The organism is Rhizobium sp. SG570 (assembly GCF_012275345.1).
GTDB lineage: Bacteria > Pseudomonadota > Alphaproteobacteria > Rhizobiales > Rhizobiaceae > Rhizobium > Rhizobium lusitanum.
Genome location: NZ_JAAZQI010000009.1, coordinates 57672 through 113151, shown reverse-complemented (window position 1 = coordinate 113151; position 55480 = coordinate 57672). Strand labels below are relative to the sequence as shown.

General features: G+C 60.9%; 57 protein-coding genes and 1 riboswitch (2 of these 58 only partly in view). Of the genes, 28 read left to right on the top strand and 29 right to left on the bottom strand.

What is annotated here, in order from left to right; genetic code table 11:
- Together FHT28_RS19040 and FHT28_RS19035 are read left to right on the top strand one after the other, a co-directional pair.
- Positions 1–645: the 3' portion of an alpha/beta hydrolase gene (locus tag FHT28_RS19040; protein ID WP_168597047.1), read on the top strand. It extends 174 nt beyond the left edge of the window; the window shows 645 of its 819 coding nt (coding positions 175–819); its start codon lies off the left edge, out of view; its stop codon occupies positions 643–645.
- A gap of 549 nt (positions 646–1194) precedes the next feature.
- Positions 1195–1575, top strand: a complete 381-nt coding sequence (locus FHT28_RS19035; protein WP_168597046.1) for a pentapeptide repeat-containing protein — start codon at positions 1195–1197, stop codon at positions 1573–1575.
- A 218-nt stretch (positions 1576–1793) separates the two neighbouring features.
- On the opposite strand, the gene rnhA is transcribed toward FHT28_RS19035, so the two are convergent.
- The 5 genes from rnhA to FHT28_RS19010 all read right to left on the bottom strand — a co-directional run bounded on the left by rnhA (position 1794) and on the right by FHT28_RS19010 (position 5560).
- On the bottom strand, positions 1794–2234 hold the full coding sequence (gene rnhA / locus FHT28_RS19030; RefSeq protein WP_034508264.1) for a ribonuclease HI: 441 nt from the start codon (positions 2232–2234) through the stop codon (positions 1794–1796).
- Positions 2231–3196 carry a homoserine kinase gene (locus FHT28_RS19025; RefSeq protein WP_168597045.1) on the bottom strand — a complete coding sequence of 322 codons (966 nt, stop codon included), beginning with the start codon at positions 3194–3196 and terminating at the stop codon, positions 2231–2233. The genes rnhA and FHT28_RS19025 overlap by 4 nt, the downstream gene beginning before the upstream one ends.
- A 34-nt stretch (positions 3197–3230) precedes the next feature.
- A complete protein-coding gene (gene ispH, locus FHT28_RS19020; RefSeq protein ID WP_037198615.1) occupies positions 3231–4238 on the bottom strand; it encodes a 4-hydroxy-3-methylbut-2-enyl diphosphate reductase in 1008 nt (335 codons plus the stop codon).
- Positions 4239–4386: 148 nt separating this feature from the next.
- Positions 4387–5148: an SURF1 family protein gene (locus tag FHT28_RS19015; protein WP_168597044.1), complete on the bottom strand. Its 762-nt coding sequence runs from the start codon at positions 5146–5148 to the stop codon at positions 4387–4389.
- A complete protein-coding gene (locus FHT28_RS19010) occupies positions 5141–5560 on the bottom strand; it encodes a DUF983 domain-containing protein (RefSeq protein ID WP_047560663.1) in 420 nt (139 codons plus the stop codon). Before FHT28_RS19010 ends, FHT28_RS19015 begins: the two co-directional genes overlap by 8 nt.
- A gap of 150 nt (positions 5561–5710) precedes the next feature.
- Here FHT28_RS19010 and FHT28_RS19005 point away from each other — a divergent pair, with 150 nt between their 5' ends.
- Entirely contained in the window at positions 5711–6361 is a 651-nt protein-coding gene (locus tag FHT28_RS19005) for a chloramphenicol phosphotransferase (RefSeq protein WP_168597043.1), read from the top strand.
- A gap of 68 nt (positions 6362–6429) precedes the next feature.
- Here the strand turns inward: FHT28_RS19005 and FHT28_RS19000 are convergent, their stop codons facing one another.
- The 6 genes from FHT28_RS19000 to coxB form a co-directional block, all read right to left on the bottom strand.
- Positions 6430–7308 carry a cytochrome c oxidase subunit 3 gene (locus FHT28_RS19000; RefSeq protein ID WP_037198608.1) on the bottom strand — a complete coding sequence of 293 codons (879 nt, stop codon included), beginning with the start codon at positions 7306–7308 and terminating at the stop codon, positions 6430–6432.
- A 63-nt stretch (positions 7309–7371) separates the two neighbouring features.
- Positions 7372–7983 (bottom strand): cytochrome c oxidase assembly protein, encoded by a 612-nt coding sequence (locus tag FHT28_RS18995; protein WP_037198633.1) that lies wholly within the window; start codon positions 7981–7983, stop codon positions 7372–7374.
- A 9-nt stretch (positions 7984–7992) separates the two neighbouring features.
- Positions 7993–8133: a hypothetical protein gene (locus FHT28_RS18990; protein ID WP_037198606.1), complete on the bottom strand. Its 141-nt coding sequence runs from the start codon at positions 8131–8133 to the stop codon at positions 7993–7995.
- Positions 8130–9089 (bottom strand): heme o synthase, encoded by a 960-nt coding sequence (locus FHT28_RS18985; RefSeq protein ID WP_092572932.1) that lies wholly within the window; start codon positions 9087–9089, stop codon positions 8130–8132. The genes FHT28_RS18990 and FHT28_RS18985 overlap by 4 nt, the downstream gene beginning before the upstream one ends.
- Before the next feature lie 59 nt (positions 9090–9148).
- Positions 9149–10843, bottom strand: coding sequence for a cytochrome c oxidase subunit I (gene ctaD, locus FHT28_RS18980; protein WP_168597042.1), 1695 nt, complete (start codon positions 10841–10843; stop codon positions 9149–9151).
- A 15-nt stretch (positions 10844–10858) separates the two neighbouring features.
- Positions 10859–11749 carry a cytochrome c oxidase subunit II gene (gene coxB, locus FHT28_RS18975; RefSeq protein WP_037198600.1) on the bottom strand — a complete coding sequence of 297 codons (891 nt, stop codon included), beginning with the start codon at positions 11747–11749 and terminating at the stop codon, positions 10859–10861.
- A 340-nt stretch (positions 11750–12089) separates the two neighbouring features.
- On the opposite strand from coxB, the gene FHT28_RS18970 reads away from it, so the two are divergent.
- Together FHT28_RS18970 and tldD are read left to right on the top strand one after the other, a co-directional pair.
- Entirely contained in the window at positions 12090–12710 is a 621-nt protein-coding gene (locus FHT28_RS18970) for an invasion associated locus B family protein (RefSeq protein ID WP_037198632.1), read from the top strand.
- 63 nt (positions 12711–12773) lie between these two features.
- Entirely contained in the window at positions 12774–14189 is a 1416-nt protein-coding gene (tldD, locus tag FHT28_RS18965; RefSeq protein WP_037198596.1) for a metalloprotease TldD, read from the top strand.
- Positions 14190–14305: 116 nt separating this feature from the next.
- Here tldD and FHT28_RS18960 read toward each other — a convergent pair whose 3' ends face one another.
- Together FHT28_RS18960 and FHT28_RS18955 are read right to left on the bottom strand one after the other, a co-directional pair.
- Positions 14306–14614: a pyrophosphatase gene (locus FHT28_RS18960; RefSeq protein WP_047560760.1), complete on the bottom strand. Its 309-nt coding sequence runs from the start codon at positions 14612–14614 to the stop codon at positions 14306–14308.
- A gap of 108 nt (positions 14615–14722) precedes the next feature.
- Positions 14723–16012: a D-alanyl-D-alanine carboxypeptidase gene (locus FHT28_RS18955; protein WP_047560678.1), complete on the bottom strand. Its 1290-nt coding sequence runs from the start codon at positions 16010–16012 to the stop codon at positions 14723–14725.
- 227 nt (positions 16013–16239) lie between these two features.
- Between FHT28_RS18955 and FHT28_RS18950 the strand changes: the two genes are divergently transcribed.
- Positions 16240–17295, top strand: a complete 1056-nt coding sequence (locus FHT28_RS18950) for a polysaccharide deacetylase family protein (RefSeq protein ID WP_168597041.1) — start codon at positions 16240–16242, stop codon at positions 17293–17295.
- Positions 17296–17319: 24 nt separating this feature from the next.
- On the opposite strand, the gene pdxH is transcribed toward FHT28_RS18950, so the two are convergent.
- Entirely contained in the window at positions 17320–17940 is a 621-nt protein-coding gene (pdxH, locus tag FHT28_RS18945; protein ID WP_037198592.1) for a pyridoxamine 5'-phosphate oxidase, read from the bottom strand.
- Positions 17941–18058: 118 nt separating this feature from the next.
- Here pdxH and FHT28_RS18940 point away from each other — a divergent pair, with 118 nt between their 5' ends.
- The 4 genes from FHT28_RS18940 (at position 18059) to FHT28_RS18925 (ending at position 21469) form a co-directional block, all read left to right on the top strand.
- Positions 18059–18463, top strand: coding sequence for an RT0821/Lpp0805 family surface protein (locus FHT28_RS18940; RefSeq protein ID WP_245297432.1), 405 nt, complete (start codon positions 18059–18061; stop codon positions 18461–18463).
- A gap of 295 nt (positions 18464–18758) precedes the next feature.
- Entirely contained in the window at positions 18759–19913 is a 1155-nt protein-coding gene (locus FHT28_RS18935) for a DnaJ domain-containing protein (protein ID WP_168597040.1), read from the top strand.
- Positions 19914–20035: 122 nt separating this feature from the next.
- Positions 20036–20854 carry an enoyl-ACP reductase FabI gene (gene fabI / locus FHT28_RS18930; RefSeq protein WP_037198586.1) on the top strand — a complete coding sequence of 273 codons (819 nt, stop codon included), beginning with the start codon at positions 20036–20038 and terminating at the stop codon, positions 20852–20854.
- Between the two features lie 18 nt (positions 20855–20872).
- Complete coding sequence (locus FHT28_RS18925) at positions 20873–21469, top strand: histidine phosphatase family protein (protein ID WP_037198585.1); 597 nt, start codon at positions 20873–20875, stop codon at positions 21467–21469.
- Between the two features lie 113 nt (positions 21470–21582).
- On the opposite strand, the gene FHT28_RS18920 is transcribed toward FHT28_RS18925, so the two are convergent.
- A complete protein-coding gene (locus FHT28_RS18920; RefSeq protein ID WP_037198584.1) occupies positions 21583–21843 on the bottom strand; it encodes a DUF1344 domain-containing protein in 261 nt (86 codons plus the stop codon).
- Positions 21844–22154: 311 nt separating this feature from the next.
- On the opposite strand from FHT28_RS18920, the gene aroC reads away from it, so the two are divergent.
- The 3 genes from aroC to FHT28_RS18905 all read left to right on the top strand — a co-directional run bounded on the left by aroC (position 22155) and on the right by FHT28_RS18905 (position 25193).
- The gene (aroC, locus tag FHT28_RS18915) at positions 22155–23252 is read left to right on the top strand and encodes a chorismate synthase (RefSeq protein WP_168597039.1); all 1098 of its coding nucleotides are present in this window, start codon (positions 22155–22157) and stop codon (positions 23250–23252) included.
- A gap of 10 nt (positions 23253–23262) precedes the next feature.
- Positions 23263–24366 (top strand): 3,4-dihydroxy-2-butanone-4-phosphate synthase, encoded by a 1104-nt coding sequence (gene ribB, locus FHT28_RS18910; protein WP_037198581.1) that lies wholly within the window; start codon positions 23263–23265, stop codon positions 24364–24366.
- Between the two features lie 74 nt (positions 24367–24440).
- Positions 24441–25193, top strand: a complete 753-nt coding sequence (locus FHT28_RS18905; RefSeq protein WP_168597038.1) for a site-2 protease family protein — start codon at positions 24441–24443, stop codon at positions 25191–25193.
- Positions 25194–25240: 47 nt separating this feature from the next.
- Here the strand turns inward: FHT28_RS18905 and FHT28_RS18900 are convergent, their stop codons facing one another.
- Both FHT28_RS18900 and FHT28_RS18895 read right to left on the bottom strand, forming a co-directional pair.
- Positions 25241–25807 (bottom strand): GNAT family protein, encoded by a 567-nt coding sequence (locus tag FHT28_RS18900; protein ID WP_168597037.1) that lies wholly within the window; start codon positions 25805–25807, stop codon positions 25241–25243.
- Between the two features lie 130 nt (positions 25808–25937).
- Complete coding sequence (locus tag FHT28_RS18895) at positions 25938–27128, bottom strand: winged helix-turn-helix domain-containing protein (protein WP_047638923.1); 1191 nt, start codon at positions 27126–27128, stop codon at positions 25938–25940.
- Between the two features lie 107 nt (positions 27129–27235).
- Here FHT28_RS18895 and FHT28_RS18890 point away from each other — a divergent pair, with 107 nt between their 5' ends.
- The 3 genes from FHT28_RS18890 to FHT28_RS18880 are packed head-to-tail and all read left to right on the top strand — an operon-like array spanning position 27236 to position 29101.
- On the top strand, positions 27236–27913 hold the full coding sequence (locus FHT28_RS18890; protein WP_047638924.1) for an ABC transporter ATP-binding protein: 678 nt from the start codon (positions 27236–27238) through the stop codon (positions 27911–27913).
- Complete coding sequence (locus FHT28_RS18885; protein WP_037198578.1) at positions 27913–28515, top strand: energy-coupling factor transporter transmembrane protein EcfT; 603 nt, start codon at positions 27913–27915, stop codon at positions 28513–28515. The genes FHT28_RS18890 and FHT28_RS18885 overlap by 1 nt, the downstream gene beginning before the upstream one ends.
- 28 nt (positions 28516–28543) lie before the next feature.
- A complete protein-coding gene (locus FHT28_RS18880) occupies positions 28544–29101 on the top strand; it encodes a biotin transporter BioY (protein ID WP_037198577.1) in 558 nt (185 codons plus the stop codon).
- Positions 29102–29140: 39 nt separating this feature from the next.
- On the opposite strand, the gene FHT28_RS18875 is transcribed toward FHT28_RS18880, so the two are convergent.
- Positions 29141–29542 (bottom strand): thioesterase family protein, encoded by a 402-nt coding sequence (locus tag FHT28_RS18875; RefSeq protein ID WP_047560693.1) that lies wholly within the window; start codon positions 29540–29542, stop codon positions 29141–29143.
- A 168-nt stretch (positions 29543–29710) separates the two neighbouring features.
- On the opposite strand from FHT28_RS18875, the gene FHT28_RS18870 reads away from it, so the two are divergent.
- The 4 genes from FHT28_RS18870 (at position 29711) to dxs (ending at position 33943) form a co-directional block, all read left to right on the top strand.
- Positions 29711–30652, top strand: a complete 942-nt coding sequence (locus FHT28_RS18870; RefSeq protein ID WP_168597036.1) for a histone deacetylase family protein — start codon at positions 29711–29713, stop codon at positions 30650–30652.
- A 2-nt stretch (positions 30653–30654) separates the two neighbouring features.
- Complete coding sequence (locus FHT28_RS18865; RefSeq protein ID WP_034488124.1) at positions 30655–30906, top strand: exodeoxyribonuclease VII small subunit; 252 nt, start codon at positions 30655–30657, stop codon at positions 30904–30906.
- Between the two features lie 71 nt (positions 30907–30977).
- Entirely contained in the window at positions 30978–31901 is a 924-nt protein-coding gene (locus FHT28_RS18860) for a pirin family protein (RefSeq protein ID WP_092572935.1), read from the top strand.
- Between the two features lie 125 nt (positions 31902–32026).
- Positions 32027–33943 carry a 1-deoxy-D-xylulose-5-phosphate synthase gene (dxs, locus tag FHT28_RS18855; protein ID WP_168597035.1) on the top strand — a complete coding sequence of 639 codons (1917 nt, stop codon included), beginning with the start codon at positions 32027–32029 and terminating at the stop codon, positions 33941–33943.
- A gap of 40 nt (positions 33944–33983) precedes the next feature.
- Here dxs and FHT28_RS18850 read toward each other — a convergent pair whose 3' ends face one another.
- The 3 genes from FHT28_RS18850 to FHT28_RS18840 all read right to left on the bottom strand — a co-directional run bounded on the left by FHT28_RS18850 (position 33984) and on the right by FHT28_RS18840 (position 38518).
- Positions 33984–35021 carry a sensor domain-containing diguanylate cyclase gene (locus tag FHT28_RS18850; RefSeq protein WP_168597034.1) on the bottom strand — a complete coding sequence of 346 codons (1038 nt, stop codon included), beginning with the start codon at positions 35019–35021 and terminating at the stop codon, positions 33984–33986.
- Between the two features lie 326 nt (positions 35022–35347).
- On the bottom strand, positions 35348–37288 hold the full coding sequence (locus FHT28_RS18845; protein ID WP_168597033.1) for a methyl-accepting chemotaxis protein: 1941 nt from the start codon (positions 37286–37288) through the stop codon (positions 35348–35350).
- A 222-nt stretch (positions 37289–37510) separates the two neighbouring features.
- Positions 37511–38518: a DUF4424 domain-containing protein gene (locus FHT28_RS18840; RefSeq protein WP_052224182.1), complete on the bottom strand. Its 1008-nt coding sequence runs from the start codon at positions 38516–38518 to the stop codon at positions 37511–37513.
- A gap of 113 nt (positions 38519–38631) precedes the next feature.
- On the opposite strand from FHT28_RS18840, the gene FHT28_RS18835 reads away from it, so the two are divergent.
- Both FHT28_RS18835 and FHT28_RS18830 read left to right on the top strand, forming a co-directional pair.
- Positions 38632–39372: a TlyA family RNA methyltransferase gene (locus FHT28_RS18835; RefSeq protein WP_047560709.1), complete on the top strand. Its 741-nt coding sequence runs from the start codon at positions 38632–38634 to the stop codon at positions 39370–39372.
- Positions 39369–40619, top strand: a complete 1251-nt coding sequence (locus FHT28_RS18830; RefSeq protein ID WP_168597032.1) for a class I SAM-dependent RNA methyltransferase — start codon at positions 39369–39371, stop codon at positions 40617–40619. Before FHT28_RS18835 ends, FHT28_RS18830 begins: the two co-directional genes overlap by 4 nt.
- Positions 40620–40704: 85 nt before the next feature.
- Here FHT28_RS18830 and FHT28_RS18825 read toward each other — a convergent pair whose 3' ends face one another.
- Together FHT28_RS18825 and FHT28_RS18820 are read right to left on the bottom strand one after the other, a co-directional pair.
- Positions 40705–41457: a crotonase/enoyl-CoA hydratase family protein gene (locus FHT28_RS18825; protein WP_047560712.1), complete on the bottom strand. Its 753-nt coding sequence runs from the start codon at positions 41455–41457 to the stop codon at positions 40705–40707.
- A 9-nt stretch (positions 41458–41466) separates the two neighbouring features.
- Positions 41467–43245 (bottom strand): acyl-CoA dehydrogenase, encoded by a 1779-nt coding sequence (locus tag FHT28_RS18820; protein ID WP_047560715.1) that lies wholly within the window; start codon positions 43243–43245, stop codon positions 41467–41469.
- A 287-nt stretch (positions 43246–43532) separates the two neighbouring features.
- Between FHT28_RS18820 and FHT28_RS18815 the strand changes: the two genes are divergently transcribed.
- Positions 43533–44534: a transporter gene (locus FHT28_RS18815; protein ID WP_047560718.1), complete on the top strand. Its 1002-nt coding sequence runs from the start codon at positions 43533–43535 to the stop codon at positions 44532–44534.
- A gap of 71 nt (positions 44535–44605) precedes the next feature.
- On the opposite strand, the gene FHT28_RS18810 is transcribed toward FHT28_RS18815, so the two are convergent.
- Complete coding sequence (locus tag FHT28_RS18810; RefSeq protein ID WP_037198556.1) at positions 44606–45067, bottom strand: BA14K family protein; 462 nt, start codon at positions 45065–45067, stop codon at positions 44606–44608.
- Between the two features lie 290 nt (positions 45068–45357).
- Between FHT28_RS18810 and FHT28_RS18805 the strand changes: the two genes are divergently transcribed.
- Entirely contained in the window at positions 45358–46317 is a 960-nt protein-coding gene (locus FHT28_RS18805) for a GH25 family lysozyme (RefSeq protein ID WP_246704896.1), read from the top strand.
- An 89-nt stretch (positions 46318–46406) separates the two neighbouring features.
- Here FHT28_RS18805 and FHT28_RS18800 read toward each other — a convergent pair whose 3' ends face one another.
- The 3 genes from FHT28_RS18800 to FHT28_RS18790 all read right to left on the bottom strand — a co-directional run bounded on the left by FHT28_RS18800 (position 46407) and on the right by FHT28_RS18790 (position 49675).
- Positions 46407–47495: a hybrid-cluster NAD(P)-dependent oxidoreductase gene (locus FHT28_RS18800; RefSeq protein ID WP_168597030.1), complete on the bottom strand. Its 1089-nt coding sequence runs from the start codon at positions 47493–47495 to the stop codon at positions 46407–46409.
- A 2-nt stretch (positions 47496–47497) separates the two neighbouring features.
- Positions 47498–48742, bottom strand: a complete 1245-nt coding sequence (locus FHT28_RS18795) for an aromatic ring-hydroxylating dioxygenase subunit alpha (protein WP_168597029.1) — start codon at positions 48740–48742, stop codon at positions 47498–47500.
- Between the two features lie 96 nt (positions 48743–48838).
- Positions 48839–49044: riboswitch (cobalamin riboswitch) on the bottom strand.
- Positions 49045–49261: 217 nt separating this feature from the next.
- Complete coding sequence (locus tag FHT28_RS18790) at positions 49262–49675, bottom strand: ACT domain-containing protein (protein ID WP_168597028.1); 414 nt, start codon at positions 49673–49675, stop codon at positions 49262–49264.
- 104 nt (positions 49676–49779) lie between these two features.
- Between FHT28_RS18790 and FHT28_RS18785 the strand changes: the two genes are divergently transcribed.
- The 3 genes from FHT28_RS18785 (at position 49780) to FHT28_RS18775 (ending at position 52984) form a co-directional block, all read left to right on the top strand.
- On the top strand, positions 49780–50391 hold the full coding sequence (locus FHT28_RS18785) for a DUF6656 family protein (protein ID WP_037198549.1): 612 nt from the start codon (positions 49780–49782) through the stop codon (positions 50389–50391).
- 58 nt (positions 50392–50449) lie between these two features.
- Positions 50450–51424 carry an L-threonylcarbamoyladenylate synthase gene (locus tag FHT28_RS18780; protein WP_168597027.1) on the top strand — a complete coding sequence of 325 codons (975 nt, stop codon included), beginning with the start codon at positions 50450–50452 and terminating at the stop codon, positions 51422–51424.
- Between the two features lie 129 nt (positions 51425–51553).
- Positions 51554–52984, top strand: coding sequence for an FAD-binding oxidoreductase (locus tag FHT28_RS18775; RefSeq protein WP_168597026.1), 1431 nt, complete (start codon positions 51554–51556; stop codon positions 52982–52984).
- A gap of 4 nt (positions 52985–52988) precedes the next feature.
- Here FHT28_RS18775 and phnF read toward each other — a convergent pair whose 3' ends face one another.
- Positions 52989–53723: a phosphonate metabolism transcriptional regulator PhnF gene (gene phnF, locus FHT28_RS18770; RefSeq protein WP_168597025.1), complete on the bottom strand. Its 735-nt coding sequence runs from the start codon at positions 53721–53723 to the stop codon at positions 52989–52991.
- 72 nt (positions 53724–53795) lie between these two features.
- On the opposite strand from phnF, the gene FHT28_RS18765 reads away from it, so the two are divergent.
- On the top strand, positions 53796–54347 hold the full coding sequence (locus tag FHT28_RS18765; RefSeq protein WP_168597123.1) for an MOSC domain-containing protein: 552 nt from the start codon (positions 53796–53798) through the stop codon (positions 54345–54347).
- Positions 54348–54425: 78 nt separating this feature from the next.
- Here the strand turns inward: FHT28_RS18765 and FHT28_RS18760 are convergent, their stop codons facing one another.
- Positions 54426–55480: the 3' portion of a DNA translocase FtsK gene (locus tag FHT28_RS18760; protein WP_168597024.1), read on the bottom strand. 1930 nt of this gene lie beyond the right edge of the window; only the last 1055 of its 2985 coding nucleotides appear in the window; the start codon falls outside the window, past its right edge; it ends in the stop codon at positions 54426–54428.

The window sequence follows — 55480 nt, the reverse complement described above, 5'->3', positions numbered from 1 at the left end:
GGCCGGTCCGACCAGCCCGCCACCGGTAATGACATGGAGCACTGGGTTGCCGACCTCGCGGCCCTGACCGAGCACCTCAACCTGCGCGACGCGATCCACATCGGCCACTCCACGGGTGGCGGTGAGGTGGCTCGTTATGTCGCCCGCCACCAAGAGCGCGTCGCGAAGGCGGTACTGGTCGCTTCCCTGACGCCGAACATGTATCGGAGCGAGGAAAACCCGTCCGGTCAGTCGCCGGAGTGGTTCGAAGCGATCCGGGCGGGCGTGCTGGGCAACCGGTCGGAGTTCTTCCGTTTCGTCCCTGAGAACCCGTTTTACGGTTATAACCTCGATGGCACCAAGCCTTCGGAGGCAATCATCGCGAACTGGTGGCGTCAGGGAATGGCCGGCGGTGCCCTCGCTCACTACGCGACTGTTGCCTCTTGGCTCGAAGATTATACAGAAGACCTGAAGAAGATCACCGTGCCGGTGCTGGTGATGCATGGCGAGGCCGATCAAGTCGTTCCGTTTGCAAGTTCGGTGCCGCGTGCGGTTGACGTGCTCAAGAACGGATCGCTGAAGACCTATCCGGGCTACCCCCATGGCATGCTGACCACACATGCGGATGTCCTTAACCCCGACCTGCTCTCGTTCATCAGGTCTTGACGACATCGACCGGACCGCGGCCGTTACCCAACGTCGGCCGGACGATCTGTCACCCGGCAGCGCCGGGTGACACCTGTTGGTGCTGGTACGTAGAGCGTTCCAGTTTTTCGGCCTCCGGCCTTTAGGAACTTCAGCTTGGCGTTGCTTTCGTCTTTGCGTTTTATGGCGCTCAGCTCGATGGCAGCTTTGGGAGATCACTGATCGCGTCTGAGCGACCGAAATGGGGGCGCGAACCTGCCGTGGCGTCTCAACAGCAAGGGGACCGCTTTTCGTCCGGCGATTTTGGGCGGCGCCAGTGAAAAAGCTGCCGTTCGCTGGTCCGAACGACAACGACTGCTTGCGACCCCTTCGCTGCCGCTGGTCGTCATGAATGACGTTCCTCAATCCGGACGCTAAGGTGGCCGAAGCTGCCGCATGTTTTGGGGAATCTCGCGACAAACGGCATGGCCAGAACCGGCCTGGGCTCGTTTTAGTTTCAGATTCGACGGTCGCAAATGACTGTGCAATCTGGCATTCTTTAGGGCCTAATCATGTTTGACCGGAGGAACAATGAGCGATCACCAAGAACACAACCCATTTGATGGCCCTCAGATGCAGGGAACGCATTACGAGCGGGCCGATATGTCGGGCGCTAATTTCGATGGTGTAGACCTCGCAGACGCGCGATTTTACGCTGTTTTGACTAAGGCAAAATTCACCGACACCAATTTAAGCGAAGCGCTTTTTGACGATATCTGCCTTGCAGACGCGCGCTTTAACAACGCCAATCTGTCCGGAGCCACCATCACGAACGCAAATCTATCGCGATTGATCATACGCGATGTCACACTGGCGGATTCAGACATCAAAGACGCCGATTTGACTGGGATGCGGATCAACGGCGTTCTCGTAACCGATCTATTCATGGCCTATGAAAAGACGAAAACCTAAAGAAGCCCTTCTTGCGCGACAGATTTTTGCGACATTGGAAGTCCGCTTTCGCGCATTGTCAGCCCGGAAGCTGACTGATCGGTTCCCACCCCGGCGCTGACGTGCTGTCGATGTGCCCGACTGTCCGCTTTTAGGTACTCATAAGTGCAGCAGGAAAGGCCGGAAAGAAGGCGCAAAGCGGCTATCAAGCGTTGTAGCCCAGCAACACCACCAACCCCCTACTTCCGCTTAAACGGCTCCATCCCCTTGCGCGCCAGCTCATCCGCGCGCTCATTCTCGGGATGCCCGGCATGGCCCTTCACCCAGTGCAGCGTGACCTGATGCCGGTTGCGGGCCTCTTCCAGCGCCTGCCATAGCTCGGCGTTCTTCACCGGCTTCTTGTCGGCGGTCTTCCAGCCGTTTTTCTTCCAGCCGAAAATCCATTTGGAGATGCCGTCCATCACATATTTGGAGTCGGTGTGAAGATCGACCTCGCAGGGGCTCTTCAGCGCGTTGAGCGCCGAGATCGCCGCCAGCAGCTCCATGCGGTTGTTGGTGGTCTCGGCCTCGCCGCCGAAAAGTTCCTTTTCGACGTCGCCGTAGCGCAGCACCGCGCCCCAGCCGCCGGGACCGGGATTGCCGGAGCAGGCGCCGTCCGTGAAGATATCGACATGCTTCATGCCTTCAGCCCGTATTCGGCTGCGGAGGCGATCTGGCGGTGAAAGCGCAGCTTGCGCAGATATTCAATCGGGTCCTTCTTGGTGACCATGGCGCCGGCCGGCGTCGTCAGCCAGTCGTAAAGGCGGGTCAGGAAGAAGCGCAGCGCCGAGCCGCGCGCGAGCGTCGGCAGTGCTGCGATTTCGGCTGACTTCAGCGGGCGCACGCTCTGATAGCCGCCGAGCAGCGCCATGCCCTTGGTGATGTTGTAGGCGTGGTCCTTCTCGAAGCACCAGGCATTGAGGCAGATCGAGACATCGTAGGCGAGCTGATCGTTGCAGGCGAAATAGAAGTCGATCAGTCCGGAAAGCGTGTCGCCCAGGAAGAAGACATTGTCCGGGAAAAGGTCGGCGTGGATGACGCCTTCAGGCAGGTCCTTCGGCCAATGGTGCTCAAGGAAATCGAGCTCGCTGCGGATCTCGTTCTGCAGGCCGGACTCGACCTCATCGGCGCGCGCCTCGGACTTTTCCCAGAGCCCTTGCCAACCCTCGAGCGACAGCGCATTCGGGCGGCGGATCTCGAAGCCCTCGCCGGCAACATGCATGGCGGCCAGCGCCTTGCCGACCTCGCGGCAATGATGCGCCTCGGGCTTCCTCAGCCACATGCCTTCGAGGAAGGAGATCAGGGCGGCAGGGCGGCCGGAGAGATGGCCAAGCAGCTCGCCATCGCGGCGGGGCAACGGCAGCGGGCAGGACAGGCCGCGGCTTGCCAGATGCTGCATCAGCCCCAGGAAAAACGGCAGGTCGCCCTTGTCGACGCGCTTCTCATAAAGCGTCAGGATCAGCGGATCGCGCGTCGTGTGCAGCAGGAAGTTCGAATTCTCGACTCCCTCGGCAATGCCCTTATAGGAGAGCAGTTCGCCTACATCATACTCCGTCAGGAACCACTTCAAATCGTCTTCGGTAATATCGGTATAAACAGCCACGAAACAGTCCTGAATTTGGGCGCTTTGGGATCGGTTATTCGCCGTTGACGAAGGCCATGTCGGCGGTCGTCAGCTCGATGCTGCGCAGCTCGCGATTGACGAGGAAATTCTCGGTTTCCTTCACCGTCTCGGCAAGCTCCACGACGGCATTGTAGCGGGCGCGGAACGCTTCGATGATCTCGTTGACGATGACCTCTGGCGCAGATGCACCAGCCGAAAGGCCGACAGTGCTGATGTCGCCGATATTGTCCCAGTCGATCTCCGAAGCGCGCTGGACGAGCACAGATTTCGTCGCCCCTGCTCGCAGCGCCACTTCGACGAGGCGCTTGGAATTGGAGGAATTCGGCGCGCCGACGACGATGAAGAGATCGCAGCCGGGAGCCGCCTCCTTCACCACTTCCTGGCGGTTCGTGGTGGCATAGCAGATCGAATCGGCTGATGGGGCGGTGAGATTGGGAAAGCGCTCCTGCAGCCGCGCGATGACGCCGGCGGTGTCATCGACCGAAAGCGTCGTCTGGGTCACGAAGCCGAGATTATCAGGATCGGCGGGCTCGTAAACGTCGGCATCCTCGACAGTCTCGATCAGCGACACGGCGCCTTCGGGAAGCTGGCCCATGGTGCCGATCACTTCCGGATGACCGGCATGGCCGATGAGGACGACATGGCGGCCGAGGCGATTGTGGCGCATGGCCTGCTTGTGGACCTTGGAAACCAGCGGACAGGTCGCGTCGAGATAGAAGAGATTGCGCGCATCGGCATCGGCCGGCACGGATTTCGGCACGCCATGGGCGGAGAACACGACCGGCTGGGCGCGATGCTCGGCCGGGATCTCGTCCAGCTCCTCGACGAAGATGGCGCCCTTGGCTTCCAGCCCCTCGACGACATAGCGATTATGCACGATCTCGTGGCGGACATAGACCGGCGCACCATAGGCCTTCAGCGCCAGCACGACGATCTGGATGGCGCGATCGACGCCGGCGCAAAAGCCGCGCGGCCCGCAAAGCCGGATGGTCAGGTCAGGTTTGGAAACGGCTATGTTCATGTCTCTTCCGAAATCCGCGACAGTGGCAGAGCTATAGATAGGTGCGCCCTGCCGCCTGCTCCGTTTAGTCCGCATGATCTTGTCCAAAAACCGCTGCGCACTTTTGGGATCATGCTCTAGCCGAATATTCCATCGAAATGAAGCTATTCTATTGTGAGGGCGCGTCCGGATGATGTTTGCGCCACCAGGAAATCGCGACGATGGCAGCCAGCGCCACCGCCAGGCCATACCAGGTCACCGCATATTGCAGGTGGCTGTTCGGCAGATCGATGATGGTCACGCCGCCGATCGGCAAGCCCTGAGGATTGGGCGTCTTGTCGGCATCGATGAAGAAGGGCAGCACCTTGTCCTTGGGCAGCCCGACACTGGATGCCATCGCATCCAGGTCCCTCCAGAAGAATATGTTCTTGACCGTATCGTTGTCCGGCATGCCCGAGGGCCGGTCGACGAGCTTGGCGCGTGCAAGGCCGGTGACGGTCTGCTCGCCGGTCAGCTGGCCCTGCTTGCGCATTTCCGGCTCTTTGGCCTCGGACGGCACGAAACCCCGGTTGACGAAGATGAAGCGGCCATCGTCAAGCTGCAAAGGCGTATAGATGTGAAAGCCCGGCTCCTCTGCATAGGTGGCGAGGAAGTCCCGTTCCTTGTTGTTGAGATAGTGACCGGTGGTAGTCACCACGCGATATTCTATGTCGCCGCCGGAAGCGGCCATCGCCTCGATCGCCGACAGCGGCACGGCAGGCGCATCCTTGCGCGCGGCAATGTCGGCCAGCAGGCCTTCCTTCCAGTGCAGCCGCTGGACCTGCCAGGTGCCCAAACAAACCAGGATGACAAGGACGGCGAGCAGGATCAGCGCCTTGCCGATTTGCCACAGAGGATTGGCGCGGCGGACTGATACAGCAGACTCAGTCACGACTGATCTGCCCTTCGCTGGCCTTGTTGCGATATTGCAGCGCGATCAGAATGCCCTTGCACCACCGCAGGGACAGCAGCGACAGAATGATGGTGAGCGGCGCAAACAGCACGATATAGACCCACACCGGCGGCGCATAATTGATCTGCATCCACAGGACCAGACCGATGACGATGAAGCCGACGATCAGGATGACAAAGACCGCCGGCCCATCGCCGGCATCGGCAAACGTATAGTCGAGATTGCAGGCGGAACAACGCGGCTTTATCGACAATAATCCATCGAAGAGCTTGCCATGGCCGCAGCGCGGGCAACATCCCTGGATACCGACCTTGAACGGATCGACGGGGGCAAAGAGGGTGCTGTCATCACGGGGTGCCCCGTCGGGGCCTTTGTCTTGCTCTGAGGTCAAAGTTCTGTCTCGATCGGCCTGTCATTGCGGACGAGCATTCCGATCCCGCCCCCTATCATCATCAGTAGCGGCGATGGGTGCGTCCGTCCAATCGAAAAGCTCTGACATCGTCGCATTCGGGCCGGAATATATGCAAAAGGGACCTATTTCATGGAACATCGCGACGGTGGCTCAGCGGGCCGCATCATCATCCTGAACGGTGCGCCGCGGTCGGGAAAATCCAGCATCGTCGAGGCCATCCAGGCCGGATTCGACGGCGTGTGGGTCAATCTCGGCGTCGACGCCTATATCAGGCACATCACGCCGGCGCGCTACCGTCCGGGCATCGGCCTGCGCCCCGGCGGCGAGCGGCCCGATCTCGAACCGCTCATTCCGCGCTTTTATGCCGCACTGTATGCGTCGATCGCCGCACACAGCCGCATGGGCTTGAATGTCGTCGCCGAGTTCGGCCATCACGACGCCTATTCGCGCCCGCTCGGCATTCTGGCGGATTGCGCCAGGCAATTGGCCGGGTTGCCGGTTCTATTCGTCGGCGTGCGCTGTTCGCTCGACGTGGTGATGCAGCGGCGGCTGGCGGAAAGCCCGGAGAGGCAAGGAATCTACGTTCCGATCGGCCCTGATATGGCCGTTCCCGCGCCGGTGCTTGCCTGGCAGGAAGAGGTGCATCGGCCCGGCATCTACGATCTGGAGGTCGATACCTCGGCAAAAAGCCCGCAGGCATGCGCAGATGAGATCAAGCAGGCTCTGGATCGCGGCATTCCGAGCCCCTCGGCATTCGAGCGGCTTGCGGCGGGCGGCTGAAGCCGCCCAAACAGAAAGGCGGACACCTGGTGCCCGCCTTCCATTTCATTGCAAGGGGATATTGGCGATCAGCCGGCCGCGACCGGCGCACCCCAGCTGCCCCAGATGTAGATGCAGAAGAACAGGAACAGCCAGACGACGTCGACGAAGTGCCAGTACCAGGCGGCCGCCTCGAAGCCGAAATGCTGCTTCGGAGTGAAATCGCCCCTGATGGCGCGGCCGAGGCACACCAGCAGGAAGATCGTGCCTATCAACACGTGGAAGCCGTGGAAGCCGGTCGCCATGAAGAAGGTCGCGCCATAGATCGAGTTCTTGAACTCGAAGGGTGCGTGCGCATATTCGTAGGCCTGCACGCAGGAGAACAGCGCGCCGAGAAGGACTGTCAGCGTCAGCCCCTGGATCATGCTCTTGCGGTCGCCATGCAGCAGCGCATGGTGCGCCCAGGTGACCGTCGTGCCCGACAGCAGCAGGATGATGGTGTTGTATATCGGCAGGTGCCAGGGATCGAGCACCTCGACACCCTTCGGCGGGAACTGGCCGCCGAGGAAAGCCGTACGCGAAGCCTGGATCGCCTCGTTCGGGAACAGGCTGACGTCGAAATAGGCCCAGAACCAGGCGACGAAGAACATCACCTCGGAGGCGATGAACATGATCATGCCGTAGCGCAGGTGCAGCGAGACGACGCGTGTATGCGCGCCTTCATGCGCCTCCTTGATCGTGTCCGACCACCAGCCGTACATGACGTAGAGGATGACAGCCAGGCCAATGAAAAACAGCCAGGGCTGCGCAAAGTTGATCCCGAACAGATGCAGCGCGCCGCCATTGAGGTAGCGCATGAAGCCGACGCCGCCGAAGGTGATCACGAAGGCCCCGATGGCCGCGATGAACGGCCATGGGCTGGGATCGATAATATGATAATCGTGTTTCTTCTGATGCGCTTCGGCCATGTCAGCAATCCCCGAATAACTTTTTCCCATATTGCTTCCGGTGAACCCGAAAAGCACTCTCCATCAAAGTTTTTTTTCCGCCGGCTGCACTGCGCCGTCATTCGACGCCAAGGGCTTTGCGCCCTCCCGCGGGTAGAATGTGTAGGACAGTGTCAGCGCGTTGATCGACTTGGTTTCCGCAGCCTTGGTGATTTCAGGATCGACGTAGAAGACCACCGGCATCTCGCGCTTTTCCCCGGGCGCGAGATCTGTTTCATTGAAGCAGAAGCATTGGACCTTGTTGAAATAGACACCGGCTTCGAGCGGCGTGACATTGAAGATCGCCTGGCCGCGCTCCACCTTATCGGACTTGTTTTCCACCAGGAACTTGACCTCAATCGTCTCGCCGATCTTCGGATTCACCGATTTTTGCGCCGGCTTGAAATCCCAGGGCAGGCCGGGCGCGACATTGGCGTCGAAGGAAACCTGGATCGACTTGTCGAGAATGACGCTGGATACCTGTTCCGTACGCTGCGTGGTGCCGTTGTAGCCCGTAACCTGGCAAAACATGCGATAAAGCGGCACGGCGGCGGCACACATGGCGCTCATGCCGATGACGAAGCTCAGGCACATGGCAACGACCAGCCCGTTGTTACGGGTGCCGGTTCTTGCGCTCTTCGTGACCTCCTCCTCCATCATCCCTCCTCAACCGTGTCCGGTGCCGACCTTGATGATGGTGATCGTGTAGAACAGGATCACCAGGCCGGCCAGTACCAGGCCGAGCGCGATATTGCGCCCTCGCCGCGATTTCTTCTGTGCTTCCGTCAATTTGACGAGGTCGATCATAGCCAGCCTCCGCCGCCGCTCGACATCAACACGGCAATGAGCCGGTCGATCAGCAGCGCGGAAAAGATCGCAAAGAGATAGATGATGGAAAAGCCGAAGAGCTTCTTTGCCGGAACCATCTTCTTGTCGCCATCGGCCATGCGCCAGACGGCGATGGAACAGTGCACGAAGATCGCGCCCAGCACCGCGGCGACGACGCCGTAACCCAGGCTCGCAAAGCCCATGAAAGCCGGTACCACACCGACGATGGCGGTCAGCACGGCGTAGACGACGATCTGCTTCTTGGTCGTGGGGATACCAGCGACGTTCGGCAGCATCGGGACGCCGACGGCCTCGTAGTCGCCCATCTTGAACAGGGCCAGCGCCCAGAAATGCGCCGGCGTCCAGAGAAAGATGATGAGGAAGAGCACGATGCTCTCGATCGACACACTACCGGTGACGCAGGCCCAGCCGATAACAGGCGGGAAGGCGCCGGCGGCGCCGCCGATGACGATATTCTGCGGTGTCGAACGCTTCAGCCACATCGTGTAGATGACGGCGTAGAAGAAAATCGTGAAAGCGAGTATCCCGGCGGAGAGCCAGTTGACGGCAAGACCGAGGATCACCACCGAAAAACCTGACAGCACGAGGCCGAACGCCAGCGCTTCGGAGGCCCTGATGCGGCCCGAGGGTATCGGCCGGCGCGCGGTGCGGCTCATCACCGCGTCGATATCGGCATCATACCACATGTTCAAGGCGCCGGATGCGCCGGCACCCACGGCTATGCAAAGAATGGCGATGAAACCGAGAATCGGATTGATATGACCGGGAGCCAGCACCAGGCCGGTAAAGGCGGTGAAGACGACCAGCGACATGACCCGCGGTTTCAGAAGCTCGAAATAATCGCGTGCACTCGCTTCCGACAAGCCGGTTTCGCCTTTCTTTGCGAGCGCTTCGTGATTGTCGATGACCGTCATTCTCTCTTCCAATTGTCAGTTGAGCCGGACGCCGCTCATCACGGCGTCCGGAAACAGGCTTACTTGATGCGCGGCAACTCTTCCCACTGGTGGTGCGGCGGCGGCGACGAAAGCTGCCACTCAAGCGTGGTTGCACCCTCACCCCAGGGATTGTTGCCTGCAACGCGCTTCTTCACGAATGCATCTATAACGCCCCAGAAGAAGAAGCAAACGCCTACCGCTGCGACATAGGAGCCGATGGAGGACACGAAGTTCCACCCCGCATAAGCATCCGGATAGTCGATGTAGCGGCGCGGCATGCCCGCGCGGCCGAGGAAGTGCTGCGGGAAGAACACCATGTTCACACCGACGAAGGTGATCCAGAAGTGCCAGTTGCCGATCCGCTCGTTGTACATGTAGCCGGTCATCTTCGGGAACCAGTAGTACCAGGCGGCGAAGATCGCAAAGACCGCGCCGAGCGACAGCACGTAGTGGAAGTGTGCCACAACAAAGTAGGTCGCGTGCAATTCGCGGTCGAGGCCGGCATTGGCGAGCTGAACGCCGGTGACGCCGCCGAGCGTGAACAGGAAGATGAAGCCGAGCGCCCAGATCATCGGCGTGCGGAACTCGATGGAGCCGCCCCACATCGTCGCGATCCACGAGAAGACCTTCACGCCGGTCGGCACCGCGATGACCATCGTCGCGAACACGAAATAGCGCTGCGTGTCGAGCGACAGGCCGGTCACGTACATGTGGTGGGCCCAGACGACGAAGCCGACCGCGCCGATCGCAACCATGGCGTAGGCCATGCCGAGATAGCCGAAGATCGGCTTGCGCGAGAAGGTGGAGATGATGTGGCTGATCATGCCGAAGCCGGGCAGGATCAGGATGTAGACTTCCGGATGGCCGAAGAACCAGAAGAGGTGCTGATAAAGCAGCGGGTCGCCGCCGCCTTCCGGCGCAAAGAACGTCGTGCCGAAGTTGCGGTCGGTCAGCAGCATGGTGATGGCGCCGGCAAGAACGGGCAGCGACAGGAGCAGCAGGAAGGCAGTGACCAGCACCGACCAGGCAAACAGCGGCATCTTGTGCAGCGTCATGCCCGGGGCACGCATGTTGAGGATCGTCGTGATGAAGTTGATCGCGCCGAGGATAGACGAGGCGCCGGCAAGATGCAGCGCGAAGATCACCAGATCGATCGCTGGGCCCGGATGGCCGACGGTACCCGACAACGGTACATACATCGTCCAGCCGGCGCCCGCGCCATAAGCACCCGCGGGACCCTCGACGAACATCGAAAGAATGAGCAGCAGGAAGGCCGGAACGATGAGCCAGAAGGAGATGTTGTTCAGGCGCGGAAACGCCATGTCAGGCGCGCCGATCATGATCGGCACCATCCAGTTGGCAAAGCCGCCGATCATCGCCGGCATGACCATGAAGAAGATCATGATCAGCGCGTGGGCTGTCACGAAGACGTTGTACATCTGCTTGCCGCCGTCGATGGCGGCATCGCCCGAATAGCCATAGACCATGGACGCCAGACCGCTGAAGATCTGAATGCCGGGCTCCTGCAATTCCATGCGGATGGCAACGGACAGCAGGAAACCGATCACACCCGCGAAAATCGCGAAGATCAGATAGAGCGTGCCGATGTCCTTGTGATTCGTCGAATACAGCCAGCGCTCGGCAAAGCTTGGCGTGTGAGTGTGATGATCGTCATGCGCATGGGCGTCCTGAAGATCGTGCGAATGATCGTCGTGTGCCGTGGATCCAGCCATTGTCCCTACCCCTCCTTATTTCGCCGTGTTTTCAGCGACCTTGACGGTTGCCGGTTGGTCGACGGCGGCCATCAGAGCCTTGTTCGCCTTGCTCAGATCAGTTGCAGCGGAAGCCATCCACTGCTTGTACTGATCGTCGGAGACGACACGGATGGCGATCGGCATGAAAGAGTGATCCTTGCCGCAGAGCTCGGAACACTGGCCGTAAAACAGGCCTTCGCGGTCAGCTTTGAACCAGGTCTCGTTCAGACGGCCAGGAATAGCGTCGATCCTGATGCCGAAGGCAGGCATGGCGAAGGAATGGATGACATCGGTCGGCGCGGCAGTGACGAGAACACGGACGTTCTTGCCGATCGGCACCACCATCTCGTTATCGACGGCAAGGAGCCGAGGATATTTCGACTTGTCTTCCTTGCCGGCGGCCGCCCGATCCGGCTCCTTCAACATGAACGAATCGAAGGCGAGCGGCGTGGTGCCGCTGTTCTCGTATTCATAGTTCCACTGCCACTGCGTCGCCGTCGCCTTGACGGTCACGTCCGTCTGCTCCGGGAAAGTCAGCTGGTCAGTGAGAAGGTTGAAGGAAGGAATGGCCAGGAACAGAAGGACGAGGACAGGACCTATGGTCCAGGCGACCTCGACCAGCGTGTTGTGACTCGTCCTGGAGGGCACCGGGTTTTTGGAAGCCCGGAATTTCACGATAACGACGACCAGAAGGACGAGAACAAGCAGCGTGATCGGGATGATAAACCAAAGCGTGTACGCCTCAAACCAGCGGATTTGATGCATATTGCCGGTCGCCGCCTCCTGCATACCGGTTTCCCAAGGTCTCGGCTGATCGGCATAACTGCCTGTCGCGAAAAGCAGACAGATCAGAGCCGTCAGAGCCGCGTAAGCTCTCTTAATCACGATGTCTCTCCCTCCAGCGTTTGATCCCAGATCAACCTCAAACGCAGTATCCCTACAGTCTATTGCGCTTCAAACCACAGTTTGGGGTACTCCGCAACAACTCCCGCCATTTGTTAGTGCGGCATTTTTGCGCGAATATGCCGTCCCCTTTTGCCTGCCGGACATGGCAAGCATTTCATCATCATACGAAAAATTGCATCGCGGTCCATGGCGTCACACGGACAAAATGGAGTACACGTCGTATTTCCGCCGTAGTCGATTGGAATCCAGCACGCGGGGCTTTTCATTTGCCAGCCTGGGCTTCAACAATATCGGCACTGATTCGAATCTAGAGGTTTCCATGGGTTTTCGTTCCCTTGCCCGGCTTTGGCTTGTTACCGGCAGCATTGCGGCATCGATCGCTGTGCCTGCATGGGCGCAGCAGGCACAACAGACTCAGCCGGCGCAGCAGACCCAACAGCTGCAACCCCAGCAACAGGGCCAGCCGCAGCCCCATACGCAGCAAGTTCCGACCAGCCAGGTTCCACAACCTCCGGGCACGGTGCGCTCGAGCCACGGGGCCTGGTCCGTCGTCTGCGACAAGCCGGCGGGTGCTTCTGCCGAGCAGTGCGCCCTGATGCAGAACGTGATCGCAGAGGATCGCCCGGAGATCGGCCTTTCCGTCGTGGTCCTGAAGACCGCCGATCGCAAGTCAAAGATCCTGCGCGTGCTCGCGCCGCTCGGCGTGCTTTTGCCGAACGGCCTCGGCCTCAATATCGACGGCAAGGATATCGGTCGCGCCTATTTCGTGCGCTGCTTTGCCGACGGCTGCTATGCGGAAGTCGTGCTCGAGGACGAATTGCTGAAGACGCTGCGCAGCGGCGCCACCGCGACCTTCATCGTCTTCCAGTCGCCGGAGGAAGGCATTGGCATTCCGGTCGATCTGAAGGGCTTTGCAGAAGGCTACGACGCCCTTCCCTGAGGGGATGGGCTTGCTCTTGCGCCATGCGAAGCCTACATCGGCTCTGAACGGAGCACCTGACCCATGAATACCGATCTCCTTACTCTTTTCGATGCCGATGAAACCAAGCTGCGCGGCATCGTCGCCGAGGCGCTTTCAGGCGCCGATGACGGCGAACTCTTCGTCGAGCATGTCCAGGCGGAATCGCTGACATTCGACAATGGACGGATGAAGGGCGGCAGCTTCAACACAGAACAGGGCTTCGGCCTGCGCGCCGTCGCCGGCGAGGCGGTCGGCTACGCCCATGCGGGCGATCTCTCCGAAGCTGCGCTGAAGCGGGCCGCCGATGCCGTGCGCGCCGTCACGGCGGGTTACGCCGGCTCCTATGCGGCCGCGCCGCAGCGCACCAACAAGGTGCTCTACAGCGACGAGAATCCGATCGGCGCGCCGACATTCGAGGATAAGGCGAAGCTGCTTCAGCAGATCGACAGCTACCTGCGCGACAAGGACGGCAAGGTGCGCCAGGTGACGGCATCCATCGCCGCAAGCTGGCAGGTGGTCGACATTCTGCGCGCCGACGGCCATCGCGTGCGCGATATCAGGCCGATGACCCGCATCAATATCTCCGTCGTCGTGGGTGACGGCGACCGGCAGGAGTCCGGTTCCTTCGGCACGGGCGGCCGCATCGGTTTCGGTGATTTCATCACGCAGGACAACTGGCGCCACGGCGCCGACGAGGCACTGCGCCAGGCACTCGTCAATCTGGAGGCGATCGATGCGCCTGCCGGCACGATGGATGTCGTGCTCGGATCCGGCTGGCCGGGTGTCATGCTGCATGAAGCCGTCGGTCACGGGCTGGAAGGAGATTTCAACCGCAAGAAAACATCGGCCTTTGCCGGACTGCTGGGTCAGATGGTCGCCGCACCGGGTGTCACCGTCGTCGACGACGGTACGATCGAAAGCCGCCGTGGCTCGATCACGGTAGACGACGAAGGCACGCCCTCGGCCTATAACGTGCTGATCGAGAACGGCAAGCTGGTCGGCTACATGCAGGATCGGCAGAACGCCCGCCTGATGGGCATGAAGGCGACGGGCAACGGTCGTCGGCAGGGCTATGCCCACACGCCGATGCCGCGCATGACCAACACCTATATGCTCGGCGGCGACAAGACGCCCGAAGAGATCATCGCATCGGTGAAGAAGGGCGTCTACGCCGTTTCCTTCGGCGGCGGCCAGGTGGATATCACATCAGGCAAGTTCGTCTTCGGCTGCACCGAGGCCTATCTGATCGAGAACGGCAAGGTCGGCGCGCCGATCAAGGGCGCCATGCTGATCGGCAACGGCCCCGACGCCATGAAGCGCGTCTCGATGATCGGCAACGACATGAAGCTCGATACCGGCATCGGCAATTGCGGCAAGGGCGGCCAATGGGTTCCCGTCGGCGTGGGCCAGCCACATCTGAGGATGGATCAGGTGACGGTGGGCGGCACGAAGGCCTAGAGCGGTAACGCGTTTCACGGAATCGCCTGACCGCTCTATGCTATTGTTTTTACGCAATTCCGGACGGAAAACCGCTACGCACTTTTCCTGGAATTGCTCTAGACCGCCCCTCACCCTCAATCCTCACGAGGGCGAAAGCACCACTTGCGCTCGACTGCGGCAGCGAGATCGAGGCCATTTCGATGCGCGAAAAGCAGGACATGGCCGAGCAGATCGGCCGTTTCATCCGCGAGCGCCGTCGCCAGCTGCTCGTCGCTCATGCCCCTGCGTCGCCCGCGGCCTGTCGTCTTATTCCAGATCTGCGTGAGCTCGCCCATCTCCTCCTGAAGTTTCAGGACGAACCAGTCGTCGTCGCGCTCAAGGCCATTGTCGGCGGCATAGGCCGCGGAGGCTGTTTCGAATTGCTGGATCAGTTCGGATAGCATCGATATCGTTCCCTTTATGTTCCAGACATCAATGAACGATTCCATCAAAAAAGTCGAGCCGGCGGATTTTTTGCCCTGCCGGCTCGACTTTTCGAACTATCGCTATGCTCAGCCCTTGTTCGGCAGCAGCATGCAATCGAAATCCTTGCGCTTCAGCGCAGCGCAGGCCGAGCTTGCATCGTCACGGGTGGAGAAGCCGACGAAGCGGGCGCGATAGACCGTGTTGCCGCCCTTGCCGAACGCCTCCGTATAGGGCGAGGCGTTGGCGAGGGCATTGCCAGTCCTAGACTTCGCCTCGGACAGAATATCCTTGGCGGCCTGTGCGCTTGGGGTGGCGGCGATCTGCACCTGCCAGCCGCCGGTCGCAGCGGGCTTGCCGGCACTCATGATTTCGTCCATCGCGACGGGACGATCCATCGGCACGGTGACGTTCGACGTGGCGGCATATGCCAGCGGAGCGACCGGAGCGACCTCCAGACGCTTGCGCGTCGTGGCGGTGGTCTGCGCGTCGATATCCACGGCGACGTCGTCGGACGCCGATGCCACTTCGACCTGCTTCGTCCTGATGTTGCCGATGCTGGCAACGAGCCGCGATGTCGAAACCGGGCTCGCCTTCGGCACGTTGCGATCGAGCAGCGACGCCATCAGTGCATCTCGGCTACGCGCAGTCGCGCCGCCCATGACGACGCCGATCACACGACGGTTGCCGTCACGCACGGCGCTGACGATGTTGAAGCCGGAGGCGTTGGTGTAGCCGGTCTTGATGCCGTCCATGCCCTCGTAACGATACATGAGGTTATTATGGCCGCGAACGTATCGGCCACGATAGTTGAAGCTTGCCTGCGAGAAGAGCCGGTATTCCTGGGGGTAGTTGTTGATGAGGGCGACGGCAAGCGTCGACATATCGCGGGCGGTCGTCACCTGCTGCATGTTCGGAAGGCCAGAAGCATTCATGAAAACGGTGCGGCGCATGCCGAGTTCGCGTGCCTTCTGCGTCATCAGCCGGGCAACGCCGCTTTCGCTGCCGCCAAGAGCTTCGCCCATCGCAGCAGCGGCGTCATTGGCTGACTTGATGATCATGCCGTCGACGGCTTCGCGGACGGTGACCGTGCCGCCGGGCTTCAAGCCGAGTTTGGTCGGGGGCTTGGACGCGGCGGCGCTCGATACGGGGATCCTGGTGTTCCAGCTCAGCTTGCCGCGATGGATCGCCTCGAAGGTCAGGTACAGCGTCATCATCTTGGTCAGCGATGCAGGATGGTTGAGATCATCGGCATTGCTCGATGCAAGGACCTTGCCGGTCTTCGCATCCATGATGAAATAGGCACTGCCGGCGAAGCTCGCCGCAGGAGCGCTCAACAGCAAGACGGCCGCCGACAGGGCCATCAAAAGTCTTTTCATAATTGTCCCCAACCGAATGAATGCCAACACACCGCATCAATCCCTGTATGATTTTGCGACAAAAAACCTGATATCGGTGCGATATTGAGGCAATAGCCTCGATAGTTCCTCAATTTTGTCTTTCCTGGTAAAATAACTGTTAACGCATTGGAAATATGGCAAAGATTCAGCAAGACTTAACGGAGGATGCGCTACAGCCTTGACATTCGTCAACCGGGTCAAGCCGCATGGAACCAGGCATCAAGGTCCGCCTCAAGCGCACGATGATCTCCGGCGGGCTGGAAGCCGCCGCAATTCTTAAAGGCGCAGGCCTGATGCGAGACGTTGCCGGCATGGGCGTCATATTCACCCTGCATCACGTTCGCCCCGCCCTCCCCCACCGCTTCGCCCCCAATGCACATCTCGAGGTTTCGCCCGATTTTCTCGACCGCACGATCGTCCGGTTGAAGCAGGATGGCTATGATTTCATTGCCCTCGATGCGCTGCCGGAGCGCGTGGCGAACGCTCATGACAAACCACCCTTCGTCGCCTTCACGCTCGACGACGGCAATCGCGACAATCTCGATCATGCCCTGCCGATCTTCGCCCGCCACGACACGCCGTTCACCGTTTTCGTTGCCCAGGGGCTTTCAGAGCGGACTCATAGCCTTTGGTGGGAAACGCTGGCTGAGCTGCTTGGTCGGCTGGATCGGCTGACCTTCGATTTCGGCGCCGGTGAGGAATTTCTGCCGCTCGGCAAGGAGAGCCAGCGATACGCCGCCTTTGCGCGCTTCGCTGCCTTCGTTCATGACAGCGACGAAAGCGAGGCCATCGCCCGGATCGATGACATTGCGCGAAAGAAGGGACTGGAGCCGCTCGACATCGTGAGCGCGTCGATCATGGACCGGACGGAGTTGAGGCATCTCGCCCATCATCCATTGGCTTCGCTCGGCGCGCATACCGTGAGCCACCGGGCGCTGGCCAGGCTGCCCGAAGCGGAGGCTGCGGTCGAAATGGCGCTCTCGGCCGACTATGTGGCCGATATTACGGGACGGCGGCCGATGGCGATCGCCTATCCCTATGGCACGGCCCAGGCAGTCTCGCCGCGCGAAGGCAGGCTTGCCGCGGAGCTCGGCTTCTCGGTCGGCGTCACGACACGCCCCGGAACGATTACAGCAAACGCCAATGCCCTCACGCTTTTGCCGAGACTATCCCTGAACGGTCATTACCAGAAGGCGCGCTATGCCGCGGCGCTCGCCTCCGGCATCCCCCTGCGGCTGATGGGTCGCCGGGAAACGGCGTAGGCCCGCCGGACAACGGCGTAGGCCTCACGGATACATCCGCACCTTTTGCCACGCGCCTTCAGGCACGTCGCGGCGAAATTCGATTCGATCGTGCAGGCGGAATTGGCGATCGTGCCAGAATTCGATCGACAGCGGCCGAATACGGAAGCCGGACCAATAGGGCGGGCGTGGAATGTCGCCTATGACATAACGGGCCGTATATTCCGCAACGGCCTTTTCCAGCGCAAACCGACTCTCCAGAGGGCGAGACTGTTTCGAAGCCCAGGCGCCGATGCGGCTGCCGCGCGCCCTCGTCTTGTAATACTCATCGGCCTCCTTGTCGCTCACCACTTCAACCAATCCGCGCAGGCGCACCTGCCGACGCAGCGATTTCCAGTGGAAACACATGGCTGCTTTCTTTTGGGAAAGAATTTCTTGACCTTTCTGGCTTTCGAAATTCGTATAGAATACGAATCCGTCGCTATCGAAACCCTTTAAAAGGACCATGCGGACATTTGGCAATCCATCCCCATCCACCGTTGCCAGGGCAACCGCATTCGGATCATTTGGCTCTGTGGTCTCTGCTTCGCGCAGCCAGGCCGCGAAAAGAGTGAAAGGCTCGTTCTGTTCGGTGAAGTCACCGCTTGTTAACTCGTTTTCCGACATATTAGTTCAAATGCTCCGCAATTCCTAAAAATCGCCAGCCTCTCAGGCAGGCCAAGATATCCGGGTGGAAGTCATAGCAAAGTCGACCGTTCATACAAAGCGCAAGCTTGCAAAAGGCGTGACGACGGCTGTCGCCCTTGTCTCCTTTTTCACCCTTGGCGGCTGCGTCGGCGGCGGCATGGACTATCTGAGCTCGGCCAAGGTCGACCGCAGCGTATCGACGGGCACGGTCCCGACTGCGCCGGTAACCACCGACAGCATCTCCGACGAAGCGACGGTGCGCAACGCCGTGACCTCTGCGGATCTTCACAAGCTTAACGGACAACCCATTCCTTGGGCGAATGCCTCCACCGGCAGCGCGGGCGTCATCGGCACGATCGTCGAGAGCAATGCCGCGGGTCTTGTCTGCCGCCAGTTTCGCACCACCCGCCATTCCTATGACGGCATCGCCAATTTCTCCGGCCGGACCTGCCTCATCGGTCAGGGCGAATGGCAGTTGCTGAGCTTTCAACAGGCCGGCTGACCGCCGCCCCTCCCTTTTTCCGGCTCGCGAAGAGACCTGGCGGAACAACGCGCTCCGCATGCAATCCCATATCTGGCAGCGATCGTTAGTAATTGGCTAACCATCCCCGAAGATGCAGGGCGCCACCCACTGTCCGGCGTAACGCCTGATTAGCAACTATTCCCGCAGGATCAGCTCGTACGCGCATCGACCTTGCCCCCTTCGGGGACGCGAGAAAACGAGGTGCGATCGTTGTGTTTTTGTTTCGGGGTGCCGCCGTGGGGCCAGGCACACCCATAAGACGGTGGCTACAGGAATGCGCGATCCTTACAAGATACTGGGCGTAAGAAGAGATGCCGAGGCGGGCGAAATCAAGGCAGCCTGGCGAAATCTCGCAAAGACCGCCCATCCCGATCACAATATGGGTGATCCGACGGCAACGGAGCGTTTCGCCGAAATCGGCCGCGCCTATGAAACGTTGAAGGATCCGCAAAAGCGCAGCCGCTACGATCAAGTCGCCCGTATGGCCGAAGCGAAGGGCCAGACCGCGGAGCAGACCATCATTCAACAGCGACAGGCTGCCCGTGAAGCCGCGGAGCGTGCCAGGGTTGCCCGCGCCAATGCCGAAAGGGTGATGGAGGAGCTTGCCCGCGCAAACGCCCGCAAGGCAGCGGCAGCCGCCGCTTCGGGACAACAGGCCGGCGCAGGCGAGGCGCCGGAAGATATGGTCGAGCGGATCTTCGGCGTGAAAGCCGGCCGCGCGCAGCAGGACCAGGCTGCATCCGAGATGAGCGCGCAACAGGCAGAGAAGCAGCGCGAGCCGAACGCGGCCGCGATGGAAGAACAGCGGGCGGAAGAGGAGCAGCTGGCAACGGGGACCGCCTCTGTCGGAGCGCGCTCTCCCTTCCGCATTCTCGGTTCCATCGTGCGTCGCTTCACGGGCAGCGTGCCGGACAAGCCCGAAAAGACCCCGGAGGTCGCGGCCGAAGCGACTGTAACGCTCGACGACATGCTGAAGGGGCGATGGATCACCGTTCCGCTATCCGATGGTCGCGAGGCGCGCTTTCAGGCGACGACGGATATCGGCAACGGCCAGGTGCTTCATCTGAAGGGACAGGGATTGAAGCTTCAGGGGATGCTGCGTGGCGATGTGGCGGTCACCGTCCATCTCTCCACCGACGCGCGTTTCACACTCGACGGCCATGACGTCCGCACGACGCTGCCGGTTACCATCGAAAATGCAGTGCTCGGTTGCGAGACGACAGTCGAAGGGTTGAGCGGGCCGGTCAAGCTCACGGTGCCTGCCTGGTCCGGTTCGGATCAGATTATCCGAGTCCACGGCGAGGGATTACCGGACGGAAACGGCGGAAATGGCGATCTCGTCGTGGAATTGCGACTGATGCTGTGGGAAAAACCGGATGATAAGATTACCGATTTGATGCGCAGCATGCGGGAAGGTCTTTTCCTGTGAAATTTTGGTGAAAACAGCACCCTTTGTTACGATCCCTAACAGTTGATGATCCTGACGATGCTTGAACAGGGGGACGGCCTATGCCATAGGCAGGATCATTCGAAAGTTCAAGGGAGCAGAATATGGCTCAAACCACTGGCCTCATGGCAGGCAAGCGCGGCGTCATCCTCGGCGTAGCAAACAACCGTTCGATAGCGTGGGGTATTGCCAAAGCCTGTTCGGAAGCCGGAGCCGAAATCGCATTGACATGGCAGGGCGATGCCTTGAAGAAGCGCGTCGAGCCGTTGGCTCAGGAGCTGGGCGCCTTCATGGCCGGCCATTGCGACGTTACCGAGCCCGCGACGATCGACGCCGTCATCGACGCGCTGGAAGCGAAATGGGGCAAGATCGATTTCGTCGTGCACGCCATCGCCTTCTCCGACAAGGATGAGCTGACCGGCCGTTACCTCGATACCAGCCGCGATAACTTCACGCGGACGATGGACATCTCCGTCTATTCCTTCACCGCCGTAGCCCAGCGCGCCGAGCGAATCATGAATGATGGCGGCTCGATGATCACCCTGACCTATTATGGTGCAGAGAAGGTCATGCCGCATTACAACGTCATGGGTGTCGCCAAGGCTGCTCTGGAAGCAAGCGTGCGCTATCTCGCCGTCGATCTCGGCGGCCGCGGCATTCGCGTCAACGCGATTTCGGCAGGCCCGATCAAGACGCTCGCTGCCTCCGGCATCGGTGATTTCCGCTATATTCTGAAGTGGAATGAATACAACGCGCCGCTGAAGCGGACTGTCACGATCGACGAAGTCGGCAACTCCGCTCTCTATCTCCTGTCCGACCTGTCGACAGCCGTTACCGGCGAAATCCATCACGTCGATTCCGGCTACCACACGATCGGCATGAAGTCCGTGGACGCGCCCGACATTTCCGTCCAGAAGGACTGATCAACAGGAAATCTGACCGTGCCGCCCATCCTCTATGTGATCCGACACGGTCAGACCGACTGGAATGCCGAGCGCCGCCTGCAGGGGCAGAAGGACATCGACCTCAACGCCATCGGCCGAGAACAGGCGCGGCAGAATGGCATCGACCTTCGCGAAATCCTCGCATTCGAAAACAAGCCGTTCGATTTCGTCGCAAGCCCGTTGCGGCGCACCCGCGAGACCATGGAGATCGCGCGGGAGGCCATGGGCCTGCCGCCTAAGGATTATGGCACCGACGAACGGCTGGTCGAGGTGTCCTTCGGCGCCTGGGAAGGCTTCACGCTTAGGGAATTGAAGGCTGCCGAACCCGAGCGCCTCGCTGAGCGCAAGGCCGGCAAATGGGATTTCATCCCGCCCGGCGAAGATGCGGAAAGCTATGAAATCCTTTCCTGGCGTGTCGGCTCCTGGCTGACCTCGGTCGAACGGCCAACCGTCTGCGTCACGCATGGCGGCGTCATCCGCACATTGTTCCGTCTGGTCGGCGATGTCGCAAAGGAAGAGGCGGCGGAAATTCCGATCCATCAGGATCAGATTCTGAAGGTCGATCCACAGATGAAGATCATCGGCTGGATCTGAGGCAGCCCCGGAAAAGTACGCGGCAGCTTTCTTCCGGACCGGGATAAAACAACACGTCAACACAGCCGGTGACACGGTTCACGAGCCGCCAGTTTGTCCGGCGGCATCAATATTTACTGAACGATGTCGAGATCGTTGACGACGCGTTTGCCGTCGACCTCAGTGTAGAAGACAACAACCTTCACGCCGGCCTTCAGACCGTTGAAATCGAAATCCTCCGGCACCTGATAGTTCTTGCCATCGTCCAGCGTAATGTTGAAATTCTTCGTATCGACCTTCTTGATCGTGGACTCGACGTCAGCGCTTTCGGCAAAGGCCGCGACGGGAGCAAGCAGGCTTGCCGTGGCCAAAAGCGTCGCTACAAAAAAGCGCATGGTCGTTACCCTTTATACGTCAATTCGATTTTGATTTGTTATGCAGCCTAAAAAACACTTCGAATATGGCGGAAGTTGCCCACAACGGTGACTTTGCTTGCCCAATTGATAAATGCATTGTCACAATCCACAGCACGGCTTAATCCTTGTTTACCATACCGAAGAGGCGATGACGGAGGGTGGAGACCGGCACTGCGCCATCGCGGAAAGAAAGATTTTGTCTTACCGGCTTTTTGTCCTATGAGTGTGCCGCAATCGCAAGAGACAAGACGCGGCCTGCCCGGCAGACCGCACCAATCCGGTCGTTTTTCATGTCGCACAATACATTCGGTCATCTTTTCCGCGTCACTACCTGGGGCGAAAGCCATGGGCCGGCGCTCGGCTGCATCGTCGACGGCTGCCCTCCCGGCCTTCGCTTCAGGCTCGAGGACATTCAGGTCTGGCTCGACAAGCGCAAGCCCGGCCAATCGCGCTTCGTGACGCAGCGGCGCGAGGACGATCTCGTCAAGGTGCTGTCCGGAGTGATGATGGACGAGGACGGCGAGACGATGATCTCGACGGGCACGCCGATTTCGATGCTGATAGAGAATACCGACCAGCGCTCGAAGGATTATGGCGAGATCGCGCGCCGCTATCGCCCTGGCCATGCCGATTATACCTATGACATCAAATATGGCATTCGCGACTATCGCGGCGGTGGCCGCTCGTCTGCCCGCGAGACGGCAGCGCGCGTTGCCGCGGGCGGCATCGCCCGCCTCGTCGTGCCCGGCGTCACAATCCGCGGCGCGCTGGTGCAGATCGGCAAGCACAAGATCAACCGTGCCAACTGGGATTGGGCGCAGGTGGACCAGAACCCGTTCTTCGCACCGGATCCTGCGATCGTGCCGGTATGGGAGGAATATCTCGACGGCATCCGCAAGGCCGGTTCCTCGGTGGGCGCCGTCGTGGAAGTCGTGGCCGAAGGTGTGCCGGCAGGCCTCGGCGCACCGATCTATGGCAAGCTCGACCAGGATATCGCCTCGCTGCTGATGTCGATCAATGCCGTCAAGGGCGTCGAGATCGGCGAAGGCTTCGCATCCGCCGAACTGACCGGCGAGGAAAACGCCGACGAAATGCGCATGGGCAACGACGGCAACCGCATCTTCCTGTCCAACCATGCCGGCGGCGTTCTGGGCGGCATTTCCACCGGCGAGCCGGTTGTCGCCCGCTTCGCCATCAAGCCGACGTCCTCGATCCTGACGGAACGCCAATCGATCGATGCTGATGGCAACAATGTCGACGTGCGCACCAAGGGGCGGCATGATCCATGCGTCGGCATTCGCGCCGTGCCGATCGGCGAGGCAATGGTTGCCTGCGCCGTTGCCGATCATTATCTGAGAGATCGCGGCCAGACGGGCCGGCAGAGATAGGGATTTCTTGATGCCTTACGACCAGAAGCGCGTTGTCGATGCCATCCGGGCTTTTGAAGCCGGCGAAATCGTCGTCGTCATGGATGACAACGACCGCGAGAACGAGGGCGACCTGATCGTTGCCGCGGTTCATTGCACGCCGGAAAAGATGGCTTTCATCGTTCGCCATACATCCGGCATCGTCTGTACGCCCATGCCGCGCGAGGAGGCCAAGCGCCTGAACCTCAATGCCATGGTGGCGGAAAACGATTCCGCCCATACGACCGCTTTCACTGTTTCCGTCGACTTCAAGCACGGCACGACAACGGGTATTTCCGCCGACGACCGGACGCTGACCGTGCGCAACCTCGCCAATCCGAATGTCGGCCCGACCGATTTCGTCCGCCCCGGCCATATTTTCCCGCTCGTCGCCCGCGAAGGCGGCGTGCTGATGCGCTCGGGCCACACGGAAGCCGCGGTCGATCTCTGCAAGCTCGCCGGCCTGCCGCCGATCGGCGTCATCAGCGAACTCGTCAATGACGACGGCACGGTGACGCGCGGCCCGCAGGTGGTCAGCTTCGCCGAACAGCACGAGCTGAAGATGGTCTCCGTCGCCGATCTCATCGCCTATCGCCAGCGCAAGGAAACGCTGATCGAGCTCGGCACCAGCTTCGATATCGACACGCCGTTCGGCAAGGCGCGCGCGCATACCTATTCGCTGCCCTGGGACACGATGCAGCATCTCGCCGTCGTCTTCGGAGACATCCGCGACGGCATCGACATTCCGGTGCGCCTGCATCCCGAGAGTGTTGCCGAGGATATTTTCGGCAAGCGCCGTCCCGTCGATTTCTACATGAAGAAGATCGCAGAAGAAGGCCGCGGCATCATCGTCTATCTGCGCGAAGGTTCCGTGGGCGTTGGCCATTTCGACAATGGCCGCAAAGCGCGACAGGCCGAGCGTGAAAGCCATGCCGAGGCGCAGGCGCGCGAAAGCGAATGGCTGGAAATCGGTCTAGGCGCGCAGATCCTCAAGGATCTCGGCGTCAGCTCCATCAAGCTGCTGACCAGCCGCGAACGGCACTATGTCGGCCTCGAAGGCTTCGGCATCAAGATCGCCAAGACGGAGATTTGCTGAGAGGTTGATCTCGCCCGCGAATGGGCGAGACAGCGCGATCGTTCCTGGCGAAGCCTGTACGAGGTCTATAGCCGTTGAAGCTGACCTATTGCGATGAAGGGTTGGAGCTAACGATTGCCGGGTTGCCGCCGATCTGGTTGCACGGTGGCATCATGATCGTTGCGTTCTTCATCACTTTTCCCCTGTGGAGCAGGTTTAGCGCAACGGGATTCATCGCCGCAGGCCTCGTGGCCGTAGGCATCATCCTTTCGATCCTGGCTCATGAGCTCGGCCATTCTCTTACGGCGCGGTATCTCGGTTTTACCCCAACGCTAATCCGCCTGCATGCAGGCGGTGGTCAAGCTATTTTGGAAACCGAGGGGAGCACCCATATTGAGCGGCGTTTGATTACGATCGCGGGGCCCATTATCAATCTCGTGCTCGGGCTCGTGCTTTTGTTGGCCTATCATACCGCTATCCAGAATTCCCTCAGTCCTGTTGCGCCAAGTCCAGAGGCACCTTGGTTTCGGCCCCCACCCACTGCCGTTCCACCGCTTTTCACAGCGTTGCTTTGGCTTGGCGTGTTAAATCTTGTTTGGTGTGGCGTGAATCTTTTGCCGGCATTTCCGCTTGACGGTGGGAATCTGCTGTATGAGGCACTCGAAGCGCGTTACGGCTCTTACCGCGCATTGTTTTGGACAGGATTGCTTGGGACAGCTTTCGCCATCGCTGCAAAGATCATTTTCATAATCGGCATTTTGACGGGGCTTGTGATCTGGTCACCGCCTTATCTCAAACCGAATTTGCAGGCACTACGAGCGTCGCGCCAACATCGACCAGCAACGTGAGCAAAAGCCGACCAACCGCACGCGGCACGCAGTTCTGACGGATAAAATCAGTCTCGCGGCCGCAGCGACGAGAAATCTCGATCGAGCAGGCCCATCATGATGTCATCGTGCCAACTGCCGTTGACATAGGCCGTCTCCCGCTCCCGTCCTTCGACAATAAAGCCGCACTTTTCATAGGCGCGGATGGCGCGTTTGTTGTAGGCGAGCACGCGTATTCCGATACGATGCAGCCCCATTTCACCAAAAGCATGGCGCAGCAGAACGGTGATCGCTTCGGTGCCGAAGCCTTTGCCTAGCAAGGCTGGATTGTTGATACCGATCGCCATCGTCGCGCGCCTGTCTTGGCGATTGACGTTGTCCAATCTGATTTCACCGGCGAAGACGCCATTGATTTCGATGATCCACGCATGGGGATGATCGATAAGCCATTGCAGCCACGCGGTCGCGCCTTCCTGGGTAATCGGCTTCACGTCGCCGCTGTTCACGCCGTACATCCCCGCTATCTCGGCATGATTGCCGAGAGCAACACGCACATCTGCATCATCAGCACATGGCGGGCGGAGCCTGATATTGCGGCCCTCAAGAATTGGTGCCAAGTATCCCTCCCTTTTCATAGGCCCCTCCACCTAACCCTCCCCCTGGGGGGAGGGTTAGGTGGAGTTATTTGCGCCCGCTGCCAGAGCTAACCAACTGTCAGCCCAACCAGCGCGTTCCGCGCGACCTCCCCCCTCAAGGGGGAGGTGGTTAGCCCCGCCAGCCCTCGAGAAAAACGACCTTCTCGACGCCGGTGAAACGGGCGACACGCTCCAGCTCCGCTTCCAACCTCTCAAGCCGGCCAGCAGAGGGTTTGACGCCCGGTTCCAGCCACAAGCGCTTGACGTCCAATGTACCCACCTTGCGGTCGGCCTTCATGTCGATGCGGCCGATGAGCCGGTCGCCCTCCAGCAGAGGGAAAACATAGTAGCCATATTCGCGCTTGGGCTCCGGTACGAAAATCTCGATGCGGTAGAAGAAACCGAAGAGGCGTTCGGTGCGGTTGCGGTCGCGCAGCACCGGGTCGAAGGGACTGAGCACGCGGATACGCGCCGGCGCTTCCGGATAACTGTCGAGCATGGCATGGAAGTCGGTGAACGCGAAGGAGGGGCGTGGCTTCCCGCCAATGGCCGGTTCGATCAGCATTTCCGTCAGTTCGTCGCGATGCGTCTCCACCCATGTCTTAGCTTCCTGCGGCGTCACCAGATCCCAGAAGGCAGCGATTTCGCCTGAGGTGGCAAAGCCCAGGCGCTGCAAAGCGCTGCGGCAAGCCCATTCGACGAATTCCTCATGATCGACCTCCGGTGTATGGACGTGATCCGGCAAGACGCGCTCGACCAGATCGTAGACCTTCTGGAAATTCGTGCGGCCGGCGATCGCGAATTTGCCGGTACGCCAGAAATATTCGAGCGCGGTCTTGTTCGGATGCCAATTCCACCAGCCGCCCGAGACATGGCCCTCCGCCTTGATCTCACGCGCCATGATGGCGCCGTTCTTCAGCACACGCTCGTAGGTCTCTTCAAAAGCAGACTCGAAACCCTCGCCGCGCCATTTGCGCCACCGCTCGACGAGCGCCAACTCCTCGCGGCGGAACCGGTGCTTCCAATAAACGAAGAAAGCGCTCGGCAGGATCGAGGCATCGTGCGTCCAGTGTTCGAACAGCGCACCGTCCTTTTCCAGCAGCTCGGTCAGATGTTCGCGTCGATAGGTCTGATTGCGCGAGAACAGGATCTGGTGATGCGCCCGCTCGACGGTACCAATACTGTCCACCTGCACGAAGCCGATATCGTGGATGAGCTGCAGCAACCCCGCCTTGGTCAAGGCGCGGTTCGGCGGATTGGCAAGCCCCTGCTTGGCAAGGAAGACGCGGCGGGCGTCGCGATTCGAAAGCAGATTCGTCATGGAGCGATCATAGGCATAAATTCCCATGCTTTCAAACAGCCCCTGATTTGATAAATCGCCGTAATGCGCTATAGGACCGCGACATCACCATGGGACAGGCAAGCCGCTTGGACATCCGCTTCGACAATGCCGGCGTCAACTTCGGCACACGGACCGCGCTCTACCCGCTGAACCTGACGCTTCAGGAGAAGCGCGTCGGGATCATCGGCCTCAACGGTTCCGGCAAGACGACCTTTGCGCGGCTGATCAACGGGCTCGCCAAGCCGACCACCGGCCGCGTCGTCGTCGACGGGCTCGATACGGCCAGCGATGCCGCCTCCGTGCTCGGAAAAGTCGGCTATATCTTTCAGTCGCCGCAGAACCAGATCATCCTGCCCATCGTGCGCGACGACATCGCCTTCGGGCTCAAGGCTCGCGGCTTGGACAAGGTGCAGATCGAGGCGGCGGTGGACGGCATTCTCGAGCGGTTCGGCGTCAGCCATCTCGGCGCGCGGCGCGCCCATGAACTTTCGGGCGGCGAGCTGCAGATGGCAGCTCTTTGCTCGGTGCTGGTCACCGGCCCCGATATCCTCATTCTCGACGAACCCACCAACCAGCTCGACTTGAAGAACAGGGCGCTGGTGCAGAGGACGATCGCAGCGTTGCCGGAAAACGTCATCATCATCAGCCACGACCTGCCGCTGGTCGAGGATTTCGACCGGGTGCTGCTGTTCGATCAGGGCCGCCTCGTTGTCGACGCACCGGCGGCGGAAGCCATCGCCCACTACAAGGAGATGGCGAGCTGATGCAAACGCTGCACGTGGACGCGGATACATGGATGCATCGGCTGACACCGCGCGTGAAACTCGTAACGCTTGCCGCGCTCGGCATTCTATTGTTCCTGGCGGATTCCACCGCGCTGCTCGAGCTCGCAAACCTCATCGGTGCCGGCCTCTATTTTCGCAGCGGCCTCTCGGTCGGCGAGGCATTGAGGCGGCTCCGTCCGATCCTCATCTCCATTGCCGTGCTTTCACTCTTGAACCTGCTCTTCAGTCCGTTTCACCTTGTCGTCGTGGTGGCGCTGCGGCTGACCGCGCTTGCGCTGTTTGCAGCCGCTGTAACGGCGACAACATCGATGGCCGCCTTCATCGATGAAATCACCGTTCTTGCGACGCCGCTTGAGAAGATGGGTTTGCTCAGGGCGGCCGATATCGGGCTCGCGGTCGGCCTCGTCCTGCGTTTCGTGCCTGAGATTCTCGACCGCTATCGCGCCATCCGCGAAGCGCACGAAGCGCGGGGAATCAAAATACGCTTGGCAACGACGCTTGTGCCGCTGATCATCCTCACGCTGCGCGACGCTGACAATATCGCGGCTGCGATTGACGCGCGCGGCATTCGGCGGCATTGAACATAGATCTTTTTCGGATGGAGCCGCCATGAATACCCGCGATCTTGTCCTCTCCGCACTCTTTGCCGCCATCATCGTGGCGCTCGGCCTGTTGCCGCCGATCCCGATCGGCATCATTCCCGTGCCGATCACCGCGCAGTCGCTTGGCGTGATGCTGGCGGGCGTGGTGCTCGGCGCCAGGCGCGGTACGATCGCGGTGCTGATCGTCGTCCTGCTGGTGATAATCGGCATGCCGGTGCTATCGGGCGGCCGCGGCGGTCTTGCCGTCTTCGCGGGCCCGACGGCCGGTTTCTTCATCGGCTGGATATTCGCCGCCTTCGTTACCGGCTATCTCTCGGAGCGGCTGGTGAAGCCGGAGCAGACCAGCCTCAACCAGGGCATCGGCTTCTTCATCGCCGCCGTCATCGGCGGCGTCGTGGTGCTCTATGCCTTCGGCATTGCCTGGCTGGCCATCAACATCGGCTTCACCAAAGCGTTCTTCGGCTCCCTGGGCTTTGTGCCGGGTGATCTCATCAAGGCAGTCGTCGCTGCCCTCGTCGGTCGCGCCGTCATGGCCGGCTATCCGCTTCTGCCGCAGCGGAGCTGAACTCGGCTCAGGGCGGAAAAAACGCAATCGGTGAACGCATCACGTCAGATATTTGTAGAGCCAGTCGCGGGTGTCCTCGGGCAGCGGCGCAGGGTCGTGCTCATCGCCACGCACGGCAAGCCACAGAATCTCGACCTCGGCCGCCAGTTCATTGCCGGTCTCGACCATGACGACGAAGCCGATGGACTTGCCGCCGATCTTGTTGACGCTGATCGAGAAGCGGGCAAGGTCGTCGTAATGCAAGGCCCTGTGCAGGGAACAGGATGCCTTGGTGGCGACATAGGCCGGTTCGTCGTCGACCAGCGGCCGCGTGCGCCAGAAATTCGAGAGCGCCGTCTCCGCCTGTGAGATATAGGAGGCGATGAACATATGACCGTGCCGGTCGACATCGCGCGGTGGCACTCTCAACTCGATGACATCGGATCGCTCTACACTCGTCATCACGTGAAAACCCTGCCCAACGCCATACGCACCTTAATGAAAGCTTAACATCGCGCCTTAATAAGTAAACGGGCGCCGCTCCAAAGTGGTTAAGATGGATTGTTGACATTGTAGTGACATTGTCCATGTCCTGTAATAGGCGTCACACCTCATTTATAGATTGGCCCCATGAGCACACGTCTTTACGAACACCCGATTTTTCTTGAGCATATTGTACCGCCTGGCCACCCGGAACGGCCGGACCGGCTGCGCTCGCTGAACATCGCGCTGGAGCATCCGAATTTCGAGCGGCTCGACCGGCGAAAGGCCCCTGCGGCCAATGAAGACGCGGTCCTGCTTGCCCATCCCGAAGAGCATCTGGACTTCGTCCTGCGCTCGATGCCGGACAAAGGCAACGATGGCGAGATCAACCAGATCGAGGCGGATACCTATGCCAGCCCGAAGACGCTGCAGGCGATCATGCACGGCGTCGGCGGCGCCATGGCCGCGGTCGATGACGTATTTTCCGGCGCTGCCGACAATGTCTTCGTCGCAGCCCGCCCGCCCGGCCACCATGCGGAGAAGACCAAGGCCATGGGCTTCTGCTTCTTCAACAATGCGGCGATCGCCGCCCGCCATGCGCAAAAGGCTCATGGCGCCGAGCGCGTCGCCATCGTCGATTGGGACGTGCACCACGGCAACGGCACTCAGGACATCTTCTGGGACGATCCATCCGTGCTTTTCTGTTCGACCCACCAGATGCCGCTCTATCCGGGCACCGGCAAGAAGGACGAGCGCGGCCCGCACAATACCATCGTCAATGCGCCGCTTTCGCCCAATACCGGCGGCGATCATTTCCGAGAGGCCTTCAAGTCGCGCATCCTGCCGGCGCTCGATGATTTCCGCCCGGACATCATCATCATCTCGGCCGGCTTCGATGCCCACCACCGCGATCCATTGGCACAATTGAACCTCACCGGCGAGGATTTCGACTGGGCGACGGGGCGGATCCTGGAGGTCGCCGATCGCAGCGCCAACAACCGGGTCGTCAGCCTGCTCGAAGGCGGCTATGATCTGGAAGGGCTGGCCGAATCGGCGGGTCTGCATATTCTGCGCATGATGAAGGGTTGACGATGAGCGAAAGCGCCAAGGTAGATGTATCAGGCTATTCCTTCGAGAAGGCCGTGGCGGAGCTTGAAAGCATCGTTGCGCGGCTGGAACGCGGCGACGTGGCACTGGATGAATCCATCACCATCTACGAGCGCGGCGAGGCACTGAAGAAGCATTGCGAGGCGCTGCTGTCGGCCGCCGAGAACCGCATCGAGAAGATCCGGCTCGACCGCGCCGGCAAGCCGCAGGGCACGGAGCCGCTGGACGGCGCGTGAGATAAGACAGGAAAGTTTGAGTTTCCCTGACATTCCCGGTAGGTTGAGCCTCAACCGAAAGGAGAACCGCCATGTCTTTCTTCCCAGGAAACGATCCGCAAGCCGGTGACGCCTTCGCCTGCGATGCGATCGAGAATCTCATCATTCCGCGCACCAGCGACCTTGGCGGTTTCTCCGTGCGGCGAGCTCTTCCAAGCAGCCGCCGACGGTTGGTGGGGCCGTTCATCTTCTTCGACCGCATGGGGCCTGCAATTTTTCGGCCGGGCCAAGCGGTTGATGTGCGCCCGCATCCGCATATCGGCCTTTCCACTGTCACCTATCTGTTCGACGGCGAGATCCGCCATCTCGACAGCCTCGGCACGGCCAAGGTGATCCGCCCCGGCGACGTCAACCTGATGACGGCCGGACGCGGGATCGTGCACTCCGAACGCACCCCGGAAAATCTGCGCGATCATCCTTTTGCGATGTCGGGCCTGCAGACATGGCTGGCGCTCCCCGACGACAAGGAGGAGATCGATCCTTCCTTTGCCCATACAGAGAAAGACGAGCTGCCTGTCATCGCCGATGGAGGCGTAACCGGGCGCGTGGTGATCGGAGATTTCGAAGGCCTGAAATCACCGGTGAAATCCTTCTCCGACACGCTGTATGTCGATCTGCAGCTTCAGCCGAACACGACGTTTCCTTTTGGTGCAGCCCATGAGGAGCGCGCGGTCTATATCCTCTCCGGCTCGCTCATCGTCGCCGGCGATCACTTCGCGCAGGATCAGCTCCTCGTTTTCCGCCCCGGCGATGCCATCACCCTGGAAGCTGCGGAAAAAGGCTGTCATCTCATGCTTTTTGGAGGTGCGGCGCTCAATTCGAAGCGCTATATCTGGTGGAACTTCGTATCCTCTTCCAAGGAACGCATCGAAAAAGCCAAGGAAGAATGGCGCACGGGCCGTTTCGATATCGTGCCGGGCGACGAGGAAGAGTTTATTCCCTTGCCGGAGGGCTGACGGGTTCATAACAGTGCCAAATGTTTCTTGTTCGGGCACTCCTTGAATTCGGCGTCTTTTGTCGCAATCTGTTTTGACGTAAAGGCGGGCAACCGCCCAAGAATAGCAAGAAAGAGGCTTCTGCCTTGACACAAATGCCAGAGACGCCGCTGCTGGACCGGGTCCATTATCCTTCCGACCTGCGAAAGCTGGAGGACCGGGACTTGCCGCAACTCGCCCGCGAAGTCCGTGACGAAATGATCGATGCGGTATCGCGCACGGGCGGACATCTCGGCGCCGGTCTTGGCGTCGTCGAACTCACCATTGCCATCCACAGCGTTTTCGATACGCCGAACGATCGCCTCATCTTCGATGTCGGGCATCAGTGTTATCCGCACAAGATTCTGACCGGACGGCGCGACCGCATCCGCACGCTGCGCCAGGAAGGCGGCATTTCGGGCTTCACGCGCCGCGCCGAAAGCGAATACGACCCCTTCGGCGCCGCGCATTCCTCCACATCCATTTCCGCCGGCCTCGGCATGGCAGTCGCCGCCGAGCTTGATGGGACCGACCGCCGGGTCATCGCCGTCATCGGCGACGGCGCGATGTCGGCCGGCATGGCCTATGAAGCCTTGAACAATGCCGGCGCGCTCGACGCGCGGCTGATCGTCATCCTCAACGACAACGATATGTCGATCGCGCCGCCGACGGGCGCGATGAGCGCCTATCTCGCCCGCCTCGCCTCCGGCCGCACGTATATGGGCTTCCGCGATTTCGGCAAGAAACTGACGGCCTATCTCGGCAAGAAGGTCGATCGCGCCATAACACGCGCCGTCGAGCACGCACGGGGCTATGTGACCGGTGGAACGATGTTCGAGGAGATGGGCTTCTATCATATCGGACCGATCGACGGCCATTCCTTCGAGCATCTGCTGCCGGTGCTGCGCAACGTCCGCGACAATGCGCAAGGTCCGGTGCTGATCCATGTCGTGACGCAAAAGGGCAAGGGCTATCCCCCGGCCGAGGCGGCCGCCGACAAATATCATGGCGTCAACAAGTTCGACGTCATCACAGGCGCGCAGGCCAAGGTGAAACCGAATGCGCCGAGCTACACCAGCGTTTTTGCCGATGCCCTCGTGCAGGAGGCGATGTTCGACGACAAGATCGTCGGCATTACCGCCGCCATGCCTAATGGTACCGGCCTCGACAAGCTCCAGGAATTCTATCCCAAGCGCTGTTTCGACGTCGGCATCGCCGAGCAGCATGCCGTGACCTTTGCTGCCGGCCTTGCCGCCGAGGGCTACAAGCCCTTTGCCGCGCTCTATTCCACCTTCCTGCAGCGCGCCTATGACCAGGTGGTACATGACGTGGCGATCCAGGGTCTGCCGGTGCGCTTCCCGATCGATCGCGCCGGTTTCGTCGGCGCCGACGGGCCGACGCATGCCGGGTCCTTCGACACGACCTTTCTGGCGACCCTGCCCGGCTTCGTCGTCATGGCTGCCGCCGACGAGGCGGAACTGAAGCATATGGTGCGGACGGCGGCCGCCTACGATCTCGGGCCGATCTCGTTCCGCTATCCGCGCGGCGAAGGCGTCGGCATCGAAATGCCCGAACGGGGCCAGATTCTGGAGATCGGTAAGGGTCGCGTGGTCAAGCAGGGGTCGAAAGTCGCCTTGCTCTCCTTCGGCACGCGTCTCGCCGACAGCCTTGCCGCGGCCGAGGATCTCGACGCCGCCGGCCTGCCGACGACGGTCGCAGACGCCCGCTTCGCCAAGCCGCTCGACCACGATCTCATTCGCCAGCTTGCTGCCCACCACGAGATGCTGATCACCATCGAAGAGGGATCGGTCGGCGGCTTCGGCAGCCAGGTCATGCAGTTCCTCGCCAGCGAGGGCTTGCTCGACAACGGCCTGAAGATCCGCACGCTCGTCATGCCCGATATCTGGATGGACCAGGCGAAGCCCGAAGTCATGAATGCCAAAGCCGGCCTCGACCGCGCAGGCATCGTGCAGACGGTGTTCAGGGCGCTGGGCCACGGCCGGATCGTCGAGGCTGCCGGATAATGCGGATAGGATCAGGCGGGTCTACGGCCGCCTGATGCCATCAAGAATCGAGCGCATTGAAAACTGCCACGCGGTCGCGGCCGGCTGCCTTTGCCTGATAAAGCGCAGCATCGACATTCCTGAGCAGCAACATACGTGTCGCGCCATCGTTGGGCGCGAGTGCAGCGCCGATGCTCAGCCTTGCGAAAATGGATACGCCATCGACCGTAAACGGCGCTCGGAATGCCATAAGCAATCGTTCGGACAATGAAACAAGCGCGTTCCTGTCGGGCGGGGCCGGCACGAATATCGCGAACTCGTCGCCTCCCATACGAACGACGATATCATCGGTACGGATGACCGAGCGGATGCGTGCTGCCGCCTCGCACAAAACTTCGTCGCCGACATTATGACCGAAGCGGTCGTTGATCGACTTGAAGCCATCCATGTCGAGATAGAGGACGCCGAAATTCCGGTCAGCTGCAACAGCGGCGCTCAATGCTCCGTCGACTACGGCATCCAACGCCGAACGGTTGAAGAAGCGGGTCAGAGGGTCGGTCATGGCGGCAGTGCGCAAGTCGTTTTCAGCGATACCCATTAGCAGATTCGTCTTCTGAAGACACAGGAGAGCGCTTGCGATCTGCGCAAATCGCAAAAGGCTCTGCTCCTCGCTCGGGGAAAAGCGCCTCGGCGACTGATCGAGAATGCAGAAGGCACCTACGGGTTGGCCATTCTCCAATCGGACCGGTGCGCCTGCATAGAAGCGAAAACGCGGATCCTCCACGACAAAGGGCGCGACCATCAACTCGGTATCTTCAGCCAGATCGGGTATAACAAGCAATTCGTCGTCAAAGACCACGCGCGTGCAGATCGACATATCGCGGGAGCATTCGGCAATCTCGAGGCCCGCCTGCCCCGCAATGCGCTGCCAGTCCTCGTCGATGATATAGATCGCCGCATAGGGTGTGCCGAAAACGCCCCTTGCCAGCTCCGCAAGGACGGAAAGCTCCGGCGTCGGACTGCTATGAATCGCGTTCAGGGAGCGTACCGCTAAAAGTCTCTGTGTTTCATTGGTCGGAACTCGGACGAGCCGTCCCATTCGAATCTCCCTCGGCAATCATCACGAGGCCTATAAAAAAGGTGGTTCGAAGCCCAGCGCAACCCTCTCATCGCTTAAATATTTAACAAATGCTGAGGAGAAGGGCGGCTGGCATGGCGTTGACGGCGCTCAAGGCCAGCATGCCACGCAAAAGAGCTGTTGTCCGTTGTCGCGACAGATGCGCCGAAATAGAACGGAGCTGGAGACCTCGTCGTCTTTTCTCGGCCTCTCAACAGCATCGGCCCGTCGCTGAGCGGCGGGCCGATGCTGTTTACGGAGATGATTCGCCATGAACGACCCAGGCGGGGTCGTTCATCGAAGGAAGATCAGAACTCCTCCCATTCGTCCTGAGCTGCCGCAGCCGCGGTTGCCTTGCCGCCGAAAGCCTTGGCCACCGTGCGGCCGAGCGCCCGGGCCGGCGATACAGCAGGCTTCGAGCGTGCCGTTGCGACTGCGGGACGCGCGGACGTTGCCTGCGGCGCATTGCTGAGCCGGAACTGGCGCAACAGCTCATTCAGTGCCGCGGCTTCGCGGGCGAGTGCGTGGCTGGCTGCGGTCTGTTCCTCGACCATGGCGGCATTCTTCTGCGTGCCCTGATCCATGTTGTTGACCGCAGTGTTGATCTCCTGCAGGCCGGTCGACTGCTCGCGGGTCGCCGTGACGATCGCGCCGACGTGACGATTGATTTCCTGAACTTCCGAAACGATCAATTCCAGAGCCTTGCCGGTCTCGCCGACCAGGGACACGCCGGTATTGACCTGATCGCTCGACGTGGTGATCAGCGCCTTGATTTCCTTGGCGGCATTGGCGGACCGCTGGGCAAGCTCGCGGACTTCCTGGGCGACGACGGCAAAACCCTTGCCGGCATCACCGGCGCGGGCGGCTTCGACACCGGCGTTCAGGGCAAGCAGATTGGTCTGGAAGGCGATATCGTCGATGACGCTGATGATGTTGCTGATCTCGCCCGAGGACTTTTCGATCTGCTGCATGGCGGATACCGCCTTGCGCACCACTTCACCGGACTTCTCGGCGCCGAGGCGTGCACGCTCGACGAGATGGCCGACATCCTCGGCGCGCTTGGCCGAATCGCGGACCGTCGTGGTGACCTCTTCCAGGGCTGCGGCAGTCTCCTCGACGGCGGCGGCCTGCTGCTCGGTACGATGGGCAAGATCGTCGGCGGCCGAACGGATTTCGTCGGCGCCGGCATTGATGGCGGCGGCATTGGTGCCGACTGACTGCAAGGCCGCTTCCAGCTTTTCGACGGCATTGTTGAAATCGGCGCGAACGCTGTCGAACTGCGGCGCAAAGGTGCGGTCGAGACGCGCCGCGACATTGCCGGCGGCGAGAGCCGAGAGCCCACCTGCGAGCGTCTCCATAGCGAAGCGGATTTCACCTTCTTCGCGCGCCTTCTGATCATCGCTCACCTGGCGCTGACGCTCGGCGTCATCGCGCATGCGATCGGTCTCGCCGGCGAGGCGCAGCTTCTCGATCGCCGCCTGCTTGAAGACGAGAACGGCATCGGCCATGCTGCCGACTTCATCGCCACGGCCAACGGCTGGAACGTCGATATCGTGCTCGCCGCCGGCCAGACGTCCCATGGCGGCGGTCATGCCGACGATCGGGCGAACGATGATGCGCGACAGCAGCCAGGCAAGAACGGCGGCGATCAGCGCCACGAGGATGCCGCCCACGACGAGCGTCAGGCGCAGATCGCCATTGGCCTGATCCTGCGTCGCCGCCAGGTCGCCGGCCTTGGCGCGGGCTGCCTGCTTGATCTTTGCGGCCGCCTCGCGGAAACCGTCGAGTTGGCCCTTGGTTTCGTTCTGACCGATCTTGACGATCTGGTCGAGCGGCATGTCAGTTTCCTTGCGAGCCTTCGTCTGCGGCTCTGCAAGCTGATGGAAATAGATATCCGCGGCCTTCTGCATGTTGTCGATGGCCTGCAGCAGATCCGGAGAGTCGGCGGCGACCTGCTTGGCCGCGGCAATGCTCTTCAACATCCGGTCGCGATTGGCGAAAACATCGGCATAGGTGCTGTCGCTGTGGAGCAGGAGGAAGCCGCGCAGGTTGACCGCCTGCTCCAGCATTGCCTGCAAGGAGTCGTCGATGAGATTGACGAGCTGCTGCGACCTGGCCTGCTCCGCTGCAGCTCCAGCCGACATCTCTTCCTTGGAATACACGAATGCCGAAACGCAGGCGAAAATGGCGATCAGCGCCGTGAACGTTATGGCAAGCTTGCCATTCAGCGACAGTTTTTTCGCAAACATAAGCGAGCGCCTCCTGAGCGCCGGTCCTGGCGAGCATCGATAGGCCGTGGGAAAGGACGGCGGATGCTCGAAAAATTCAGGGAAGGGTATGATTGGGACGCGGAAGCGTGAAGCCGTCATGGCAGGCGTTGATCCTAAAACAGACCATCGCAATCCCGGACATCGGTAGAGGCTACGGCTTTAAAATTATTTAATTTTGACGATACGCCGTTTAAACCTGGCTCAGTTCCCGGGGGTCGCGGCGAGGATCAAGATATCCAGATCGTGTTCGGGATAAAAATCCTGCGCCGCCATCTGAAAGGAGGTCGGCCCGGTCTTTTTGACGTCGGTGCCGCAGAAGCTGATGTAGTTTTCCGGGCTGCCCTTGTCGACCGTCAGCTCGAAATGCTTGATCGGGCCGGACCAGTTGGCGCCTGTGGTCAGCACATAGGAGATCCAGCTCTCGGTATAGGTGCGGCCGCCCTTGTCGGCCGTGGCGGAAAGCTTGGTCGCCGTCTTCAGGAAGGCATCGTCGACGCAATACTTGCTGCGGTAGGCCTGCAGCTGCTGTTTCTGGTAGTCCTGGTCGCCGGCAAACGTAATGGCCACGGTGCCGCCTACGCTCGGCTTGTAGCTATGCTGTACGCCGATCCTGGCTTTGGCCGGAAACTTGGTGCGCCACCAATAGGTGGTATGCAGCGTCCACATCGGCGTCGGATGATGCTTCATGCCCTGGCCGTCATTGTCATATTCGTCATCAACGATCAACCCGCGAGCCGTCCAGTCTTCCAAGACATCGACGGGCAGCTTGGCGACGGCATCCATGGCCGTCTTGCTGAGCGGCAGTAACGGTACGCCGCGCGCCTTCAATTCATCCGTCATGTCGACGCCCGCGACCGTGACGCTCTGCTGAAGGGTCGGTACGATCGCCTTGCCGTCCTGCGTCACGGTGAAGCCCAGGAAGTTGTCGGCGTCGACATTTCCGGCATCGACCATGCTGTCGACATCACCCTTGATATCGGGCATCGGGAAAGCGACGAGACTTTCGACGTCCTTGTCGGATGTGTTTTCGAAGACATAGTCGACGCGCACCTGGGCCGCGGAAATGAAGAGCTTCTCCTCGTCCATGCTGATATCGCCGGTGCGGACATAGGCGAGACCGCCGGTCTTCAACTCGGCCATGGTGTCGTTCGCAAAGGCCGGAGCGGCGAACATCGCCAATAGCGCCGCATAGCCACCGATTCTTCGCATGATGCCCTCTCAACCGTTGATTTGTGCGATTATGGCCGGCTGCAGCCCGGCGTCAACGGCGACATCGGCACAAAAGGCTTGCAACGCACTGCATTGCCCGGCATGGACTGCCTATGTCAGAACCGCAACGCCTCGACCAGCTTCTCGTCACCCTTTCGCTTTTCGCCAGCCGATCACGGGCGCGCGATGCCATTCAACGCGGCACCGTGACCGTCGACGGCAAGGTCGTGACCAAACCGGGCACGCTGTTCACCGAAGAGGCGCAGATCGCGATCGACGATCCGGCCCAGGATTATGTCTCGCGGGCGGCCCTGAAGCTGGTCGCGGCACTCGATCATTTCCAGCTCGATCCGAAAGGGCAGCACTGTCTCGACGTCGGCGCGTCGACCGGCGGCTTTACCGAGGTATTGTTGCAGCGTGGCGCCGCGCATGTCACATCCATCGATGTCGGCCATGGGCAGATGCATCCACGCATATCGGCCGATCCGCGCGTGACTAGTATAGAGGGGCTGAACGCCCGCAACCTCACGGCCGAGGATATCGGCAAGCCGATCTCGTTCATCGTTTCCGATGTCTCCTTCATCTCGCTGAAGCTGGCGTTGGCGCCGGCGCTGGCTTTTGCGGAGCTGGGCGCGCGCGCCGTGTTGCTGGTGAAGCCGCAGTTCGAGGCAGGGCGCGATGCGATCGGCAAGGCCGGTCTTCTGAAAGACCCCTCCTCTGCTCCCGCCGTTGCTGCCGAGCTCGAACGCTGGTTCTGCGAGGATATGGGCTGGCAGAGCCTCGGCCTCATCGCCTCGCCGATATCAGGCGGCGACGGCAACCACGAATTTCTTCTCGCAGGGATCAAGCCATGAGCACCGAAACCGTCACCATCCAGAAGCTCGGCGCCCAGGGCGACGGCATCGCGCAAGGCGCTGATGGCCCGATCTACGTGCCCTTTACGCTGCCGGGCGAAAGCGTCGCCATCGCGCGGGTGAAAAGCCAGGGCACGTTGATGTCGATCGCAGCGGCCTCGCCAGACCGGCGGGAACCGCACTGTCGGCACTTCGGTCCCGATGGCGTCAACGGCACCTGCGGCGGCTGCACGCTGCAGCACTATGCCGATGCGCCCTACCGTGCCTTCAAGCGGCAGCTCGTGCTCGACGCGCTCCGTTCCAAGGGCCTGACGCCCGAGGTGGATGATATTATCGCCGCCCATCCCGGCGAGCGCCGCAAGGTCGTCTTTGCGGCGCGCAAGACCGAGAAGGGCACGCTGATCGGCTTTAACCAGGCCGAAAGCCACCACATCGTCGCAATCGAGGAATGTCCCATCGCCTCGTCCGGGATCATGTCGCAATTGCCGGCGATCACGGCGGTCGCAGCGGCACTCGCCGTCAACGCGGAAGCCTTCCGCATCTCCGTTTTGGAGATGCCTTCCGGCCTCGATCTCGCCGTCGACGACGTCAAATCCCTTTCCGACAAGCAGCGTCGGAGCGCTATCGAAACCGTGCTGACGCTTCGCGGCATCGCGCGCGTCTCAGTGAACGGCGAAATCCTGGTGGAACCGGCAAAGCCGATGATCGATTTCGGCGGCGTGCAGGTCTCGCCGCCACCCGGCGCCTTCACGCAGGCGACCAAGCAGGCCGAAGACGCCATGGCCGAACTGGTCACGACCCATGTCGGCAAGGCCAAGCGCATCGCCGATCTCTTCGCCGGCAGCGGCACCTTCTCGCTTCGCCTGGCGCGGATCGGACGGGTGCACGCGGTGGAAGGCGAGGCCAAGCCCTTGGCCGCGCTCGATTACGCCGCCCGCAACACGCAGGGGCTGAAGCCGGTCACCATCGAGCGCCGCGACCTCTTCCGCCGGCCGCTGATGACGCAGGAATTGAAGGTCTACGACGCCGTCGTGTTCGATCCGCCGCGCGCCGGGGCGGAATTCCAATGCAAGGAACTGGCCCGCTCCCAGGTCAAGAAGATCGTCGCCGTCTCCTGCAACCCTTTAACGTTGGCACGTGATCTCGCGCTGCTGACCGAAGGGGGCTATCGCATCACCAAAGTGACGCCGATCGACCAATTCCTGTGGACCTCGCATGTCGAGGTGGTCGTGGCGCTGGAGAAGTAGTTCTCTTCGACGCGCGTTGGGTGGCCGACCCTCGTGGTTCGAGACGGCCCTTCGGGCCTCCTCACCATGAGGGCGGGTGATGTAGTTACCGCTTCATGAATGCCTCGAATGCTGCACGGGCTTCGGCGCTTTTCAGCCGTGTCGCGAAAAGCTCGGCTTCCTCAGCGATACGACCAAGAATAGCGTCCGGTTCGCCCCGTATTAGGTCACGCGCTATCCGCAGCGCCTCCGGCGGCTTGGCCGCAAGCTTGGCAGCCGACGATAGCGTTTCAGCCTCCACCGCTTCGGGTGCGGTCACCTTCCAGATCAGGCCAGCCTCCTTTGCTTCGGCGGCGGAGAAGCCTTCGCCGAGGGCGAGCAGGGCGAAGGCGCGCTGATGACCCATCAGGCGCGGCGCAATCAGGCTGGAGGCCGCTTCGGGGACGAGGGCAAGATCGACGAAAGGCGTCTTGAACAGGCTACGGTCGGAAGCCACCGTCAGATCGCAATGCAGGTGGATCGTGGCGCCTATGCCGATCGCCAAGCCGTCCACGCCCGAGACGACCGGTTTCTTCGCCGTCGCCAGTGCGGCAAGGAAATTCAGCACTTCGCGGCCCATGCTTCCGCCCATGGCGAAGGCCAGGAAATCGGCCATGTCGTTGCCGGCGGAAAAGCAGCCTTCGGTGCCGAGGAAGACGTTGACGCGGATATCCGGCGTGTCGTCCGCCGCCTTCAGCGCATCGGTCATCGCCTGGTACATGGCGCGCGTGATCGCATTCTTCTTTTCCGGACGGTTGAACCGGATAATCTGGACATGTGGCGTGGTCTCGGGACGTTCGATGATAATATGGTCGGTCATGACCTCTCCTCAGGCAAGCGCGATGCGGGCAGCTTCAAGGCTCGACGCGCCGGCGACGATACGGTCAGTGAGAGCGGCGGTCTCGGCCAGAAGATTTTCGGCAGTAAAGCGGCAAAGCGCGATGCGCTTTCCGGCCTCGCCATCCGCCGCATCGACCAACCCGCCCTTGGCCAGATAAGCTCCGGTCAGCACGAGACCGAAGAGCCGTTGATAGGGCGTCGCACCCGCCAGCGCCTCGGCGACGGCGCCTTCGGCCTGTCGCGAGAGCAGCCATTCGCTTGCCTTTTCGAGATCGGCGATGGCCGATTCCAGCCGCGGCGCCGTTTCCCCGAAGCCGTCGAGATTGGATCTGGCGACGGCATCGGCGATTCCGCGCAATTCGCCGAGGAAGGCGCGCACTTGATCGCCGTTCGCAATGGTCAGCTTGCGGGTCACGAGGTCGATCGCCTGGATGCCGTTGGTGCCTTCATAGATCGGCGCGATGCGGGCATCCCGCAGCAGGCGTGCCGCTCCCGTCTCTTCGATGAAGCCCATGCCGCCATGGACCTGGATACCAAGCGAGGCGACATCGACGCCGGCATCGGTGGAGAAGGATTTTGCAATCGGCGTCAACAGCGCGGCGCGCTCCTGCCAGTAGCGTGCCTTTTCGGGATCGCGATGCGACATATCGATCGCCTCGGCGCAGGCATAGCAGATGGCGCGCGAACCCTGCGTCAGCGCCTTCATGGTCAGCAGCATGCGGGCGACATCGGGATGTTCGATGATCGGGCTCATGCCCGTCGCCGTCGTGCCCGGCGCGCGGCCCTGCGTGCGCTCGCTGGCATAGGCGATGGCTTTCTGGGTGGCGGCTTCCGCAATCGCCACGCCCTGAATGCCGACGGCGAGGCGCGCATTGTTCATCATCGTGAACATGCAGGCGAGCCCCTTGTTCTCTTCGCCGATAAGCCAGGCGACAGCTCCTTTTTCGGCGCCATATTTGCCATCGCCATAGATTATCGTGCAGGTCGGCGAGCCGTGGATGCCGAGCTTGTGCTCCAGAGAATGGGCGAAATAATCGTTACGGACGCCAAGCGATCCGTCATCGTTTACGAGGAATTTCGGCACGAGGAAAAGCGATATGCCGCGCGTGCCCGCGGGCGCGTCCGGAAGCCGGGCGAGCACGAAATGGACGATGTTTTCCGCCGCCTCGTGATCGCCCCAGGTGATGAAGATCTTCTGGCCGAAGAGACGATAGGTGCCGTCGTCACGGCGCTCTGCACGCGTGCGCAGCGCCCCGACATCGGAACCGGCATGCGGCTCGGTCAGGTTCATGGTGCCGGCCCACTCGCCTGATACGAGCTTCGGCAGGTATGTCTTTTTCAGGTCTTCGCCGCCGTGGGCGATGAGTGCCTCGACCGCCCCCATGGTCAGCGTCGGGGCCAGACCAAACGCCATCGAAGCGGAATTCCACATTTCCAGCGTCGCGATATTCAGCATATGTGGCAGGCCCTGTCCGCCGAACTCCTCCGGCGCGGTCAACCCGTTCCAGCCGCCGGCGATCCAGTCGCGATAGAGCTTTTCCCATCCGTCCGGAAGAACCACCTTGCCGTCGACCAGCTTCGCGCCCTGCCTGTCGCCGATTTCGGCAAGCGGCTCCATCTCGTCGCCGGCGAAACGTCCAGCCTCCGCCAGGATGGCATCGAGGACGTCGGCGCTGAGATCGCCGAGGATGCCCTCTTCCATCGCCCGCTCCATGCCGGCGACATGCTTCAGCGTGAATGCGATTTCCTCGACAGGCGCCTTGTACATGATGCTTTCCTCCGCATTTGTGGTCCGATGGCCCGCCTCACCCAGGCCATCGTCGACGTGTGGTTATAGCTAGTTGATTTTTACGTAAACGTCAATTTTACAAAGGCGATGCGATGCTCATTTCCACTTGATTGCGAACTCGAACGACACATTCGCCCTGCACGCGCTGCGCGGCTGAGACATCTGCGCCCGCGCATGCGATTATTCCAACAACGGGCAGACTTGCATAAACAATCGTCATGAACGAAGACTAAGGCAACTGTTCCGACAATCCGAATGATCTGGCCATGAACACGATCACGTCTGCCATCACGATACCCGGCTTTGTCTGGGCCTATCGTCTCCATCCCGGCGCAGACAAGCCGGAGCGGTTGCCCGACGATACCGATCGCGCCACGCTCTTTGGCGGAGACGGTTTCCTCTGGCTGCATCTCAATCTCGTGGATGCCCGCGTCCCAACCTTCCTTGCGGACGTACCTGGGTTGAACGAAGCGGCACGCACAGCGCTGACCACGCACGAGACGCATGCGATGCTTACCGTCGACGAACAGATGCTCTTCGGCACGCTGGTCGACTTCCAGCATGAGTTCGGTCAGGACACTCGTGACATCGGCTGGCTGCATTTTGCGCTGACCGACCGCATGCTCATCACCAGCCGGCTGCAGCCGCTTCGCAGTCTGGACCGGGGACGGATGCTGATCGAAAAGAATGCGGCGCGATTTTCCCGTCCGCTGGATATTTTCGAGCTGCTGGTCGTCGAATTCCAGCGCTCCATGATCTCGGTCGTCATCGAGATGAGCGAAGAGCTGAATTCTATCGAGGACTTCCTTCACGGGAACACGTCGCGCGACGAGCGCACGCGGCTTCCGCCGATCCGACGGACGATCGTACGGCTGCATCGCCATCTGCGCACAGTCCTGTCGCTGATGCGCCACGCCGCCGCCTCGGACGACGAGGAAATGCCGCTCGGCTTCGAGGATGTCGCGGGGCGCCTGACGAGCCGGCTCGAAGCGGTCGAGCATGATATCTATGCGCTCCAGGAGCGCGCCCGGTTACTGCATGAAGAAATCGACTCGAAGCTCGCCTCCGAGATCAATCGCCATCTCTATATCCTGTCGATCATGACGGCGTTCTTGTTGCCGCCGACGCTGGTGACCGGCTTCTTCGGCATGAACACATCGAACCTGCCGCTCTCCGGCGGGACAGGCGGTACGCAATATGCGATCGGCTTCATCGTCGCGTCCATGCTGCTGGCATGGTGGTTGCTCAAACGGATCAACATTCTCTGACATCTGACTATGCATGAAAAGCCGCCCGGCATGTGCCGGGCGGCTCGCATCGATGAACCTCTAAGCGTCGCTCAATAATAGGGTGAGTAGCACTGACGGCGCGGGCCCTGATTGGGCTGGAAGGTGTTGTCGTAAGCGCGATAGGAGCGATAGCGATCCGAGCACCATTCGACGTGACGCGGGTTGATGCCGCCGGCTGGAGGCGGAGCGGCGTAATAGCGCGGTTGGCTGGCAATCGCGCCGCCGATGATCGCACCGGCGCCGAAGGCGGCCAGCGGGAACCAATAGCCGTCATGGTAACGATAGCCATGGCGATAGCCCGAGTAACCGCGATAGCCGCCATACCAACCCCGGCGATAGTAACCACCGTGATAGTGGCGCCATTGAACCTGCTCGATATTGGCGGGCGCGGTCTTTTCGGCGGGCGCAACCGGTGCGGCAGGCATCTGCAATGCGAAGGACGGCGTGAAGCTCGTCAGGGTAACAGCGGCCGAAATAGCGATGGTCGCAATTCTCGCACGGAAACCAAGCATTCTTATCTCCATTCCCTGGTTTGTCTTGTGCTCAGGCGTTTGGCGTTCGATATCGGGATGCTTCCCGAGCAGGGTTGAAATGCCTGCTTCGTCGCATGTCCGAACAGACGGCGAGAAACGCGGCAACACGTTATTCTGTTCCTCAAATCCCTACCAATTTAAGGAGTTATGCGAGGGCTCCACGATGAATTTATAGTGATTTCATCCTTAACCCAAGATTAACCAGCAATCCTTACTATTATTTCATGAAAGGATCCCGGCAGACTTACGCCTTGATTTGCAGCTTTCTGATGGTCCTGGCCCTCATGGGGCCGGCTACGAAGCTTTCGGCCGCTGAAAGTCGACCCTGGACGGATCCGAGAAACGCCCTCATCATCGACGCCTATGAACTGAACACCATCGACTGGAATGCGTTTCTGCAGGACAAGCGGATCGCCGGCTTCATCTCCAAGGCCTCCGACGGTCTGCCCGAAAGTTTCAGTTGTACAGGCGACCATGCCGGCGACACGGTCGCACACTGCAAGACGATGTGGCGCAAATACGCCGTCAGTCGCGAGCTGTATCAGACGCGCCGCATGCTGGCGAAGATGAACGGCCTTTTGTGGGGCGCCTACCATCTGGGGCGGCCCGGCAATCCCATCGACCAGGCCAATCACTTTCTCGACTATGCCGATCCGCAGCCGGACGAGCTGATGGTGCTCGATATCGACGGCATGGACTCCACGCAATTCATGTCGCTGGAGGATGCCCAGGTCTTCGTCGCCCATATCAAGGTCAGAACCGGCCGCTACCCCATCCTCTATACCAACCACAACATCGCCCGCTACATCGCCGATCATCGCGACATCTATCCACTGCTGTCGCGGCTGCCGCTGTGGTACGCGCGCTACAAGCCGGACGTGACCGGCACCTTCCCGCTCGGCAATTGGGACAGCTATGCCATCTGGCAGTTCGCTTCATCGGACAATTGTTCCGAAAAGAGCTGCCCCTACCGCGTTCCGGGCACATTGACCGATATCGACGTCAATATCGTACCAATGACCAAGATACAGCTCGCCAAGATCTGGCCGCAAGGCGAGCTGCTGCCTGCCAAACCGTTGCCTGCGCCCGACTTGATGATCGCACAGGCACCGACCTGCAACGGACCACGGCAGACGCTTATCTCGCTGGTGGTCGATCCCATCGTCACGGCCTCGACCCGTCGGTCTGAGCCGGTGGAGATCAATGAGCTGAATTATCAGGATTTCTAGAGCGACAACGGAATAGCGTTACCGCTCTATCATATTGTGTTCGCGCAACTCCGGACAGAAAACCGCTGCGCGCTTTTCCTGGAGCTGCTCTAGGCTTCGACCTGGACATCCGTCTTCGGCCGCGAACAGCAGGCGAGGATATAGCCCTCCTCGATCTCGTCATCGAGGATGCCGCCATTGTGGTTCATCTCGACCTCGCCCGAAAGCTTCATGACGCGGCATGTACCGCAGAGGCCGGATTCGCAGGCCGCACCGATGCGTACGCCTGCGCCGCGCGCGGCCTGAAGCACGGTCTGCCCCGCCGCGCAGACGACGTCCTTGCCGGCCATGGTGAAGCGGATCGTGGTTGCAGCTTCAGTCGACGCATCATCGGTAACCTCGGCAAGCGGCGTTGCCGCATTCGCCGGCTGGAAGCTTTCCTGATGGTAGCGGGACATGTTGAAGCCATGCGCTTCCAGCATGGAGCGGACCGCATCCATGAAGACTTCCGGACCGCAGCAGAAGATCGTGCGATCCATGAAATCCGGCGCGAGCAAGCCGATCTTGGCCTTGTCGATGCGACCCTTCAGCCCCGACCAGAGCTCGGTGCGGCCGCAGCCCTCGACGATCAGGCCGAGATTGAGGTTCGGCATGAAGCGGGCGAGATATTCCAGCTCCGAACGGAAGATGATGTCGGCCGGGCTGCGCGAGCAATTGACGAAGGTGATGTCCGACAACGGCGCCGTGTCGGCCATGTAGCGGGTCATGGCCATCATCGGGGTCACGCCGGACCCGGCTGATACGAAGAGATATTTCTCGCCGGGGTGGCGGATATGGCTGAAATCGCCGAGAGGACCGAAAGCCTTGATGCGCATGCCGGGCTTGAGGTTCTCGAACATCCAGCGCGTGCCGATGCTGTCCTTCTGCGCCTTGACGGTCACGGCGACCGAAAAGGGCCGCGACGGTGTCGACGACAGCGTATAGGTGCGCATGACCGGCTCGGGCGCCGTCGGCAGCTCCAGCGTCACAAACTGGCCCGGCAGGTAACGGAACCAGTTGTCCTTGTCGGACCCGAATGTGAAGGTCATCACATCGGGCGCTTCCGGCGTGACCGAGAGGCATTCGAGCAGATGCTGCCTGTCGCTCCAGGGCTGCATCTGGTCGAGGTGTCGATGACGGAGGGAGACGGTCATGTTCATGTTCAGGCAACCGCCGACAGCTTGGCCTGATCGCCCTGCAGCCGGTTGATCATGAAATTCGAGTACCACTCGACGAACTGCATGACGCCGCCTTCATGGATTTCCGAATAGGGACCGGGCTCGTAAGCAGGCGAGCGGATGCCGAAGGCATTTTCCTCGACGATGCGGCGGTCCTGATCGTTGGTCTCAGTCCAGACGTGGGTCAGCTCTTCGAGATCATAGTCCACGCCTTCGACCGCATCCTTGTGCACCAGCCATTTGGTGGTGACGGCGGTTTCCTCGGCGTTGAGCGGCAGGACGCGGAAGGAAATCGCGTGATCGCCGAGCATGTGGTTCCAGGTCGTCGGGTAATGGAACAGCAGCATCGTACCGATGTTGTTGATCGTCACATCCGGCGAGAGCGGCCGCTTGACGGCATTCTGGCCGGACATGGTGTAGCTTTCGGCCCCTTCGATCAGCGGCATGCGTGCGGTGCGGAACTGTCCGTCCGGCGAGATCTTGAATTCGCTCGGCAGGCCGGCAGCTTCACAGCGCTTCCAATGAGCTGTGATCACGGGATCGCTCATTGCCCCCTGCACGCCGCTCACCGTCGGCGCTTCCGAAAAAGTGCGGCAGAGTTCGGGGTGGTTGGCAGCGCAGTGGTAGCACTCGCGATTGTTTTCCCAGACGAGCTTCCAGTTGCCCTTCTCGATGATGGTGCTTTGGAAGGCGACCTTGGCCTCGCTGAGACGATGAGGGACTATGTAGGGCTCGATCGTGGCACGAACCGGCGCGAAGTCCGGCGCATTCTGCGCAAGGCAGATGAAGATATAGCCGCCGACGCTTTCGCAGTGAACGGATTTCAGCGAGTACTGGCTCTTGTCGAAATCCTCGGCCATCTGGCGGGCGAAGAGCAGCGAGCCGTCCAGCTCGTAGGTCCACTGGTGATAGGGGCAGACGAGCTTTGCCGACGAGCCGCGCTCGGTCGTGCAGACCCGCGAGCCGCGATGACGACAGCTATTGTGGAAGGCACGGATGACCTGATCGCGACCGCGAACGATGACGACGGGATAATCGCCGATCTGGACGGTGAAATAATTGCCCGCGCGAGGCACTTCGCAATCATGGCCGATGAACAGCCAATCCCGATAATAGATCATCTCCATATCGAGCTTGAAGTAATCCGGGTCGGTATAGAAGGGCTGCTCCAGGCTGAAACCCTCACGGCGATTCTTCAATTGCCGCAGAACATTGCTGCTGATATCCATTTGCCTATCCTTGCGCAGTACCAAGAAACGGGCGAAGGACATGCACGGCCGGTGGGAACGGCCTAAAGCAATGTCCCGACCGCCCGCCGCGGTCAGTAAACCATATGTGCCCAAGGCTGGTTTCCGGGCTCTGGAGCGGCCCTGTCGCCAGGACCCCATGGCACCTTCCCAGGTCGACCCGACCCAGTGGCTTTATCCGCCATGCCTTACTCCACCACCGTTGCGGGGGCAGCGCCGGATTTTGACCGGCTTCCCAATTCTCCGCCTCCCTAGCAGACGGCACCTTGAGATTGATGACATCATAGCTCTCGGCCCCTTCAGCCGCTGCGCTACAATGCGACATCGGCTTCGAAATTGGCGACAGACGAAACGAGACGCCCGGACGGTTGCGCATAGCGGCAATAAAGGAAGACAATTCAATCTCTTATGCATCGCCGTGGGATGCAGGAATAGTGATCCTCCCACCTCTCGCGAGCGACGCTTTATTCTGAATGCGACAGGTCCGCCGATGGCAGGTGATCAAAGGCGCGGGTGCGCCTGCGAAAGCGCCTGCAGCGCCGCCACCGCACGGCCGGCATCAACGGCCGGAACGAAGATATGATCGTGATAGTAGGCGGCGACGACATTGGCGCTGATGCCCTCATGTCCCAAGGCCGTGGCAAAGGCTGCGGTCAGGCCGACCGCCTCCAGCGAGGAATGGATATCGAGCGTGATCATCCGCATGGCGGGGGCCGTCGGAAGCCCTGCCTGCCGCGCTGCTTCCAGAGGAAGGATCAACGTCACTCCCTCCCTTTCCCGAAAGAGCCCGATCGGCTCCAGGTGAATATGATCGGCGAGCGCCGAAGCCGGCACGCTGCAATAGACGAACTCGCCCTCGGCAAGATTCGGCTTCATGCCCGCCAGCAGCAGCTTGAGATCGGTAATGCCGGGCATGATTCTGATCCTTTTCAACGATCCGCCAGCAGGAGCGCGCGCTTCAGCCCGGCTCAAGCTAGACGATCTATCATTCGGCATCCAGACCTCGATGGCGAGCCGGCATGGCAAAACTCAGATATTTCGATGCCAAGAAACCCGCCAACCCGGAGCCGGTGCCGCCGGCGGCGGGGTATACGGAATTTCTCCGCACCGGCCGCATCAATCGCGACAAGACGCATTGGCTCGCCGAGGAGCGACGTTACCTCACGTTCGAGGAAGTGGCCGAACGCACGGCGAGCAAGCTGCGGAACGCCGGCGAGACAACCCATGGCCGTCTCAACAGCTTTCACCAGTCGATCCGCTTTCCGAAACTGATCTTCCATCACACCCTGCGGGATACGCCGCATCTCGGCTATTGCCACGTCACCGCGGCGCGAACGCAATTCGCGAAATATGAGGAGGTAAGCTGGGCCTTCTACATCGCCAATTTCTTTGCCCGCCTCGGCCAGAACGACAATTTCTTCGAAGACATCAGCCTGAAATATTCGCGAATGTATTTCGCCGTCGCCGTCCATCCGGACAAGGAAGCGTCGGAAAAGAAGCTGACGATCAATCGCGACATCCGGGGCAACGGAGTGCTCTTCCACACCCACGATCCGCAGACCGCCATCCGCAACGTCCTGCTGCTCGGCGCCCGCAACGAGCAGCTTCGCGACATCATTCGCCAGCTTTGATCATTGATCCGAAAACTTGAAAAGCATAAGAACGGCCTGAACTGCAAACGGGCAGGCCATGGCACGACACATAGACATCCTTGAACATCCGCAAACGGCGATAGAGGTCGCCTCGGCAACGCTTGCCGAGGGTTTGCCGATCGGATTGCCGACGGAGACCGTCTATGGGCTTGCCGCCGATGCCACCAATCCAGCCGCCATCACCCGTATCTACGAAACCAAGGGCCGGCCGCGCTTCAATCCGCTGATCTGCCATATGAGCGATCTGGCTATGGCCGAACGCTACGCGATCTTCGATCCCATCTCCCGCAAGCTGGCGGAAGCCTTCTGGCCCGGTCCGCTGACGCTGGTGCTGCCGCTACGGCCTGAAAGCGGCATCCATCCGCTGGCGACCGCCGGTCTCGACACGGTCGGCATCCGCGTGCCGCAGGGCTTTGCCGGCGAGTTGATCCGCGCCTTCGGAAAGCCTCTGGCCGCCCCAAGCGCCAATACGTCGGGCAAGATCAGCGCCACCAGCGCCGATCATGTCGACGACGACCTCGGAGAGCGGATCACGCTGATCCTCGATGCCGGCGCTTCGGTGGTGGGCGTCGAATCGACCATCGTCAAGGTCGAGGACGGCGAGCTGCGGCTGCTGCGGCCGGGCGGATTGGCGGCGCGCGAGATCGAGCGGGTGGCAGGCAAGGCCGTGAAGCGCAAGAGAGGTGCGGCACCTGCCATCGAAGCGCCCGGCATGCTTGCTTCGCATTATGCGCCGGGCGCAGCCGTGCGGCTCGATGCGACCGATGTTTCGCCGGATGAGGCGCTCATCCGCTTCGGGACACCCGAGATTGCCGGCATCGGAAATGCCGTTGCCGTGCTGGATCTCAGCCCTAGCGGCGATCTTTCGGAAGCCGCCGCCAACCTCTTCGATTTCATGAAGCGCGCCGATGCGACGGGTGCCGTGACGATCGCCTTTTCCCACATTCCCGACGATGGCCTCGGCGAGGCCATCAACGACCGGCTGCGCCGCGCGGCCGCGCCCCGAGCATGATCCCCAAAAGTGCGAAGCGGTTTTGGGACACATGCAAAAGCGAATAACTGGAACTTGATGACAATTCGAAGAAGATCAGCAAGTTCCAGAGACTAAATCGGCCCGAACCCTATCGGCAAAGGACACACCATGAGCAGCTTCGCCCCCTCCTCCGCCCTTCTCGACCGCTTCACCGCCATCGTGGGCGAAAAGCATGCGACGCGTGACCCCGTGGAGATCGCACCGCATCTGGTGGAAAACCGCGGCCTCTACCACGGCGCATCGCCGATGCTGCTGAAGCCCGGCTCCGTGGAAGAAGTATCAGCGATCCTCAAGCTCGCCAGCGAGACCGGCACGGCCATCGTGCCGCAGACCGGCAATACCGGCCTTGTCGGCGGCCAGACGCCGCGCGAGGGCGGCTCCGACATCATCCTGTCGCTCGAGCGCATGAATCGCATCCGCGATATCGATCCGGTCGGCAATACGATGATCGTCGATGGCGGCTGCATCCTGGCGGATGTGCATAAGGCAGCGGCCGAACATGGCCGCATGTTTCCGCTGTCGCTCGGCTCGGAAGGTTCCTGCCGCATCGCCGGCAACCTCTCCACCAATGCCGGCGGCACGGCCGTTCTCGCCTATGGCAATATGCGCCAACTCTGCCTCGGCCTCGAAGTTGTGTTGCCCACTGGCGAGATCTGGAACGGGCTGCGCCGCCTGAAGAAGGACAATACCGGCTACGATCTGCGCGATCTCTTCATCGGCGCCGAAGGCACGCTCGGTGTCATCAGCGGCGCAGTGCTGAAGCTCTTCCCGCAGCCGCTCGGCCATCAGGTCGCCTTTGCCGGCCTGCAAACGGTGGATGAGGCGCTGACCCTGTTCAAGAACGCTTCGAGCCTCTGCGGCACGGCGCTGACCGGTTTCGAACTGATGCCGCGCATCGGCATCGAATTCACCGCCCGGCACATCCCCGGCGTCCGCGATCCGCTGGAGACAGCGTATCCCTGGTACGTGCTGATCGATATCTCCACCTCGGACTCAGCCGAAACCGCAGAGCGGATGATGACGACGCTGCTGGAACAAGGCTACGAGGCCGGCCTGATCCAGGATGCAACGATCGCCAGCTCCGAAGCACAGCAGAAGGCCATCTGGCACATGAGGGAAAGCATGTCGGATGCACAGAAGCCGGAAGGCGGCTCGATCAAGCATGACGTTTCCGTGCCGGTGGCGCAGGTTCCGCAATTCATGGCCGAGGCGGAAAAGGCGGTTATCGCGGCCCTGCCCGGCGCTCGCATCTGCGCCTTCGGCCATATGGGCGACGGCAATATTCACTACAACATCTCGCAGCCCGTGGGCGCCGATAAGGAAGAATTCATCGGCCGCTGGCACGAGATGAACAAGATCGTGCACGGGCTGGTGCTGCAGCATGGCGGCTCTATCTCCGCCGAGCATGGTATCGGCCAGCTGAAACGCGACGAACTGGCTTCGATCCGCTCGGATATTGAGATGGACCTGATGCGCCGGATCAAGATGGCGTTCGACCCGGCTGGGATCATGAATCCGGGGAAGGTCCTCAGGCCCTGAGATTTTAGACTGTCACAACGACCCGCTCGGAAGCGAAACAGCCGATTTGGCACGAAATGACCGTGCCGTCGGCATCGACGTCTTCGCCGGCATAGGCAAGAACCGGTTTCAGACGCGATTGCTGTAGAAGGCGCGCCTCGGCCTCGGTCGGCATACGCGCCGTGATGTCGGTGGAGCGGCGCCAATAGTCCGTCACACCGTAATCCTTCAGCGCCGCTGTAAACGAGCCCGTTGCGGCGAACTTTTCCGTCAGGCCGGGAAAGCGCATCGCGGAGCAACTTCGCATGACAACCGAGACGGGAAGCTCGTCGGCATACGCAACCACGCGCATTTCCAGCACCATTTCGCCCGGCTGCAGATTGAGCCTCGTCGCGATATTGGCATTGGCTGGAATTTCGCTGGTCGAAAGAACTTTGCGGGTGAGGTTTGCCTCCGTCGTGGTCAGATCCTTGCTGAACCTCACCTTGTCACTCAGTTTGAAGCGGACGGGCATATCGGCGCGGACATAAGCGCCGCTTCCGCGCGCCACGCGCAACAGCCCCTCCCCCTCCAACTCGGCGATCGCGCGCCGCATCGTCACCCGCGAAACACCGAATTGTTCCGACAAAGCGCGCTCGCTCGGCAGGCGGCTACCCGGAGCGTGCCTGCCTCTGTCGATGGCGGCTCGCAGCTCGGTCGCCACGGCTGCCCAACCACCAACGGTTTTTACGCCGTCACCCTGCCGATTTTTCTCATCCATCACAATTCCGTCGCCTTGAAATTGGTATACACCAATTTATAGAGATCTGGATCGTTTATGAAAGGGTTCGGCATGAGCGGCAAGCGCATATATGTAACCTCAGTCAGCAGCAGCAATGTGCACGGGTTCAGCAAGCAGAACCGGACTCACATCCAGCTGCTGACGGGCCTCGGCGTGGAAGGCGACGCGCATATGGGGGTCACGGTGAAGCATCGCTCGCGCGTCGCAGTCGATCCGACGCAGCCCAATCTGCGCCAGGTGCATCTCATCCACGAAGAGCTGTTCGACGAACTTACCGAAAAGGGATTTTCCGTCGCTCCGGGCGACATGGGCGAGAACATTGCGACGAGAGGCATCGACCTGCTTTCGCTGCCGCAGGGAACGCGTCTGCATATAGGCGAAGAAGCGATTGTCGAGGTGACGGGTCTGCGAAACCCCTGCAAGCAGATAGACGATTTCCAGAGGGGCCTGCTGCATGCCGTGCTCGATTGCGATGCCGAGGGCGGCCTGGTCCGCAAGGCGGGCATCATGGGCATCGTATCGCAGGGTGGCCGGGTGCAGTGTGACGATACCATCCGGGTCGAGCTGCCGCCCTTGCCACACATCAAGCTCGAGCGCGTCTGACAAAACAAAAGCGGCCTTCCATTCGAAAGGCCGCTTCCCAGTTAAGTTTGGATTACACCTGGCTGGGTGCCTTCCGGATCAATCGAAATCTTCCTGGCTCGCATTATTCGCCGGCACTCCCTGCGCCCCGCCATTGCGGTTGCCCGAGATGATCTCGCGCTTGCCCACATGGTTGGCGGGACCGACGAGGCCGTCCTTCTCCATGCGTTCGACGAGCGAGGCCGCGCGGTTATAGCCGATGCCGAGGCGCCGCTGGATGTAGGAGGTCGAGCACTTCTTGTCGCGCATGACGACTTTGATCGCCTGTTCGTAGAGGTCGTCGCCGTCTTCGGAGGCGATGGCGCCCTTGTCGAAAACCGCGGTATCCTCTTCGTCGTCTTCCTCGTCCTCGTCGGCGGTGACCGTGTCGAGATATTCCGGGCGGCCCTGCAGCTTCAGATGTGCCACGACCTTCTCGACTTCCTCGTCCGAGACGAAGGGGCCGTGGACGCGGGAGATGCGGCCGCCGCCGGCCATGTGCAGCATATCGCCCTGGCCGAGCAGCTGTTCGGCACCCTGCTCGCCGAGGATGGTGCGACTGTCGATCTTCGACGTCACCTGGAAAGAGATACGCGTCGGGAAGTTTGCCTTGATCGTGCCGGTGATGACGTCGACCGACGGACGCTGCGTCGCCATGATCAGGTGGATGCCGGCGGCACGCGCCATCTGCGCCAGACGCTGGATCGCGCCTTCGATTTCCTTGCCGGCGACCATCATCAGGTCGGCCATTTCGTCGACGATGACGACGATATAGGGCATCGGCGTCAGGTCCATCTCCTGGCTTTCCTCGATCGGGGCGCCCGTGCCCTTGTCGAAGCCGGTCTGGACCATGACGTGGATCGTCTCGCCCTTTTCCTTGGCGGTGGCGACGCGGCTGTTGTAGCCGTCGATATTGCGCACGCCGAGACGCGACATCTTCCTGTAGCGATCCTCCATCTCGCGCACCGCCCATTTCAGCGCCATCACGGCCTTCTTGGGATCGGTGACGACCGGGGTCAGCAGGTGCGGGATGCCGTCGTAAACCGACAGTTCCAGCATCTTCGGATCGACCATGATCAGGCGGCACTGTTCCGGCGACATGCGATAGAGCAGCG

What these genes read in the sequence shown, in the direction of transcription:
- FHT28_RS19035 (WP_168597046.1), top strand. Translation starts at nt 1,195, where the DNA reads ATGAGCGATCACCAAGAACACAACCCATTTGATGGCCCTCAGATGCAG.
- rnhA (WP_034508264.1), bottom strand. Translation starts at nt 2,234, where the DNA reads ATGAAGCATGTCGATATCTTCACGGACGGCGCCTGCTCCGGCAATCCC.
- ispH (WP_037198615.1), bottom strand. Translation starts at nt 4,238, where the DNA reads ATGAACATAGCCGTTTCCAAACCTGACCTGACCATCCGGCTTTGCGGG.
- FHT28_RS19005 (WP_168597043.1), top strand. Translation starts at nt 5,711, where the DNA reads ATGGAACATCGCGACGGTGGCTCAGCGGGCCGCATCATCATCCTGAAC.
- FHT28_RS19000 (WP_037198608.1), bottom strand. Translation starts at nt 7,308, where the DNA reads ATGGCCGAAGCGCATCAGAAGAAACACGATTATCATATTATCGATCCC.
- FHT28_RS18995 (WP_037198633.1), bottom strand. Translation starts at nt 7,983, where the DNA reads ATGGAGGAGGAGGTCACGAAGAGCGCAAGAACCGGCACCCGTAACAAC.
- FHT28_RS18990 (WP_037198606.1), bottom strand. Translation starts at nt 8,133, where the DNA reads ATGATCGACCTCGTCAAATTGACGGAAGCACAGAAGAAATCGCGGCGA.
- FHT28_RS18985 (WP_092572932.1), bottom strand. Translation starts at nt 9,089, where the DNA reads ATGACGGTCATCGACAATCACGAAGCGCTCGCAAAGAAAGGCGAAACC.
- ctaD (WP_168597042.1), bottom strand. Translation starts at nt 10,843, where the DNA reads ATGGCTGGATCCACGGCACACGACGATCATTCGCACGATCTTCAGGAC.
- FHT28_RS18970 (WP_037198632.1), top strand. Translation starts at nt 12,090, where the DNA reads ATGGGTTTTCGTTCCCTTGCCCGGCTTTGGCTTGTTACCGGCAGCATT.
- tldD (WP_037198596.1), top strand. Translation starts at nt 12,774, where the DNA reads ATGAATACCGATCTCCTTACTCTTTTCGATGCCGATGAAACCAAGCTG.
- FHT28_RS18960 (WP_047560760.1), bottom strand. Translation starts at nt 14,614, where the DNA reads ATGCTATCCGAACTGATCCAGCAATTCGAAACAGCCTCCGCGGCCTAT.
- FHT28_RS18955 (WP_047560678.1), bottom strand. Translation starts at nt 16,012, where the DNA reads ATGAAAAGACTTTTGATGGCCCTGTCGGCGGCCGTCTTGCTGTTGAGC.
- FHT28_RS18950 (WP_168597041.1), top strand. Translation starts at nt 16,240, where the DNA reads ATGGAACCAGGCATCAAGGTCCGCCTCAAGCGCACGATGATCTCCGGC.
- pdxH (WP_037198592.1), bottom strand. Translation starts at nt 17,940, where the DNA reads ATGTCGGAAAACGAGTTAACAAGCGGTGACTTCACCGAACAGAACGAG.
- FHT28_RS18935 (WP_168597040.1), top strand. Translation starts at nt 18,759, where the DNA reads ATGCGCGATCCTTACAAGATACTGGGCGTAAGAAGAGATGCCGAGGCG.
- fabI (WP_037198586.1), top strand. Translation starts at nt 20,036, where the DNA reads ATGGCTCAAACCACTGGCCTCATGGCAGGCAAGCGCGGCGTCATCCTC.
- FHT28_RS18920 (WP_037198584.1), bottom strand. Translation starts at nt 21,843, where the DNA reads ATGCGCTTTTTTGTAGCGACGCTTTTGGCCACGGCAAGCCTGCTTGCT.
- aroC (WP_168597039.1), top strand. Translation starts at nt 22,155, where the DNA reads ATGTCGCACAATACATTCGGTCATCTTTTCCGCGTCACTACCTGGGGC.
- ribB (WP_037198581.1), top strand. Translation starts at nt 23,263, where the DNA reads ATGCCTTACGACCAGAAGCGCGTTGTCGATGCCATCCGGGCTTTTGAA.
- FHT28_RS18900 (WP_168597037.1), bottom strand. Translation starts at nt 25,807, where the DNA reads ATGAAAAGGGAGGGATACTTGGCACCAATTCTTGAGGGCCGCAATATC.
- FHT28_RS18895 (WP_047638923.1), bottom strand. Translation starts at nt 27,128, where the DNA reads ATGACGAATCTGCTTTCGAATCGCGACGCCCGCCGCGTCTTCCTTGCC.
- FHT28_RS18885 (WP_037198578.1), top strand. Translation starts at nt 27,913, where the DNA reads ATGCAAACGCTGCACGTGGACGCGGATACATGGATGCATCGGCTGACA.
- FHT28_RS18880 (WP_037198577.1), top strand. Translation starts at nt 28,544, where the DNA reads ATGAATACCCGCGATCTTGTCCTCTCCGCACTCTTTGCCGCCATCATC.
- FHT28_RS18875 (WP_047560693.1), bottom strand. Translation starts at nt 29,542, where the DNA reads ATGACGAGTGTAGAGCGATCCGATGTCATCGAGTTGAGAGTGCCACCG.
- FHT28_RS18870 (WP_168597036.1), top strand. Translation starts at nt 29,711, where the DNA reads ATGAGCACACGTCTTTACGAACACCCGATTTTTCTTGAGCATATTGTA.
- FHT28_RS18865 (WP_034488124.1), top strand. Translation starts at nt 30,655, where the DNA reads ATGAGCGAAAGCGCCAAGGTAGATGTATCAGGCTATTCCTTCGAGAAG.
- FHT28_RS18860 (WP_092572935.1), top strand. Translation starts at nt 30,978, where the DNA reads ATGTCTTTCTTCCCAGGAAACGATCCGCAAGCCGGTGACGCCTTCGCC.
- FHT28_RS18850 (WP_168597034.1), bottom strand. Translation starts at nt 35,021, where the DNA reads ATGGGACGGCTCGTCCGAGTTCCGACCAATGAAACACAGAGACTTTTA.
- FHT28_RS18845 (WP_168597033.1), bottom strand. Translation starts at nt 37,288, where the DNA reads ATGTTTGCGAAAAAACTGTCGCTGAATGGCAAGCTTGCCATAACGTTC.
- FHT28_RS18840 (WP_052224182.1), bottom strand. Translation starts at nt 38,518, where the DNA reads ATGCGAAGAATCGGTGGCTATGCGGCGCTATTGGCGATGTTCGCCGCT.
- FHT28_RS18835 (WP_047560709.1), top strand. Translation starts at nt 38,632, where the DNA reads ATGTCAGAACCGCAACGCCTCGACCAGCTTCTCGTCACCCTTTCGCTT.
- FHT28_RS18830 (WP_168597032.1), top strand. Translation starts at nt 39,369, where the DNA reads ATGAGCACCGAAACCGTCACCATCCAGAAGCTCGGCGCCCAGGGCGAC.
- FHT28_RS18825 (WP_047560712.1), bottom strand. Translation starts at nt 41,457, where the DNA reads ATGACCGACCATATTATCATCGAACGTCCCGAGACCACGCCACATGTC.
- FHT28_RS18820 (WP_047560715.1), bottom strand. Translation starts at nt 43,245, where the DNA reads ATGTACAAGGCGCCTGTCGAGGAAATCGCATTCACGCTGAAGCATGTC.
- FHT28_RS18815 (WP_047560718.1), top strand. Translation starts at nt 43,533, where the DNA reads ATGAACACGATCACGTCTGCCATCACGATACCCGGCTTTGTCTGGGCC.
- FHT28_RS18810 (WP_037198556.1), bottom strand. Translation starts at nt 45,067, where the DNA reads ATGCTTGGTTTCCGTGCGAGAATTGCGACCATCGCTATTTCGGCCGCT.
- FHT28_RS18805 (WP_246704896.1), top strand. Translation starts at nt 45,358, where the DNA reads ATGGTCCTGGCCCTCATGGGGCCGGCTACGAAGCTTTCGGCCGCTGAA.
- FHT28_RS18800 (WP_168597030.1), bottom strand. Translation starts at nt 47,495, where the DNA reads ATGAACATGACCGTCTCCCTCCGTCATCGACACCTCGACCAGATGCAG.
- FHT28_RS18795 (WP_168597029.1), bottom strand. Translation starts at nt 48,742, where the DNA reads ATGGATATCAGCAGCAATGTTCTGCGGCAATTGAAGAATCGCCGTGAG.
- FHT28_RS18790 (WP_168597028.1), bottom strand. Translation starts at nt 49,675, where the DNA reads ATGCCCGGCATTACCGATCTCAAGCTGCTGCTGGCGGGCATGAAGCCG.
- FHT28_RS18785 (WP_037198549.1), top strand. Translation starts at nt 49,780, where the DNA reads ATGGCAAAACTCAGATATTTCGATGCCAAGAAACCCGCCAACCCGGAG.
- FHT28_RS18780 (WP_168597027.1), top strand. Translation starts at nt 50,450, where the DNA reads ATGGCACGACACATAGACATCCTTGAACATCCGCAAACGGCGATAGAG.
- FHT28_RS18775 (WP_168597026.1), top strand. Translation starts at nt 51,554, where the DNA reads ATGAGCAGCTTCGCCCCCTCCTCCGCCCTTCTCGACCGCTTCACCGCC.
- phnF (WP_168597025.1), bottom strand. Translation starts at nt 53,723, where the DNA reads ATGGATGAGAAAAATCGGCAGGGTGACGGCGTAAAAACCGTTGGTGGT.
- FHT28_RS18765 (WP_168597123.1), top strand. Translation starts at nt 53,796, where the DNA reads ATGAGCGGCAAGCGCATATATGTAACCTCAGTCAGCAGCAGCAATGTG.